The organism is Pseudomonas sp. ML96 (assembly GCF_000761545.1).
Lineage (GTDB): Bacteria > Pseudomonadota > Gammaproteobacteria > Pseudomonadales > Pseudomonadaceae > Aquipseudomonas.
In genome coordinates, this window is sequence record NZ_JPMY01000037.1 from 1 (window position 1) to 55,576 (window position 55,576).

Annotated in this window: 53 protein-coding genes and 1 other RNA gene (1 of these 54 cut by a window edge); 33 read left to right on the forward strand and 21 right to left on the reverse strand. The window is 66.0% G+C overall.

Annotated features, from left to right (window positions below; all coding sequences use genetic code 11):
- Positions 1–113: 113 nt before the first annotated feature.
- Positions 114–446 carry a YegP family protein gene (locus IP89_RS17280; RefSeq protein WP_043310872.1) on the forward strand — a complete coding sequence of 111 codons (333 nt, stop codon included), beginning with the start codon at positions 114–116 and terminating at the stop codon, positions 444–446.
- Between the two features lie 9 nt (positions 447–455).
- Here the strand turns inward: IP89_RS17280 and IP89_RS17285 are convergent, their stop codons facing one another.
- Entirely contained in the window at positions 456–1,379 is a 924-nt protein-coding gene (locus tag IP89_RS17285) for an SdiA-regulated domain-containing protein (protein ID WP_043310873.1), read from the reverse strand.
- 119 nt (positions 1,380–1,498) lie between these two features.
- Between IP89_RS17285 and IP89_RS17290 the strand changes: the two genes are divergently transcribed.
- The 8 genes from IP89_RS17290 (at position 1,499) to IP89_RS17320 (ending at position 9,665) form a co-directional block, all read left to right on the forward strand.
- Positions 1,499–2,509: an AraC family transcriptional regulator gene (locus IP89_RS17290; RefSeq protein ID WP_043310874.1), complete on the forward strand. Its 1,011-nt coding sequence runs from the start codon at positions 1,499–1,501 to the stop codon at positions 2,507–2,509.
- A gap of 77 nt (positions 2,510–2,586) precedes the next feature.
- The gene (ubiM, locus tag IP89_RS17295; protein ID WP_043310875.1) at positions 2,587–3,759 is read left to right on the forward strand and encodes a 5-demethoxyubiquinol-8 5-hydroxylase UbiM; all 1,173 of its coding nucleotides are present in this window, start codon (positions 2,587–2,589) and stop codon (positions 3,757–3,759) included.
- A 197-nt stretch (positions 3,760–3,956) separates the two neighbouring features.
- Entirely contained in the window at positions 3,957–4,559 is a 603-nt protein-coding gene (locus IP89_RS23410; protein WP_156115078.1) for a hypothetical protein, read from the forward strand.
- A gap of 196 nt (positions 4,560–4,755) precedes the next feature.
- Complete coding sequence (locus tag IP89_RS17300) at positions 4,756–5,808, forward strand: ABC transporter ATP-binding protein (protein WP_043310876.1); 1,053 nt, start codon at positions 4,756–4,758, stop codon at positions 5,806–5,808.
- Complete coding sequence (locus tag IP89_RS17305) at positions 5,805–6,713, forward strand: ABC transporter permease (protein ID WP_043310877.1); 909 nt, start codon at positions 5,805–5,807, stop codon at positions 6,711–6,713. Before IP89_RS17300 ends, IP89_RS17305 begins: the two co-directional genes overlap by 4 nt.
- The gene (locus IP89_RS17310; RefSeq protein ID WP_043310879.1) at positions 6,710–7,498 is read left to right on the forward strand and encodes an ABC transporter permease; all 789 of its coding nucleotides are present in this window, start codon (positions 6,710–6,712) and stop codon (positions 7,496–7,498) included. Before IP89_RS17305 ends, IP89_RS17310 begins: the two co-directional genes overlap by 4 nt.
- A gap of 10 nt (positions 7,499–7,508) precedes the next feature.
- Positions 7,509–8,552, forward strand: coding sequence for an extracellular solute-binding protein (locus tag IP89_RS17315; protein WP_043310880.1), 1,044 nt, complete (start codon positions 7,509–7,511; stop codon positions 8,550–8,552).
- Positions 8,553–8,630: 78 nt separating this feature from the next.
- Positions 8,631–9,665 carry a histone deacetylase family protein gene (locus IP89_RS17320; protein WP_043310881.1) on the forward strand — a complete coding sequence of 345 codons (1,035 nt, stop codon included), beginning with the start codon at positions 8,631–8,633 and terminating at the stop codon, positions 9,663–9,665.
- 61 nt (positions 9,666–9,726) lie between these two features.
- On the opposite strand, the gene IP89_RS17325 is transcribed toward IP89_RS17320, so the two are convergent.
- The 3 genes from IP89_RS17325 to IP89_RS17335 all read right to left on the reverse strand — a co-directional run bounded on the left by IP89_RS17325 (position 9,727) and on the right by IP89_RS17335 (position 12,892).
- On the reverse strand, positions 9,727–10,653 hold the full coding sequence (locus tag IP89_RS17325; protein WP_043310882.1) for an SdiA-regulated domain-containing protein: 927 nt from the start codon (positions 10,651–10,653) through the stop codon (positions 9,727–9,729).
- 90 nt (positions 10,654–10,743) lie between these two features.
- Positions 10,744–11,409, reverse strand: coding sequence for a fumarylacetoacetate hydrolase family protein (locus IP89_RS17330; protein ID WP_043310883.1), 666 nt, complete (start codon positions 11,407–11,409; stop codon positions 10,744–10,746).
- 88 nt (positions 11,410–11,497) lie between these two features.
- On the reverse strand, positions 11,498–12,892 hold the full coding sequence (locus tag IP89_RS17335) for an FAD-binding oxidoreductase (RefSeq protein WP_043310884.1): 1,395 nt from the start codon (positions 12,890–12,892) through the stop codon (positions 11,498–11,500).
- A gap of 175 nt (positions 12,893–13,067) precedes the next feature.
- Here IP89_RS17335 and serA point away from each other — a divergent pair, with 175 nt between their 5' ends.
- The gene (gene serA / locus IP89_RS17340) at positions 13,068–14,297 is read left to right on the forward strand and encodes a phosphoglycerate dehydrogenase (protein ID WP_043310885.1); all 1,230 of its coding nucleotides are present in this window, start codon (positions 13,068–13,070) and stop codon (positions 14,295–14,297) included.
- Positions 14,298–14,359: 62 nt separating this feature from the next.
- On the opposite strand, the gene ppx is transcribed toward serA, so the two are convergent.
- Positions 14,360–15,859 carry an exopolyphosphatase gene (ppx, locus tag IP89_RS17345; protein ID WP_043310886.1) on the reverse strand — a complete coding sequence of 500 codons (1,500 nt, stop codon included), beginning with the start codon at positions 15,857–15,859 and terminating at the stop codon, positions 14,360–14,362.
- A 214-nt stretch (positions 15,860–16,073) separates the two neighbouring features.
- Between ppx and trxA the strand changes: the two genes are divergently transcribed.
- The 4 genes from trxA to IP89_RS17365 all read left to right on the forward strand — a co-directional run bounded on the left by trxA (position 16,074) and on the right by IP89_RS17365 (position 20,597).
- Entirely contained in the window at positions 16,074–16,400 is a 327-nt protein-coding gene (trxA, locus tag IP89_RS17350; RefSeq protein WP_043310887.1) for a thioredoxin TrxA, read from the forward strand.
- A gap of 245 nt (positions 16,401–16,645) precedes the next feature.
- The gene (gene rho / locus IP89_RS17355; protein ID WP_043310888.1) at positions 16,646–17,905 is read left to right on the forward strand and encodes a transcription termination factor Rho; all 1,260 of its coding nucleotides are present in this window, start codon (positions 16,646–16,648) and stop codon (positions 17,903–17,905) included.
- Between the two features lie 111 nt (positions 17,906–18,016).
- Complete coding sequence (ubiD, locus tag IP89_RS17360; protein WP_043310889.1) at positions 18,017–19,483, forward strand: 4-hydroxy-3-polyprenylbenzoate decarboxylase; 1,467 nt, start codon at positions 18,017–18,019, stop codon at positions 19,481–19,483.
- 145 nt (positions 19,484–19,628) lie between these two features.
- Complete coding sequence (locus IP89_RS17365; protein ID WP_043310890.1) at positions 19,629–20,597, forward strand: CDP-6-deoxy-delta-3,4-glucoseen reductase; 969 nt, start codon at positions 19,629–19,631, stop codon at positions 20,595–20,597.
- A 21-nt stretch (positions 20,598–20,618) separates the two neighbouring features.
- Here IP89_RS17365 and IP89_RS17370 read toward each other — a convergent pair whose 3' ends face one another.
- Together IP89_RS17370 and IP89_RS17375 are read right to left on the reverse strand one after the other, a co-directional pair.
- Positions 20,619–21,392, reverse strand: a complete 774-nt coding sequence (locus IP89_RS17370; protein WP_043310891.1) for a type IV pili methyl-accepting chemotaxis transducer N-terminal domain-containing protein — start codon at positions 21,390–21,392, stop codon at positions 20,619–20,621.
- 265 nt (positions 21,393–21,657) lie between these two features.
- A complete protein-coding gene (locus IP89_RS17375; protein ID WP_043310892.1) occupies positions 21,658–22,638 on the reverse strand; it encodes an NADPH:quinone oxidoreductase family protein in 981 nt (326 codons plus the stop codon).
- A 158-nt stretch (positions 22,639–22,796) separates the two neighbouring features.
- On the opposite strand from IP89_RS17375, the gene IP89_RS17380 reads away from it, so the two are divergent.
- Positions 22,797–23,213, forward strand: a complete 417-nt coding sequence (locus IP89_RS17380) for a flagellar basal body-associated protein FliL (RefSeq protein ID WP_043310893.1) — start codon at positions 22,797–22,799, stop codon at positions 23,211–23,213.
- A gap of 1 nt (position 23,214) precedes the next feature.
- Here IP89_RS17380 and IP89_RS17385 read toward each other — a convergent pair whose 3' ends face one another.
- A complete protein-coding gene (locus IP89_RS17385; RefSeq protein WP_052081123.1) occupies positions 23,215–25,089 on the reverse strand; it encodes a diguanylate cyclase in 1,875 nt (624 codons plus the stop codon).
- A gap of 51 nt (positions 25,090–25,140) precedes the next feature.
- Positions 25,141–25,590 (reverse strand): EVE domain-containing protein, encoded by a 450-nt coding sequence (locus IP89_RS17390; protein WP_043310895.1) that lies wholly within the window; start codon positions 25,588–25,590, stop codon positions 25,141–25,143.
- 198 nt (positions 25,591–25,788) lie between these two features.
- On the opposite strand from IP89_RS17390, the gene IP89_RS23760 reads away from it, so the two are divergent.
- Entirely contained in the window at positions 25,789–25,920 is a 132-nt protein-coding gene (locus tag IP89_RS23760) for a hypothetical protein (RefSeq protein WP_256203160.1), read from the forward strand.
- Positions 25,921–25,956: 36 nt separating this feature from the next.
- On the opposite strand, the gene IP89_RS17395 is transcribed toward IP89_RS23760, so the two are convergent.
- The 4 genes from IP89_RS17395 to IP89_RS17405 form a co-directional block, all read right to left on the reverse strand.
- Complete coding sequence (locus tag IP89_RS17395; RefSeq protein WP_043310896.1) at positions 25,957–26,556, reverse strand: 5-formyltetrahydrofolate cyclo-ligase; 600 nt, start codon at positions 26,554–26,556, stop codon at positions 25,957–25,959.
- 8 nt (positions 26,557–26,564) lie between these two features.
- Positions 26,565–26,743: non-coding RNA, 6S RNA (ssrS, locus tag IP89_RS23145), on the reverse strand.
- A 34-nt stretch (positions 26,744–26,777) separates the two neighbouring features.
- A complete protein-coding gene (locus IP89_RS17400; protein WP_043310897.1) occupies positions 26,778–27,092 on the reverse strand; it encodes a cell division protein ZapA in 315 nt (104 codons plus the stop codon).
- Positions 27,089–27,298 (reverse strand): TIGR02449 family protein, encoded by a 210-nt coding sequence (locus IP89_RS17405; RefSeq protein WP_043310898.1) that lies wholly within the window; start codon positions 27,296–27,298, stop codon positions 27,089–27,091. The genes IP89_RS17400 and IP89_RS17405 overlap by 4 nt, the downstream gene beginning before the upstream one ends.
- A 145-nt stretch (positions 27,299–27,443) precedes the next feature.
- Here IP89_RS17405 and IP89_RS17410 point away from each other — a divergent pair, with 145 nt between their 5' ends.
- From IP89_RS17410 to gcvP, 10 genes are all read left to right on the forward strand, one after another.
- Positions 27,444–28,004, forward strand: a complete 561-nt coding sequence (locus IP89_RS17410) for a YecA family protein (protein ID WP_043310899.1) — start codon at positions 27,444–27,446, stop codon at positions 28,002–28,004.
- 10 nt (positions 28,005–28,014) lie between these two features.
- A complete protein-coding gene (pepP, locus tag IP89_RS17415; protein WP_043310900.1) occupies positions 28,015–29,349 on the forward strand; it encodes a Xaa-Pro aminopeptidase in 1,335 nt (444 codons plus the stop codon).
- A gap of 1 nt (position 29,350) precedes the next feature.
- The gene (ubiH, locus tag IP89_RS17420; protein WP_043310901.1) at positions 29,351–30,535 is read left to right on the forward strand and encodes a 2-octaprenyl-6-methoxyphenyl hydroxylase; all 1,185 of its coding nucleotides are present in this window, start codon (positions 29,351–29,353) and stop codon (positions 30,533–30,535) included.
- Between the two features lie 9 nt (positions 30,536–30,544).
- A complete protein-coding gene (locus IP89_RS17425) occupies positions 30,545–31,030 on the forward strand; it encodes a DUF4442 domain-containing protein (protein ID WP_043310902.1) in 486 nt (161 codons plus the stop codon).
- A gap of 9 nt (positions 31,031–31,039) precedes the next feature.
- Positions 31,040–32,257 carry a 2-octaprenyl-3-methyl-6-methoxy-1,4-benzoquinol hydroxylase gene (locus tag IP89_RS17430; protein WP_043310903.1) on the forward strand — a complete coding sequence of 406 codons (1,218 nt, stop codon included), beginning with the start codon at positions 31,040–31,042 and terminating at the stop codon, positions 32,255–32,257.
- 238 nt (positions 32,258–32,495) lie between these two features.
- On the forward strand, positions 32,496–33,494 hold the full coding sequence (locus IP89_RS17435; protein ID WP_043310904.1) for an extracellular solute-binding protein: 999 nt from the start codon (positions 32,496–32,498) through the stop codon (positions 33,492–33,494).
- Positions 33,495–33,534: 40 nt separating this feature from the next.
- Entirely contained in the window at positions 33,535–35,154 is a 1,620-nt protein-coding gene (locus IP89_RS17440; protein WP_043310906.1) for an iron ABC transporter permease, read from the forward strand.
- Positions 35,155–35,319: 165 nt separating this feature from the next.
- A complete protein-coding gene (gene gcvT, locus IP89_RS17445; protein WP_043310907.1) occupies positions 35,320–36,402 on the forward strand; it encodes a glycine cleavage system aminomethyltransferase GcvT in 1,083 nt (360 codons plus the stop codon).
- A gap of 84 nt (positions 36,403–36,486) precedes the next feature.
- A complete protein-coding gene (gene gcvH, locus IP89_RS17450) occupies positions 36,487–36,876 on the forward strand; it encodes a glycine cleavage system protein GcvH (RefSeq protein ID WP_043310908.1) in 390 nt (129 codons plus the stop codon).
- A 102-nt stretch (positions 36,877–36,978) separates the two neighbouring features.
- A complete protein-coding gene (gcvP, locus tag IP89_RS17455) occupies positions 36,979–39,852 on the forward strand; it encodes an aminomethyl-transferring glycine dehydrogenase (RefSeq protein WP_043310909.1) in 2,874 nt (957 codons plus the stop codon).
- A gap of 65 nt (positions 39,853–39,917) precedes the next feature.
- Here the strand turns inward: gcvP and IP89_RS22825 are convergent, their stop codons facing one another.
- Together IP89_RS22825 and IP89_RS17465 are read right to left on the reverse strand one after the other, a co-directional pair.
- Positions 39,918–41,183 (reverse strand): triacylglycerol lipase, encoded by a 1,266-nt coding sequence (locus IP89_RS22825; protein WP_052081124.1) that lies wholly within the window; start codon positions 41,181–41,183, stop codon positions 39,918–39,920.
- Between the two features lie 45 nt (positions 41,184–41,228).
- On the reverse strand, positions 41,229–41,543 hold the full coding sequence (locus IP89_RS17465; RefSeq protein ID WP_043310910.1) for a DUF2388 domain-containing protein: 315 nt from the start codon (positions 41,541–41,543) through the stop codon (positions 41,229–41,231).
- A gap of 171 nt (positions 41,544–41,714) precedes the next feature.
- On the opposite strand from IP89_RS17465, the gene IP89_RS17470 reads away from it, so the two are divergent.
- From IP89_RS17470 to IP89_RS17500, 7 genes are all read left to right on the forward strand, one after another.
- Entirely contained in the window at positions 41,715–42,458 is a 744-nt protein-coding gene (locus IP89_RS17470) for a FadR/GntR family transcriptional regulator (RefSeq protein ID WP_043310912.1), read from the forward strand.
- Positions 42,459–42,850: 392 nt separating this feature from the next.
- Entirely contained in the window at positions 42,851–43,762 is a 912-nt protein-coding gene (gene kdgD, locus IP89_RS17475; protein ID WP_043310913.1) for a 5-dehydro-4-deoxyglucarate dehydratase, read from the forward strand.
- 19 nt (positions 43,763–43,781) lie between these two features.
- Entirely contained in the window at positions 43,782–45,218 is a 1,437-nt protein-coding gene (locus tag IP89_RS17480) for an aldehyde dehydrogenase family protein (RefSeq protein ID WP_043310914.1), read from the forward strand.
- A gap of 85 nt (positions 45,219–45,303) precedes the next feature.
- Positions 45,304–45,570 carry a hypothetical protein gene (locus IP89_RS17485; protein WP_043310917.1) on the forward strand — a complete coding sequence of 89 codons (267 nt, stop codon included), beginning with the start codon at positions 45,304–45,306 and terminating at the stop codon, positions 45,568–45,570.
- Between the two features lie 75 nt (positions 45,571–45,645).
- Positions 45,646–47,013 (forward strand): MFS transporter, encoded by a 1,368-nt coding sequence (locus IP89_RS17490; protein ID WP_043310918.1) that lies wholly within the window; start codon positions 45,646–45,648, stop codon positions 47,011–47,013.
- Positions 47,014–47,033: 20 nt separating this feature from the next.
- Positions 47,034–48,590 (forward strand): galactarate dehydratase, encoded by a 1,557-nt coding sequence (gene garD / locus IP89_RS17495; RefSeq protein WP_043310920.1) that lies wholly within the window; start codon positions 47,034–47,036, stop codon positions 48,588–48,590.
- An 18-nt stretch (positions 48,591–48,608) separates the two neighbouring features.
- On the forward strand, positions 48,609–49,547 hold the full coding sequence (locus IP89_RS17500) for a 2-hydroxyacid dehydrogenase (RefSeq protein WP_043310921.1): 939 nt from the start codon (positions 48,609–48,611) through the stop codon (positions 49,545–49,547).
- A 135-nt stretch (positions 49,548–49,682) separates the two neighbouring features.
- On the opposite strand, the gene IP89_RS17505 is transcribed toward IP89_RS17500, so the two are convergent.
- The 6 genes from IP89_RS17505 to IP89_RS17530 form a co-directional block, all read right to left on the reverse strand.
- Positions 49,683–50,750, reverse strand: coding sequence for a GGDEF domain-containing protein (locus IP89_RS17505; RefSeq protein WP_052081125.1), 1,068 nt, complete (start codon positions 50,748–50,750; stop codon positions 49,683–49,685).
- Positions 50,751–50,876: 126 nt separating this feature from the next.
- On the reverse strand, positions 50,877–51,323 hold the full coding sequence (locus IP89_RS17510; protein ID WP_043310922.1) for an NfeD family protein: 447 nt from the start codon (positions 51,321–51,323) through the stop codon (positions 50,877–50,879).
- Positions 51,320–52,243, reverse strand: coding sequence for an SPFH domain-containing protein (locus tag IP89_RS17515; protein ID WP_043310924.1), 924 nt, complete (start codon positions 52,241–52,243; stop codon positions 51,320–51,322). Before IP89_RS17515 ends, IP89_RS17510 begins: the two co-directional genes overlap by 4 nt.
- A 51-nt stretch (positions 52,244–52,294) precedes the next feature.
- Positions 52,295–54,079 (reverse strand): GspE/PulE family protein, encoded by a 1,785-nt coding sequence (locus tag IP89_RS17520; RefSeq protein ID WP_043310925.1) that lies wholly within the window; start codon positions 54,077–54,079, stop codon positions 52,295–52,297.
- A gap of 35 nt (positions 54,080–54,114) precedes the next feature.
- On the reverse strand, positions 54,115–55,479 hold the full coding sequence (locus IP89_RS17525; protein ID WP_043310927.1) for an inorganic triphosphatase: 1,365 nt from the start codon (positions 55,477–55,479) through the stop codon (positions 54,115–54,117).
- Positions 55,480–55,552: 73 nt separating this feature from the next.
- A protein-coding gene (locus IP89_RS17530) for an inorganic phosphate transporter (protein ID WP_043310928.1) crosses the window boundary here: on the reverse strand, positions 55,553–55,576 show its 3' portion. 1,449 nt of this gene lie beyond the right edge of the window; the window shows 24 of its 1,473 coding nt (coding positions 1,450–1,473); its start codon lies off the right edge, out of view; it ends in the stop codon at positions 55,553–55,555.

The window sequence follows — 55,576 nt, forward strand, 5'->3', positions numbered from 1 at the left end:
CTGCGTCCCACGCCTAGCCTGGCGAGATTTTTCGCGGCAACGCGGCTTGCGCCGAAACGCCAACAGACCCTACCGGCTACGCTTAGCTGACCCTGCACAACGGAGGTTCAGCCATGGCCAGCAAATTTCACCTGAAGAAAGCCGCGAACGAGCAGTTCCACTTCAACCTGCACGCCGGCAACGGCGAGATCATCCTCAGCAGCGAGCAGTACAAGGCCAAGCAGTCGGCCCTGGATGGCATCGAGTCGGTGCGCAAGAACTCCCAGCGCGACGGCGCCTTCGAGGTCAAGGCGGCCGCCGGCGGCAAGTATCACTTCGTGCTCAAGGCCACCAATGGCCAGGTGGTCGGGCAGAGCCAGCTGTACGCCAGCGAGGCCGGCGCCAAGGCCGGCACCGAGTCGGTGAAGAGCAACGCGCCGGGCGCGAGCCTGCAGGACGACAGCTGAGGCGCCGCCTCACTCGGCGGCTTGTTTCTCGAACACGTAGAACAGGTTCGGCTCGCTGACCAGGTACAGCCGGCCGCTGTCGTCGGTGGCCACGCCCTCGGCCTGCGGCACTCCGCGCTCCAGGCCGTGCTGGCCACCGAGCAGTGACAGCGAGCTGATCGGGCGTCCATCCGAGTTGATTTCCAGCACCAGGCGCGACTCGTCGGAGAGCGCCAGCAGGTGCCCGGTGTGGGCGTCGTAGTCGAGGCTGGAGAGATCGCGCACGAACAGCCGCGCATCGCGCTTGGGATCGTCCACCACGTGCACGGCGAAGGGCTTGTCCGGGTTGTTGTGGGGGAAGCCGTGGATCTCGTAGATGCGCACCGGGTCGCGCTCCTTGGCGGCGAACAGGCGGTGCTGGGTGGCGTCGTAGGCCAGCCCCTCAAAACCCTTGTTGCCGTTCAGGCCGATGCCCAGCGACAGCTGCTCGGACTCGGCGGCGTCGACGAACTCGGTATCGGCGTTGAGGTTGACCCGGTACAGGCGCTGTTGGCGCTCGTCGGTGACCACGTAGACGTCGCGGCTGATGTACTCGATGGCCTCCGGGTCGCCGAAGCCGACCAGCGCCACGCGGCGCAGCACCTTGCCGTCCAGTGACAGCTCGACGATCTCGGGATTCTTGTTGGTCACGGTGAAGAGCGTGTGGCGATCCGGGTCGAAGGTCAGCGCCGAAACGTCGGCATCCAGGCCCTCGATCGGCTGGGCCTGGATCACTGCGCGGTAGTCCGGTAGCCAGATCGATTTGTCACGCCATTCGGCGGCATGGCGCCATTCTTGCACCACGAACCAGCCACGTTCGAGCAGGCGCCATTGGTGGGCAACTACCAGCAGCGCCACGAGGGCGAGCAATGCCAGGGTGGGCAGCAGGACACGAGCTTGAGTCAGGCGGCGCATGGATGAGGTTCCGAATCAGGGTGGCAGCATCAAAACAGCTGCAGCTGAATTCAAGCTTAAGAAAGCTGAACCGGGCCGCGGGCCGAGTTACCGAATACCACCGCAGCGGAAACGGCTTCATGTCAGTGTTACCGGAAGAGCGAGTATTGACCACCCTGCACACGGTCGCCTTGGCCGTGCAGAGCGTGCAGCGTATGGGCGTACCGGCCGAGCAGTTGCTGGATGGCAGCGGCATTTGCCAGCAGGAATTGCAGAGCCCCGCCCGGCTGGTCAGCCATGCCCAGGAACTGCGGGTACTGAGCAATGCCCTGGCGGCCAGTGCCGACCCGGCCCTCGGCCTGCTGCTGGGCAAGCGCATGCATGTGTCCGCCTACGGCATGCTCGGCTACACCCTGCTGGCCAGTCGCGACCTGGCTGAAGCGCTGCGCCTGGCGATCTCTCATCCGACGCTGCTTGGTACCTACTTCCAGCTGGACCTGCAGCCGGTCGGCGACGAGGTCCGCCTGAGCGCCAGCGGCTATCGCTACGCGCCGGCGCTGCGCCAGTTCAACATCGAGCTGTGCCTGGCCTCGCTGCTCACCGTGGTGCAGGACCTGCTCGGCGAGTCGGTGCGCCCACGCCGCCTGCTGCTGGACTACCCGGCGCCGGCACATGCCGCCAGCTACAGCGAGCGGCTCGGCTGCCCGGTGGAGTTCGACGCCGGCTGCAACGCGCTGTGCTTCAACCCCAAGCTGCTCGAACGGACCCTGCCGCTGGCCGACCCGGTCAGCCACCAGCACGGCCTGCAGCAATGCATGCAGCTGGAGGCGCAGCTGCACAGCCGCCACGACCTGCGCGACCTGATCCGCCAGCAGTTGGCCGGCGACCTGACCGAATGCTCCACTTTGGAGCGCGTCGCCACCCGTCTGCACCGTTCCGAGCGAACCCTGCGCCGCCACCTGCAGCAGCTCAACACCAGCTTCCAGCACTTGCTCGACGAGGTGCGCTACGACAAGGCGCGCCAGCTGCTGCTCAACACCGACAAGCCGATCTACCTGATCGCCGAAGAGCTCGGCTACAGCGAGACCGCCAGCTTCCGCCACGCCTTCCAGCGCTGGAGCGGCCTGGCGCCGAGCGAATTGCGCCGCTGATTGACCGGGGACAAGGGCTGGTCTCGGCGCCAGCCCTAGACTCGCGCAACCTCAGTGTCGCGCGGAGCGCCCACCTCATGATCCATGATGTCGCCATCATCGGCGCCGGCCCGGCCGGCCTGTGCCTGGCTCGCGCCCTGTCCGGGCATGGCCTGTCCATCGTCTTGCTGGAGCGCCAGGCCGAATCCGAGCTGGCCGAGCCAGCCTTCGACGGCCGCGAGATCGCCCTGACCCATGCCTCCCAGGCGCTGCTGGAGAAACTCGGCCTGTGGCAGCGCCTGCCGACCGAGGAGGTCGCCGTGCTGCGCGACGCCCAGGTGCTCAACGGCCCGTCGCTGTTCGCCCTGCAGATTCGCGCCGAGCAGGCTGGCGCCGAGCGCCTCGGCCACCTGGTGGCCAACCGGGCGATTCGCCGCGCCGCCTTCGATACGGTCGCTGAATGCGCCGATGTGCAGCTGCGCTGCGCGGCGTCGGTACGCGCCATTCGCCACGCCGAGCGTGAGGTGCAGCTGGAGCTGGCCGACGGCGAGGTGCTGCACACGCGGCTGCTGGTCGCCGCCGACAGCCGCTTCTCCGAGACCCGCCGCCAACTGGGCATCGGTGCGCGGCTCAAGGACTTCGGCAAGACCATGCTGGTGTGCCGCATGGAGCACGAGAAGCCGCATCGGCAGACCGCCTGGGAGTGGTTCGGTTATGGCCAGACCCTGGCCCTGCTGCCGCTCAACGGCAACCAGTCCTCGGTGGTGCTGACCCTGCCGCCGCGCGAGATCGAGCGCCTGCGCACTCTGGATGAGGAAGCCTTCGCCCGCGAGATGGAGCAGCGCTTCGAGCGCCGTCTGGGCGCCATGCGCCTGGTCAGCGCGCGGCACGCCTACCCGCTGGTCGGCGCCTACGCCGAGCGCCTGGTTGGCCCGCGTTGCGCACTACTCGGCGATGCCGCCGTCGGCATGCATCCGGTCACCGCCCACGGCTTCAACTTCGGCCTGGGTAGCGTGCAGCGGCTCAGCGCGGCGGTGCTGGCCGCCCATGCTCGTCGCGAAGATATTGCCGCCCCAGCGGTGCTGGCCCGCTACGAGCGCCAGCACCGCCTGGCGACCTGGCCGCTGTACCAGGCCACCAACCTGCTGGTGGATGTCTACACCAACGACCGCCTGCCAGCGAAGCTGCTGCGCGGGGTGGGGTTGCGGGTGGCACAGGGGTTGTTGCCGTTGAAGAAGGGGATTGCTCGGCATCTTTCTTCGAGCACCTAGGAATCAACCGGGATAATGAGTGTGGTTACCCGGAGTCGTCATTTACTAGATTGCGTGCTTTAGATAAATTCAGAATCTAGAGGTTTATGTGCTCTCTTGGTTGTGTCGATCTTTGATTGCACTTTCCTCTGTATAGGGTTGCTCCTTGGTTGTCGATAGTGAGATGGATAAAAGTAATACGGTTAGGGTTATGAATTATGTTTGATTTTCATGGATGGCGTGGTGTTAAAGTTTTTGTGATAGTTGTGATCTCAGTATTTTTATCCTCGTGCGAGCGGATGATGTGGGTAGGAGGAAATTATTGGGATTTATACATAAATGACTTCAATTTGGCTGGCGGGCAGGTTGAGATTTTGATGTCCCGTGATTATGTATATTACGAAGGTTCAATCATGGGGCATCAAGGTAGAAGCGAGGTTGTGAGAGGGGAGTTGTATAGTACGGGGCGACTGAGCTTTAGCTCTTTGTTTACAGATAATAAGGCGAAAATTGCTTTTTATAAGGTCGGCGAAAAGAGTGGTGAGCTTCCGGGCTTATATTTGTCGGAGAAGTATCCTCGATCCATAATGGTAAGAGACTGGCCGAGGATTTGTGAAAAATATAAAGGAAAGTGTGGTGCGGTTGTTCTGAAAGAGAAGAAGGCTGATGAGTATCCAGTGTTGAGAATGCGTTTGCAGGAGTCGGAGGGGCTTGTTCATATTGAATATCAGTCTAGCTCGGGCGTTGATCTAGTTAAAATTTCTAGATCATATGTGCTCAAAGATAGCGATAAGCAGTATGAGTTACGTATTGTTAAGTAAGCCGAACTCGCAGACTGTCGTCTCACTAGGGCTCGAGTGAGCCTGAGGTGTGCAACTTGGCCACATCTATCCCCTTTTGTCCGCATCTATCGTTCTGCCGCAAGCGCGGCGTTGCCTAGAATCGATTGCAAGGCCACTTGGCCCCTTCCTGCCTCTTAATCACCAATAAAAACAATTGGTTAGGAGCTATTCGCGGATGAGCAGTGCGATCTCGATCGAAACCCTGAGTATGGAGTACGGCGCTGTCGGCAGTGGCCACAAGGCCTTGGACGGTGTCTCGCTGGAAATCCGCGACAACGAATTCTTCACCCTGCTGGGGCCGTCCGGCTGCGGCAAGACCACGCTACTGCGGCTGATCGCCGGCTTCGAGCAGCCCACCGCCGGGGTGATCCGCCTGTACGGCGAGCCGATGCAGGACCTCCCGCCCTTCCGCCGCCCGGTCAACACCGTATTCCAGAGCTATGCGCTGTTCCCGCACATGACGGTGGCGCAGAACATCGGCTTCGGCCTGGAGATGCAGGGCAAGCCCAAGGCCGAGATCACCGCCACGGTCGAGCGCATGCTGGCGCTGGTCAAGCTGCCGGATGTCGGTGGGCGTCGCGCCGACCAGCTCTCCGGTGGTCAGCAGCAGCGCATCGCCCTGGCTCGTGCGTTGGCCAGCCGGCCCAAGGTGCTGCTGCTCGACGAGTCGCTCTCGGCGCTGGACATGAAGCTGCGCAAGGAGATGCAGATCGAGCTCAAGCGCCTGCAGGCCGAGACCGGCATCACTTTCATCTTCGTCACCCACGACCAGGAAGAAGCGCTGACCATGTCCGACCGCATCGCGGTGATGAGCAAGGGGCGCATCCTTCAGGTCGGCACGCCGGGCGAGATCTACGAGAGCCCGGTGAATCGCACCGTGGCCGACTTTATCGGCGAGACCAACTTCCTCGACGCTGACCCCTTCGCCGGCGGCGCGCGCCTCGGCGATGGCCAGGTGCTGAACCTGGCCGGTGTGCCGCAAGGTGGGCGGGTGACCCTGGCGATCCGCCCGGAGCGCATCAGCCTGAGCGAGTCCGGCAACCTGGCCGGTGAGGTGGAGGAAGTGGTGTACATCGGCACCGACACACTCTACCTGCTCAAGGTCGCCGGGCAGTCCGGCTTCCGCGTGCGCCAGCAGAATCGCGGCGGCATCAGCCAGCCGCTGCCGCGTGGCGCCCAGGTGCGTCTGGACGTGCCGGCCGCCGCCATCCGGGTGCTGAGCGAATGAGTACGCCGCGGCAACTGGCCGAGCGCCGTCAGCTGTTCCGTCGCCTCGGCCTGGTCGCGCCGAGCATGGCGGTGCTGCTGGTGTTCATGCTCGCGCCGCTGGCGATCATGCTGCTGGTGTCCTTCCTGCAGCCCGGCGACTACGGCGGGGTGAAGTGGGGCGAGTATTCGCTGGATGCCTACGTCAGCTTCCTCTACGAGCGCGACTTCGACGACAGCCTGGTGTTCAACACCGACTACCTGGGCATCTTCCAGCGCTCCTTCGGCCTGGCGGTGGCGACCACCGTCGGCTGCCTGCTGATCGGTTTTCCCACTGCGTTGTACCTGGCGCTGCAGAGCGAGAAGAAGCGCAACCTGCTGCTGTTCCTGGTCACCGTGCCGTTCTGGACCAACCTGCTGGTGCGGGTCTACGCCTGGATGCTGCTGCTGCGCAACGGCGGCCTGGTCGACAGCGGCCTGGGCCTGTTCGGCGTGCCGGAGGGCACGCTGGGCCTACTGTACAGCAACACGGCGGTGATGATCGGCCTGCTCTACAGCTTCCTGCCGTTCATGGTGCTGCCGATCTACACCAGCCTGGAGAAGCTCGACTGGCGCCTGGTGGAGGCGGCCTTCGATCTGGGCGCCAACCGCTGGCAGGCGCTGAAGCGGGTGATCCTGCCGCTGGCGCTGCCGGGCATGCTGGCCGGCGCGACCCTGGTGTTCATCCCGGCGCTGGGTAACTACATCATTCCTGAGCTGCTCGGCGGCGGTAAGTCGCTGATGATCGGCAACCTGGTGCAGCTGCAGTTCGGCTCGGCGCACAACTGGCCGCTGGGTTCGGCGCTGGCCTTCGCCCTGTTCAGCCTGGTGCTGCTGGCCCTGCTGTTCAATGGCCTGCGCCAGCGTGGCCAGGAGGTGCGCGCATGAACTTGCAGGGCCCGCTGTGGCGTTTCACCGGCGTGCGGCCGGTGGCCTGGGCGTTCTTCGCCTTCCTCTATATCCCGATCATCGTGCTGGTGGCGCTGAGCTTCAACGCCGGGCAGTCGGCCACCCTGTGGCAGGGCTTCAGCTTCAAGTGGTACTCGGTGGTGGCCAACGACCCGGAGATCCTGCGGGCGGCGAAGAACTCGCTGATCGTCGCGGTCTGCGCCACCTTGATCTCCACCTGCCTGGCGACCCTGGCGGCGCTGGGCATGCACGGCCGCCGCTTCCGTGGCCAGGGCGCGCTGCAGGGCGTGCTCGGCCTGCCGCTGCTGGTGCCGGACATCGTCTGCGCGGTGGCGATCCTGATGTTCTTCGCCTTTATCGGCCTGAAGCTGTCGCTTCTGACCATCCTTATCGCCCACGTGGTGTTCTGTACGCCGTTCGCCTACCTGCCGATCCGCGCCCGCCTGCAGGGCATGGACCCGCGCCTGCTGGAGGCTGCCGCCGACCTGTATGCCTCTCCCTGGCGCGCCTTCTGGCGAGTCAGCTTCCCGTTGCTGCTGCCCGGCATCCTCTCCGGGGCGATGCTGGCCTTCATCATCTCGATGGACGACTTCGTCATCACCTACTTCGTCGCCGGCGCCGGCTCGACCACCCTGCCGGTGTACATCTTCAGTTCGATCCGCATGGGTATATCGCCGAAGATCAACGCGATTTCCTCGATCATGCTCGTGCTTTCCATTCTTTTTGTAACCCTGTCGTACTACTTAGGCCAACGCAAACGCTAGGAGCCAGACCATGATCCGTCGTACCCCGCTCGCGCTATCCGTAGTATTCGCCCTCGGCCTGTCCGGCGCCGCCCAGGCCGCCGGCACGCTGAACTTCGCCAACTGGTCGGACTACTACCCGCCGGAGCTGCTGAAGAAATTCGAGGCCGACACCGGCATCAAGGCCACCCTGGACGCCTACGACTCCAACGAGACCCTGCTGGCCAAGCTCAAGGCCGGTGGCGGCAACTACGACGTGGTGGTGCCGTCGGACAGCTTCATCCAGATCATGGTCAAGGAAGGGCTGCTGCAGAAGTTCGACAAGAGCAAGCTGCCGAACCTGGCCAATCTGGCGCCGACTTTCCAGAAGCTGGACTACGACCCGGGCCACGACTACAGCGTGCCCTACCTGTGGGGTTCGACCGGCTACAGCTACGACAGCGCCCAGGTGCCGGGTGGCAAGCTCGACGAGAGCTGGGGCCCCTTCTTCGAGCCGCCGGCCGAGCTGAAGGGCAAGGTGGTGGCGCTCAACTCGATGGATGACCTGTTCCCGCCGGCGGCCTTCTACCTGGGCATCGACCGCTGCACGGAAGACCCGCAGGACATGAAGAAGGTGATGGAGCTGCTGCTCAAGCAGAAGCCGATGCTGGCGATGTACAACAGTGACGGCACCATCGAGCGCATGGCCGCCGGCGAAGTGGCCATGCACCAGCAGTGGAACGGCGCCTTCCACCGCGCCAAGGAACAGCGCGCGTCGCTGACCTACGTCTATCCGAAGGAAGGTATCGCCACCTTCATCGACAACTTCGTGATTCCCGCCGGCGCCACCAACGTCGCCGAGGCCCACGTGTTCATCAACTGGATGATGCAGCCGGAGAACATCGCCGCCGCCTCCAACTTCGCCAAGTACCACAACGCCATCGCCGGCTCGGAGAAGTTCATGGAGAAGGCGCTGTTCGACGATCCGGCGATCAACACCCCGGCCGACAAGCTCGAGCGCCTGCGTCCGTTCAAGCTCTGCTCGCCCAAGTCCCTGGCCCTGCGCAGCAAGGTCTGGACCAAGCTGAAGAAATAATCCGCCTCACCCGGAGGCCTGCGGGCCTCCGCATTTACCTGCCTAGAACGGACTTTGCCTGAGTCCGGGGAGCTTCTTATGCTGACGATTTATAGCGACGACCATCACCTGCACCACGGCAAATACGAGCTGATCGACGGCCAGCTCACGCCCTGCTTCGAGAAGCCCAGCCGTGCCGACATGGTGCTGGCGCGCGCGCAGAAGGTGAAGCTGGGCGAGGTGGCGGCGCCGCGCGATTTCGGTATGGCGCCGATCCTGCGGGTGCATGACGAGGGCTTCGTGCATTTCCTCAAGGACGCCTGGGCCGAATGGCAGGCCATGGGTCGCGACTACGACATGCTGCCGTTCACCTGGCCCAACCGCCGCCTGCGCCAGACCATTCCGGACTGCATCGACGGCAAGTTCGGCTACTACAGCTTCGACGCCGGTGTACCGATCACCGCCGGCACCTGGCAGGCGGTGAGCAGCTCGGTGAACGTCGCGCTGACCGGCCAGGCCGAGCTGGCCAAGGGTGCGCGCGGGGTGTTCTCGCTGTGCCGTCCGCCAGGCCACCACGCCGCTGCCGACTACATGGGCGGCTACTGCTACTTCAACAACGCCGCCATCGCCGCCCAGGCCATGCTCGACCAGGGCGCCAGTCGCGTGGCTATCCTCGATGTCGACTACCACCACGGCAACGGCACCCAGGACATCTTCTACGACCGCGCCGACGTGCTGTTCACCTCGATCCACGGCGACCCGCGTTTCGAATACCCGTTCTTCCTCGGCTATGCCGACGAGAAGGGCGAGGGCGTCGGCCGCGGCTTCAACTTCAACTACCCATTGGCCGCCGGTAGCGACTGGTCGGCCTGGAGCCTGGCGCTGGCCGCCGCCTGCCGGCAGATCGCCGCCTATGCACCGGACGCGCTGATCGTCTCGCTGGGCGTGGACACCTTCAAGGAAGACCCGATCTCGCAGTTCAAGCTGGATAGCCCGGACTACCTGCGCATGGGTGAAGTCATCGGCGCGCTGGGCCTGCAGACCCTGTTCGTCATGGAAGGCGGCTACGCGGTGGAGGAGATCGGCATCAACGCCATCAACGTGCTGCAGGGCTTCGACAGCGTCGTGCGCTAGGTTCTACCTGGCAACAAAAAGCCCGCGAGATGCATTTCGCGGGCTTTTTTGTTTGTGCGGATTAACCCTGTGGCGCGGTGAAGGGCTCATCCTTGCGGAACACATAGAACAGGTTCGGCTCGCTGACCATGTAGATGGTGCCTTCCTCGTCCATGGCCACGCCCTCGGCGCGTGGGATGCGCTGATCGAGACCGCTCTGGCCGCCCATCAGGCTGATGAAGCTGACCGGGTCGCCTTTCTCGTTCAGCTCCAGCAGCAGCCGCGACTGGGCGGAGAGGGCAAGTATGTGCCCGGTGCGCGGGTCGACGCTCAGCGCCGACAGGTTGCGCATGCCCAGGCCGTAGCTGGGTAGCGGCTGCAGCTCCTGGTCGAGCAGGTGCTGGCCGTCGCTGCCGAGGCTGAACATGCGCGGCGTGCGCTCCTTGCCGAGCAGCAGGCGTTGCTGCGCCGGGTCCCAGGCCACGCCCTCGAAGCCCTTGTTGCCGGCATCGGGGAAGCCCAGGTCGAAGGGCTCTGCGTCGGCCAGATCGAGTTCGTGGGTCTGCGGTGTCAGTTCGAAGATCGACAGCTGGCGCTGACGCTCGTCAGCCACGGCGATCTTGCCGTCCTCCAGAACCGCCACGCCTTCCGGATTGCTGAAGCCCTTGAGCACGATGCGCCGCAGCACCTCGCCGGTACGGCTCAGCTCGACCAGCATCGGCAGCTTGCCGGTGACGGTGAACAGGGTGCCGGTCAGCGGGCTGTAGGCCAGGTCGGAGGTCTCGCCTTCTTCCAGTCCGGGCAACGGTAGGCTCTGGATGCTGGCCTTGTAGCCCGGCAGCCAGATGCTGGCGGCGCGCTCGGCGCTGGGCAGGTTGTGTTCCTTGAACCAGTAGAGGGCGCGGTCGTCCCAGTGCATGTAGCGGACGATGGCGATCAGGCAGGCCAGCGTGACGACCAGCGCCAGGCTCTGGCGGCGGCCTCGGGAGAGGGAAAAAGCGGAAGACATCGATGACTGCTCGGACAAATCGAGTTCGTCAGAGTACTCAGCGGGGGTGAAAGTTCTGTGAAGAGCGGCGGGAGGCCCGCCGCATCTTGCTTAGAGTACGCGGGTGGAGAAGCTCGACAGACCGACCAGCTCGATCTGCAGGCTCTCGCCGCTGGCCAGCGGGCCGACGCCGGCCGGGGTGCCGGTGGAGATCACGTCGCCCGGTTGCAGGCTGAAGTGGGCGGCGATGTGCTGGATCAGCGGGATGATCGGGTTGAGCATGGAGCTGGCGTTGCCGTCCTGGCGCACCTGGCCGTCGATGCTCAGGCGGATGCCGATATCGCGCACATCCTCGACCGCGTCGGCGGCGACGAAAGGTGCCAGCACGAAGGCGCCGTCGAAGCTCTTCGACAGTTCCCAGGGCAGACCCTTCTCCTTGAGCTTGGCCTGCACGTCGCGCAGGGTCAGGTCCAGGGCCGGGGCGAAGCCGGAGATGGCGTCGCGCACTTCCTCTTCACTGGGCTTCTTCGACAGCGGCTTGCCGATCAGCACGGCGATCTCCGCCTCGAAATGCACGCCACCGCGGTCCTGCGGAATGGCGAAGCCGTCATCCATTGGCACGGTGCAGCTGCCCGGTTTGATGAACAGCAGCGGCTCGGTGGGGATCGGATTGTTCAGCTCGGCGGCGTGCTCGGCGTAGTTGCGGCCGACGCAGACCACCTTGCCCAGCGGGAAGTGGATCGGGGTGCCGTCGACGTACTGGTGCTGGTAGCTCATGCGGGCTCCTGTGATCGGGGAGACGGTGGACAGCCACCGCGGAGCAGCAGGATGGCAGGTGCGCGCGGCACCGGCCATCCGACGGAAGTCAAAGCGGGAAGATCTTGCCGGGGTTCATGATGCCGTTTGGATCGAATACCGCCTTGATCGCCTTCATGTAGCCAATCTCGGCCTCGGAGCGGCTGTAGTGCAGGTAGTCGCGCTTGGTCATGCCCACGCCGTGCTCGGCGCTGATCGAGCCGTTGTACTTCTGCACGGTCTCGAACACCCACTTGTTGACGATGGCGCACTTGGCGAAGAAGTCGTCCTTGGACAGGTTCTCCGGCTTGAGGATGTTCAGGTGCAGGTTGCCGTCGCCGATATGGCCGAACCACACCACTTCGAAGTCCGGGTAGTTGGCTTCGACGATGCGGTCGATGTCGTGCAGGAAGGCGGGCACCTGGCCGACGGTGACCGAGATGTCGTTCTTGTACGGAGTCCAGTGGCTGATGGTCTCGGAGATGTACTCGCGCAGCTTCCACAGGTTCTCCAGCTGCTGCTGGCTCTGGCTCATCACGCCGTCGACCACCCAGCCCTGCTCGACGCAGTGCTCGAAGGTCTCCAGTGCCTGGTTGGCGACTTCCTCGGTGGTGGCCTCGAATTCCAGCAGGGCGTAGAACGGGCAGTCGGTCTCGAAGGCCGGCGGCACGTCGCCACGGGCCATGATCTTGGCCAGGGCCTTGTCCGAGAAGAACTCGAAAGCGGTCAGGTCCAGCTTGTTCTGGAAGGCGTGCAGCACCGGCATGATCGAGTCGAAGTCCGGGGTGCCGAGAACCATCGCGGTGAGGTTCTTCGGCGCGCGCTCCAGGCGCATGGTGGCTTCGACGACGAAGCCCAGGGTGCCTTCGGCGCCGATGAACAGCTGGCGCATGTCGTAGCCGGTGGCGTTCTTGATCAGGTCGCGGTTCAGCTCCAGCACGTCGCCGGCGCCGGTGACCACTTTCATGCCGGCTACCCAGTTGCGGGTCATGCCGTAGCGGATCACCTTGATGCCACCGGCGTTGGTGCCGATGTTGCCGCCCAGCTGGCTGGAGCCGCTGGAGGCGAAGTCCACCGGGTAGTACAGGCCCTTGTCCTCGGCGTACTGCTGCAGCTGCTTGGTCACCACGCCCGGCTGGCACACCACGGTGCGGTCGAATTCGTTGAATTCGACGATCTGGTTCATGTAGTCGAAGGCCACGACCACTTCGCCGTTGGCCGCCACAGCCGCGGCAGACAGGCCGGTACGGCCGCCGGAGGGCACTAGGGCGACCTTGTGCTGGTTGGCCCAGCGCACGATGGCCTGTACCTGCTCGATGGTCTTGGGGAAGACGATGGCGGACGGGGCGGGCGCGAAGTGCTTGGTCCAATCCTTGCCGTAGGCATTGAGGGAATCGGCGTCGGTCAGCACCTTGCCGGCATCCACCAGGGTCTTCAGCTCTTCGATCAGGGCAGGATTGGTCATCTGGGAACTCTCGAACTATTCATGGTCACCCTGAGAACGCTTCATCGCCCAGGGGTGGCAGTTTCGCGGGGCGCGTATGTTAGCATACGCACCCCGCCAATCGTGCCTCCCCGCCGATCTGCGGGCCGGCCAAGGCCGCTTTCCTGACACTTTTTGTGGGACCACAGGTACTCCGATGAGCAAGACCTCTCTCGACAAGAGCAAGATCAAGTTCCTTCTGCTGGAAGGCGTGCACCAGAACGCCGTCGATACGCTGAAGGCCGCTGGCTACACCAACATCGAGTACCTCAAGGGCGCGCTGTCCGACGAGGAGCTGAAGATCAAGATCGCCGATGCGCACTTCATCGGCATCCGCTCGCGCACCCAGCTGACCGAGGAAGTCTTTGATTGCGCCAAGAAGCTGGTTGCCGTCGGCTGCTTCTGCATCGGCACCAACCAGGTCGACCTGGACGCCGCCCGTGAGCGTGGCATCGCCGTGTTCAACGCCCCCTATTCCAACACCCGTTCGGTCGCCGAGCTGGTTCTGGCCCAGGCCATCCTGCTGCTGCGCGGCATTCCGGAGAAGAACGCCTCCTGCCACCGTGGTGGCTGGATCAAGTCGGCGGCCAACTCCTTCGAGATCCGCGGCAAGAAGCTCGGCATCGTCGGTTACGGCTCCATCGGCACCCAGCTCTCGGTACTGGCCGAAGCCCTGGGCATGCAGGTGTTCTTCTACGACACCGTGACCAAGCTGCCGCTGGGCAACGCCACCCAGGTGGCCAAGCTGCACGACCTGCTGGGCATGGCCGACATCGTCTCCCTGCACGTGCCTGAGCTGCCGTCCACCCAGTGGATGATCGGCGAGAAGGAAATCCGCGCCATGAAGAAGGGCGGCATCCTGATCAACGCCGCCCGTGGCACCGTGGTCGAGCTGGAGCACCTGGCTGCCGCGATCAAGGACGAGCACCTGATCGGCGCCGCCATCGACGTGTTCCCGGTCGAGCCGAAGTCCAACGACGAAGAGTTCGAGAGCCCGCTGCGTGGCCTGGATCGCGTGATCCTGACCCCGCACATCGGTGGTTCCACTGCCGAAGCTCAGGCCAACATCGGTCTGGAAGTGGCCGAGAAACTGGTCAAGTACAGCGACAACGGTACTTCGGTGTCCTCCGTGAACTTCCCGGAAGTCGCCCTGCCGGCCCACCCGGGCAAGCACCGTCTGCTGCACATCCACGAGAACGTGCCGGGCGTGATGAGCGAGATCAACAAGGTGTTCGCCGACAACGGCATCAACATCTCCGGTCAGTTCCTGCAGACCAACGACAAGGTCGGCTACGTGGTGATCGACGTCGACGCCGAGTACTCCGACCTGGCGCTGGAAAAGCTGCAGCACGTTACCGGTACCATCCGCAGCCGCGTCCTGTTCTAAGAACGCCGCGCTGCAACGAAAAAGGGAGGCCTAGGCCTCCCTTTTTCATGCCCGCCGTTTGCTTAGTGCACGGTCAGCATGAAGTTGATGCGGGTCAGCCACTCGGCTTCCTGCTCGAAGTCGGCCTGGGTCAGCGGGTTGGCCTCCAGCCAGCCTTCGGGGAAGGTCAGGTCCAGGCGCTGCGGGCCGGCCTGCAGCTGCACCTTGGGCATTTCCTGGGTGCCACGGATGTGGTGGAAGAGGATGGCGAAGCGCAGCAGCACGCACAGGCGCAGCAGCTGCACGCCGTCCTCGCCGAATTCGGCGAAGCGTTCCTTGGGGATGTTGCGGCGGTGGCCGCGTACCAGCAGGGCCAGCATCAGCTGGTCGCGACGGGAGAAACCGGCCAGGTCGGAGTGCTCGATCAGGTAGGAGCCGTGCTTGTGGTACTGGTAGTGGGCGATGTCCAGGCCGATCTCGTGGACGCGCGAGCCCCACTGCAGCAGGTCGCGGTGCCAGTCCTCGTCCAGTTGCCAGGCGCTGGCGACCTTCTCCAGCGCGGCCAGGGCCTTGGCCTCGACGCGCGCGGCCTGCTGCAGGTCGACGTGGTAGCGCTCCATCAGCGAGCTCAGGGTGCGCTCGCGCACGTCCTCGTGGTGGTGGCGGCCGAGCAGGTCATACAGCACGCCTTCACGCAGGGCGCCTTCGGAGTGGTCCATGCGCTGCAGGTCGAGGGCGTCGAAGATGGCCTCGGCGATGGCCAGGCCGGCCGGGAAGATCTGTCGGCGGTCGGGCTTGATGCCCTCGATGTCCAGCTTGTCCACTTCGCCCAGCTTGAACACCTTGCGCTTGAGCCAGGCCAGGCCCTCGGGGTTGATCTCGCCATTGCCCAGGCCGCCGGCCTTGATCGACAGGCCCACGGCGCGGATGGTGCCGGAGGCGCCCACCGATTCCTGCCAGCCCAGGCGCTGCAGGCCCTGCTCGATGCTCATCAGTTCCAGGCGCGCGGCGGTGTAGGCCTGGGCGTAGCGCGCCGGGGTGATCTTGCCGTCCTTGAAGTAGCGCTGGGTGTAGCTGACGCAGCCCATCTGCAGGCTTTCGCGCAGCAGCGGCTCGAAGCGCTGGCCGACGATGAATTCGGTACTGCCGCCGCCGATGTCCACCACCAGGCGCTTGCCGGGGTTGTCGGCGATGGTGTGGGAGACGCCGAGGTAGATCAGGCGGGCCTCTTCGCGGCCGGAGATGACTTCTACCTGATGGCCGAGCATTTCGTCGGCGCGGCGGATGAACTCGGCGCGGTTGCGTGCCTCGCGCAGGGCGTTGGTGCCGACGATACGCACGGCGCCGTGGGGCAGGCCCTGGATCAGTTGGCCGAAGCGGCGCAGGCAATCCAGGCCGCGCTGCATGGCTTCCTCGCTGAGCTGGCGCTCGTCATCCAGGCCGGCGGCCAGCTGTACCTTCTCGCCGAGCCGCTCAAGGATGCGGATCTCGCCGTGGTCGGCCTTGGCCAGCACCATGTGGAAGCTGTTGGAGCCCAGGTCGATGGCGGCGATCAGAGGAAACTGTTTGGCGGTGTTGGGCATGTAGGATTGTCCCTTGGCAAAACGTTGGCACCCCATCCTGGTCGAGCGGGCGCCGCAATGACTGCATGTTAACCGCCCGTGGGCGGGTTGCCGTAGTCTTTCATCAGCTGTATGAAATCCATTGATAGTCAAGCTCAATGGACAGCAGCTTTCGGCATGGAAGGATGCGGGCTATCATGGCGCCACTTTTTGCTTCCGATCACGGAGACTGTACATGAGCGAATTCATCACCAACGTCAGCGACACCAGCTTCGAAGACGACGTGATCAAGGCCGAAGGTCCGGTCCTGGTCGACTACTGGGCCGAGTGGTGCGGCCCGTGCAAAATGATCGCCCCGGTCCTGGACGAGATCGCCCAGACCTACGCCGGCAAGCTGAAAGTCTGCAAGCTGAACATCGACGAGAACCAGGAAACCCCGCCGAAGTACGGCGTGCGCGGCATCCCGACTCTGATGCTGTTCAAGAACGGCAACGTCGAGGCCACCAAGGTTGGTGCCCTGTCCAAGTCGCAACTGGCTGCCTTCCTCGACGCCAATATCTGAGGCCCCGGCCCCGGATAGCGCAAAAGCCCCGCACCTCGCGGGGCTTTTTCTTTGGGCGCAGGCTGGACGCAGCGCCAAACCCGGTGTTAAATTCGGGCCTGCAGCGGGTTCTTCGCTGCCCTCCAAGCCGTCGCCGACGCGCTCCTCCCGATAATATCGAGCGATCCAGTCGCCTTCTCCGCGGCGCGGCCAGCAAAGCCCCCAGGGCTTTCCTTCCCTCTCTCTATATACCTACGTTCATTCCTATGAATCTGACCGAACTCAAGCAAAAGCCGATTGCCGAACTGCTGGACATGGCCGACCAGGCTGGTCTGGAAAACATGGCCCGTTCGCGCAAGCAGGACATCATCTTCGCCCTGCTGAAGAAGCACGCGAAAAGCGGCGAAGAGATCTCCGGCGACGGCGTGCTGGAGATCCTCCAGGACGGCTTCGGCTTCCTGCGTAGCGCGGACTCCTCCTACCTGGCCGGCCCGGACGACATCTACGTCTCGCCCAGCCAGATCCGTCGCTTCAACCTGCGTACCGGTGACACCATCATCGGCAAGATCCGCCCGCCGAAAGAAGGCGAGCGCTACTTTGCCCTGCTCAAGGTCGACACCATCAACTTCGACCGTCCGGAAAACGCCAAGAACAAGATCCTGTTCGAGAACCTGACGCCGCTGTTCCCCAACGAGCGCCTGACCATGGAAGCCGGTAACGGCTCCAAGGAAGACCTCACCGGCCGCGTGATCGACCTCTGCGCGCCGATCGGCAAGGGCCAGCGTGGCCTGATCGTCGCCCCGCCGAAAGCGGGCAAGACCATCATGCTGCAGAACATCGCGGCCAACATCACCCGCAACAACCCCGAGTGCTACCTGATCGTCCTGCTGATCGACGAGCGCCCGGAAGAAGTGACCGAGATGCAGCGCACCGTGCGCGGCGAAGTGGTTGCCTCGACCTTCGACGAGCCGCCGACCCGCCACGTGCAGGTCGCCGAGATGGTGATCGAGAAGGCCAAGCGCCTGGTCGAGCACAAGAAGGACGTGGTCATCCTGCTGGACTCCATCACCCGCCTGGCACGTGCCTACAACACCGTGATCCCGAGCTCCGGCAAGGTGCTGACCGGTGGTGTCGACGCCCATGCCCTGGAGAAGCCCAAGCGCTTCTTCGGTGCCGCCCGTAACATCGAGGAAGGCGGTTCGCTGACCATCATCGCCACCGCGCTGGTTGAAACCGGCTCGAAGATGGACGAGGTGATCTACGAGGAATTCAAAGGTACCGGCAACATGGAGCTGCCGCTGGATCGCCGCATCGCCGAGAAGCGTGTGTTCCCGGCCATCAACATCAACAAGTCCGGCACCCGCCGCGAGGAGTTGCTGACCGGCGAGGAAGAGCTGGCACGCATGTGGATTCTGCGCAAGCTGCTGCACCCGATGGACGAGATCGCTGCCATCGAGTTCCTCACCGACAAGCTGAAGGACACCAAGACCAACGACGAATTCTTCTTGTCGATGAAGCGCAAGTAAGCATCAGTCGTTGCACGCGAGGCCGGGGAAACCCGGCCTCTGCATTTCTGCAGCCTTCTGAATAACCCAGTTCGGCGCTAAACTTTGCGCCCCGACCTGTGAGGCCCAAGCATGCAGTACCGCGACCTGCGCGACTTCATCCGCGAGCTGGAAAGCCGTGGCGAGCTCAAGCGCATCCAGACCCCGGTCTCTCCCGTGCTGGAAATGACCGAAATCTGCGACCGTACCCTGCGTCGTGGCGGCCCGGCGCTGTTGTTCGAGAAGCCCACCGGCTTCGACGTACCGGTGCTCGGCAACCTGTTCGGCACGCCCAAGCGCGTGGCGCTGGGCATGGGCGCCGAGGATGTCGGCGAGCTGCGCGAGATTGGCAAGCTGCTGGCCTTCCTCAAGGAGCCCGAGCCGCCCAAGGGCCTGAAGGACGCCTGGAGCAAGCTGCCGATCTACAAGAAGGTCATCAGCATGGCGCCCAAGGTGCTCAAGGATGCGCCTTGCCACGAGGTGATCGAGGAGGGCGACGCCGTCGACCTCGGCAAACTGCCAATCCAGCACTGCTGGCCGGGCGACGTGGCGCCGCTGATCACCTGGGGTTTGACCATCACCAAGGGGCCGAACAAGGAACGGCAGAACCTCGGCATCTACCGCCAGCAGGTGATCGGTCGCAACAAGGTGATCATGCGCTGGCTCAGCCACCGTGGCGGCGCGCTGGATTACCGCGAGTGGTGCCAGAAGTACCCGGACCGCCCCTACCCGGTGGCCGTGGCTCTCGGCGCGGACCCGGCGACCATTCTCGGCGCCGTGACCCCGGTGCCGGACACCCTCTCCGAATATGCCTTCGCAGGGCTCTTGCGCGGCCATCGTACCGAGCTGGTCAAGGCCATCGGTTCCGACCTGCAGGTGCCAGCCAGTGCCGAGATCGTCCTGGAAGGCCATATCTATCCGGGCGAGACTGCGCCGGAAGGCCCGTACGGCGACCACACCGGCTACTACAACGAGGTCGATACCTTCCCGGTGTTTACCGTCGAGCGCATTACTCGCAGAAAGCAGCCGATCTACCACAGCACCTACACCGGCCGCCCGCCAGATGAGCCGGCGATCCTCGGCGTGGCGCTGAACGAAGTGTTCGTGCCGATCCTGCAGAAGCAGTTCCCGGAGATCACCGACTTCTACCTGCCGCCGGAAGGCTGCTCCTACCGCATGGCGGTGGTGACCATGAAGAAGCAGTACCCGGGCCACGCCAAGCGCGTGATGCTCGGCGTGTGGAGCTTCCTGCGCCAGTTCATGTACACCAAGTTCGTCATCGTCACCGACGACGACGTCAACGCCCGCGACTGGAACGACGTGATCTGGGCCATCACCACGCGCATGGACCCCAAGCGCGACACGGTGATGATCGACAACACGCCGATCGACTACCTCGACTTCGCCTCGCCGATCTCCGGCCTGGGCTCGAAGATGGGCCTCGACGCCACGCACAAGTGGCCGGGCGAGACCACGCGCGAGTGGGGCCGGGTGATCGAGAAGGACCCGGCCGTGGTGGCGCGGATCGACGACATGTGGAAAGAGCTGGGCATCGACTGATGAATGCATCATCTGCTGCTGCGCTCGATTGGGCTGTGTTGAAAGGCCGCTCGGGCTGCTCATTTACTCGATGTAAACTCCGCGCCCTCGCGCCCTTTCGCCTTGCCCACCCTTCGCTTGCGACGCAGCTGAAGGCATTCATGTCATGAAGGTCACCCTGCAACCTTCGGGCGCGGTGCTCGAGATCCAGCCCGGCGAACGCATCCTCGATGGCGCGCGGCGCCTGGGCTACGAGTGCCCGCAGAGCTGCCGCAACGGCAACTGCCATATCTGCGCGGCGCTGCTGGTGGAGGGCCGGGTGCAACAGGCCGGCGCCGAGCTGGACCACGGTGAGCTGTTCACCTGCCTGGCCGAACCGCTGGAAGACTGCGTGCTGCACTGGGATGGCGTACTCGCTCCCTGCGAACTGCCGGTGCGTACTTTCGGCTGCCAGGTAATCGATCTCACCGACCTGGGCGGCGATGTCTGCCGCGTGCGCCTGCGCGCGCCGGCCGGCAAGGCGCCGCGCTACCACGCTGGGCAGTACCTGCTGCTGCAGCGTGACGACGGCGAGTGGTCGGCCTTCTCCCTGGCCTCGGCGCCGCATCAGGGGCGCGATCTGGAATTGCACATCCTCACTCGCGAGGACAGCAGCCGGCAGATCGTCGCGCAGTTGCAGCGCACGCGCCTGGCGCGGGTGCAGATGCCGTTCGGCGACACCCACCTGGCCGAGCTGCCGGCCGGGCCGCTGGTGCTGCTCGCCGCCGGTACCGGCATGGCGCAGATGCACAGCCTGATCGAGCACTGCCGCGGCAGCGGCTTCGCGCAGCCGATCCACCTGTACTGGGGCGTGCGCCACCCGGACGATTTCTACCAGCTGGAGCACTGGGCGGACTGGCAGAACCAGCCCGGCCTGCAGTTGCACCAGGTGGTCAGCGACGCCTGTGGCTGGAGCGGGCGCTGCGGCATGCTGCACGAGGCGGTGTGCCAGGACTTCAGTGACCTCAAGGCCCTGCACGTCTATGCCAGCGGCTCGCCGGGCATGGTCTACGGCACGCTGGACGCGCTGGTGGCGGCCGGCATGGACCCGCACCAGATGCGCGCCGACGTGTTCGCCTACGCACCGCGCGACTGAGGCGCGGCGCGTAGCGGTGCATCAGCCCTGCAGGCCGGCGTAGAGGCGGGTCAGCTCGTTCATGTGGCGGAACAGCGAGTCGGTGCTGACGGTGATCGAGGTCGGCACGAACGAGCTGTTGGCATGCAGGTCGATGCCCTTGAGGGTGAACGCCCAGTTGGCCCGCACGCGGCGCAGCGAGGTGGCGATCTGCTCGTTCTCGGCGGGCTTGGCCTCGAACTCCTTGAGGATGCCGTCGAAGTCGGCCACCGCTTTGTCCAGCTTGGCGTCCAGGTCAGGCGCCTGCACCTGCCAGGCCTTGGCCATGTAGAGCATGGCGATGCGCTGGCTCTGCACGCGCGCCCAGCCACTGCGATTGACCACTTTGCCCATGGCGCCGATGTGCGCGGCGGTCAGGTCGGTCAGTTCCTGCGACTGCTTCAGCAGCTGCTCGCTGTTGGCCAGCATGGCGGCGGCCTGAGCCTGGTCCGGCTTGGCGGTGACCTGCGGGCGGAAGGTCGCCCAGGTCTGCCCGACTTCGGCCAGCTTGCTCTTGATCTCCGGCGTCGGTGCGTAGGCGCTGAGGGCTTGGTAGGCGGTGTCGAACTGGGTCACCGACTCCTGTAGCTGGCGGCTGGCGCTATCGACGCGCACATCGGCGCCGATCATCAGGTAATTCTTGGCCATGCGCTGCACCATCGAGCGCTGCAGGCCGGTCATGTTCATCGCTTCGCCGGCAGACAGCTGCGCCGCGGCGGGACCGCTGAGGGCCAGGACAGTCATCATCAGCAAGGCGGACAGGCAATTCTTGAGCACTTAAAACCTCCATATTTTTCGGACAAATAGACGATCGCGCCGGCGCCAGAATTGGCGCAGCGTGCCCCGGAGTGCATGAATTGTTGTTGGATGAGCGGCGGGGTTGCAGTGCTGCCGGGCGGAGCCGGACTAGTGGGTCACTGCGAGGGGCGCGATCTTAACGGCTAAATGCGCGCGGCGGTGAAGGCTTTTTGCTATTGCGCCGGATTTGCGAGGCGGGTCACGCGAGCAGCGCAGGGGCGCGGACGCCCCTGCGCGGGTGTCGTCAGCGAACGGTCACCACCACCTTGCCCACGGCCTTGCGCTGGCCGAGGGCGTCGATGGCCTCGCCGCCGCGGGCCAGCGGGAAGGTCTGCGAGACCAGCGGCTTGAGCTTGCCCTCGGCGTGCCAGGCGAACAGCTGCTGGAAGTTGGCGGCGTTGTCCTGCGGCTGGCGCTGGGCGAACGAGCCCCAGAATACGCCGACCAGGGCGGCGCCCTTGAGCAGCGGCAGGTTGGCCGGCAGGGCAGGGATGCCGCCGCCAGCGGCGAAGCCGACCACCAGGAAGCGGCCATTCCAGGCGATGGAGCGGAAGGCTTCCTCGAACAGCTCGCCGCCCACCGGGTCGTAGATCACGTCCACTCCCTGGCCGCCGGTGAGCTTCTTCACCTCTTCCTTCAGGCTCTGCTCGCTGTAATTGATCAGGTGATCGGCGCCAGCATTGCGCGCCACTTCCAGCTTCTCGGCGGTGCTCGCCGCGGCGATCACCTTGGCGCCCATGGCCTTGCCGATCTCCACCGCCGCCAGGCCAACGCCACCGGAGGCACCGAGCACCAGCAGGGTCTCGCCCGGCTGCAGGTTGGCGCGCTGCTTCAGTGCGTGCATCGAGGTGCCGTAGGTCATGCCGAAGGCGGCAGCGGTGGTCAGCTCCATGCTCTTCGGCACCGGCAGTACGTTGTAGCCTGGTACCGCCACTTCTTCGGCGAAGCCACCCCAGCCGGTCAGCGCCATGACCCGGTCACCGGCGCGCAGGTGGCTGATCTTCTCGCCGACTGCCTTGACCACGCCAGCCGCCTCGCCACCCGGAGCGAACGGGAACGGCGGCTTGAACTGGTACTTGCCCTCGATGATCAGGGTGTCGGGGAAGTTGACCCCGGCAGCATGCACCTCGATCAGCACCTCGTTCTTCTTCGGCTCGGGGCTGGGCAGGTCTTCCAGGACCAGGCTGGACGCCTGGCCGAAGGCTTTGCAGAGCAGGGCTTTCATCGCACATTCCTCGGGTTCGTGACTGTCCGGCAGTGTAGGAGGCACACCCGCAGGGTCAACGAGCATGGCCGCATCTGATGGCGCACCATAAGCGCCGGGCTTGGGCGCGCGGGCCGCTATGGCTATGCTAGGCGGCATACGTCGCCGAGGAATTGCCCGTGAAGAACCGCATTGCACTGTTGCTGACCCTGATCCTGCCGCTCACCGCCCTGGCCAATAGCAGCGAGGGCGAAGGCGAGGGCGAAAACGCCGCGCCCAAGGTCGCCTACTACAGCCTGGTGCCGGCGCTGGTGGGCAACTTCGGCGCCGGGCCCAAGCTGAAGTTCTACAAGGCCGACATCGCCCTGCGCGTGACCGGCAGCGAAGCGGAAGAGAAGGTCGAGCACCACGAGCCGCTGATCCGCAACCAACTGGTGATGCTGTTCTCCCAGCAGACCGACGCCGGAATGGCCGACGAGGCCGCCAAGGAGGCGCTGCGCCAGGAGGCGCTCAAGCAGGTGCAGGAAGTGCTGAATCAGGAAGAGGGCAAGCCGATCGTCGAGGATCTGCTGTTCAACAACCTGATCGTGCAGTAACTCAGGCCGGCGGCAGCGGGCGGTCAGGCTCCTCGCCGGCCAGCGCTTCGCTCCACACGCAGGTGCGCGCGCGGCCCTCGTGCTTGGCTCGGTACAGTGCGCGGTCACTGCGCGCCACCAAGCCTCCCGGGCTTTCCTCGCTGACCGGCTCGGCCACTGCCAGACCGATGCTCAGGGTCAGGCGCCCATAGGGGCTGCCAGGGTGGGCGATGGCCAGCTCGGCGATCAGGTCGTGGACCCGCGCGGCCACATGCTCGCCGCCGTCGAGACCGGTGTTGGCCAGGATGATGGCGAACTCCTCGCCGCCGTAGCGGCACGCCACATCTCCCTCGCGTTGCAGGCTGTCCTGCAGCACCTTGCCGACCTGGCGCAGGACGTCGTCGCCGGCTAGGTGGCCGAGGCCGTCGTTGAACGCCTTGAAGTGGTCGATATCCAGCATCAGCAGGGCCAGCGGTGCCCCGATGCGGCGCAGGCGGCGCCATTCGCTGTGCAGTTGCTGGTCGAAGAAGCGCCGGTTGTACAGGCCGGTCAGGCCGTCCTGCTGCGATAGGCGCTGCAGGCGCGCCTCCAGCTGCAGGCGTTCGCTGTTGTCGCGCGATACGGCGATCAGGTATTCGCGCTCGCCCTGCTGCACCAGCTGGGTGTTGATCTCCGCCGGCTGGCGGCTGCCATCGCGGCGGCACATCTCGCGCTGGAAGATGCGCGACTGGTTGTCGCGCTGGGCCTCGCGGGCCTGTTCCAGCCAGTTGTGGAAGCCCGGCAGCAGCTGCTCGGGGGCGTCGCGCAGAAGCTGGGCGAACTGCTCGGGCCGATAGCCCAGGCCGGCGTAGGTGGCCTGATTCATGTGCAGCAGCTCGCGGCTGCGTGTATCGAAGATGAACAGGCCATCGTGACTGGAGTCGGTCAGGTCGAGCACCAGTTGCAGACGCTCGCGGCTGTCACGCAGGTGCTGTTCGGTCTCCTCGCGGCGGGTCGCCTCCACCTGCAGGCGCCGATTGGTGCGCTGCATGCTGCCGGCGCGGCGGGCGTTCTCCAGGGCCAGGGCCAGGGCCGCTACCAGCAGCAGGCTGATGGCCAGGCCGGCACCCAGTACCACCTGTGGCAAGGGCGTGCTGAGGCTTTGCAGCAGGCTGGCGGTGGGGCTCAGCTGTAGACTGAAGGCCTGGTTGTTGAGCAGGCGCAGCGGCACCTCGATGGAGGTGTCCGCCAGGGTGCCGGGGCGCTCGCGACTGTACAGGCTCTGGCCGTTCTCCAGCAGGCGCACGCTGAAGCTGTCGCTGTCGAGCTGGGCGAGCAGCTCGTCCATCAAGGGCTGCACGCGAAACACGCCCTGCAGGAAGCCGTCGAACTGGCGCTGGCCCTTGGCATCCTCTAGGTACAGCGGTGTGTAGAGCACGAAGCCGCGACCACCCTGGACCAGCTGGAAGCTGTTGGAGAAGCGCTGCTGGCCAGTGTCCTTGGCCTGCATGGCCAGTGGGTAGTTGGGGTGATCGGGCGTCAGGCGGAAGTTGGCGGCGGCCTCGTTGCCGCGCAGGGGCAGCAGCCAGTGCATCTGCAGGTCGGCGCCGACCCACTGCACGGACTGGTAGGCAGGGAAGTCGGCCAGGGCCAGCTCGGCCTCCTGTTCCCAGTCGTCACGGGATAGGCGGCCGAGGTTGTTCCACAGGCGGGCGATGCGGTCGAGGCTTTCGACCTCGGTGTGCAGGGTGTTTTCCAACTGGCGCGCGAGGCTGCGGGCCTGGTAGCCGATGCGTTCCTCAAGGCGCTGCTGCTGGTCGAGTTCCAGCTGGCGCCACAGCGCCACGCTGGCCAGGCACAGCATGAGGAAGAGGAACGCCAGCGCCAGACGCGCCGGCCAGACGGATCGTGCGCGCATCTATGGGCTCCGCAGGCTATGCGCTGGTGATAGCACAGTGCCGCCGGCGACTCAACGCAGGGCGAGGATGGCTTCCCATTCGGCGTCGCTGACCGGCATCACCGACAGGCGGCTGCCCTTCTGCACCAGGGCCAGGTCGGCCAGCTCCGGTGCGCTGCGCAGGCGTGCCAGCGGTAGCACCTTGGGGAAGGCTTCGACGAACTCGACGTCCAGGGCACTCCAGGGATTCTTCTCGTGGCTGGCCTTGGCGTCGAAGTAGTGGCTGTTCGGGTCCAGGGCAGTGGGGTCGGGGTAGGTCGGCCCGGCGATCCGCGCGATGCCGGCGATGCCCGGCTCCGGGCAGCTGGAGTGATAGAAGAAGAACAGTTCGCCGACCTGCATGCTGCGCATGAAGTTGCGCGCCTGGTAATTGCGTACGCCGTCCCAGCGCGCCTGGCCGAGTTTTTTCAGGTGGGTGATGGAGAGTTCGTCGGGTTCCGATTTCATCAGCCAATGAGGCATGAACTTTGCTCCTTTTTGCCGGTCTTTGCGCGGGACTGAAAATCGTTCTGCTGCTGACTGCCGGATGGCGTCAAAAAATGTGTGGGTCTTCACCGCTTCATGGCGGCCGATGGCCCAGGCTAGGCGCCGCCGTAACGGCCAATAAGAAAACCGCCACCGGTAACGAAGAGCAGTATGCCGAAAGGGGGAGGCAACTCGATGAAACGCAAGCCCGATTTATTGTGGGTTCTGGTCATTCTGTTCAGCCTGGGGATGGTTACCACAGGTTACACCCAGGGTCTCTGGGATCGTCAGGGCAATCCGCCTGCGGTAACTCAGAGCCAGCAATGACCCGCCGTTGATGTCGTCGCAGGGAGCGCGACGGCCTCAGCCATACCAGCGCCGGTCGGTCACCACCGCACCGAGCCGCACATCCCAGCTGGCCAGGTCCAGTCGATCCACCTGCTGACACTCGTGAGCGACGCCGAGAAGCGTCGGCTTGTGCCATTTTTTGCGCAATTGCCGGTAGGCCAGGCTGCGGTCATAGAAACCGCCGCCCATGCCCAGGCGCCCGCCATACAAATCGAAACCCACCAGCGGCAGCAGCACCAGATCCAGTGCCCAGGCCTTGCGCTGGCGTGCCGGGTTGGCCTTCGGTTCGTCGATGCGGAAGCGGTTGCGCGCCATCTCTTCGTGCATGTGCACGCGCTGGAATCTCATTCTGGTGCGGGGCCAGGCGCTGAGTACCGGCAGGTAGGTGGCCTTGCCGCGGCGCTGGGCCTCGCGCAGCAGTGGGCGCGGGTCGATCTCGCCGTCGTTGGGCAGGTACAGGGCGATGTGGCGGGCGCGGCGGAACAGCGGATGCTGCGCCAGCTGCCGGTAGAGGCTGCGGGCGGCGCGCTGCTGTTGCAGGGGGGAGAGGTTGCGACGAGCCTGGCGCAATTGGCGGCGGAGCGCCGCGCGGGATAGATCACCGGCCAGGATCATGGAATTCGAGACTCCCCGGGCGTGCCGCTGTCGGGTTAGCCCTTGAACCCGAAAGTTCAAGGTGGAGATTGCAGGAGGCGTTAAGGCTTTCCGTCAGGCGGACATGCACACCGGCCCCACTGGCAACCCCCGAGGTTGTGCGTATCGGCTCAGGGACATCACCGACTGGCCAACACTCCAGGGAGCTGGCGGGCAGTATACCCCATCGAACCGCTCTGCAATCAGATCAATTGGCCATCCGGATCGGCGGCCAGGGCGTTGTCGACCCGATCCAGCAGGTCGCGCACCTTGTCGCGGGTGGCGTTGGCTTCCTGGTCCAGACGCTGCTGCTTGTGCAGCAGGTCGTGGGTGATGTTCAGTGCGGCCATCACCGCGATGCGGTCGGCGCCGATGACTTTGCCGCCCGAGCGGATCTCGCGCATCTTGCCGTCCAGGTAGCGCGCGGCGCTCTCTAGGTTGGCGCGTTCGTCCGCCGGACAGGCGATGCAGTATTCCTTGTCGAGGATATGTACGGTGACGGTGTTCGACTGGGTCATGAGTCCTGCTCCAGGGCTTTCAGGCGCGAAATCATCGCTTCGACCTTCTGCCGGGCCATTTCGTTCTTCTCGATCAGATGGGCGCGTTCCTCGCGCCAGGCCTTCTCACTGGCCAGCAGGGCACGGTTCTGCGACTTGAGCTGCTCGACACGCTGAATCAATTGTTCAAGCTTGCGTGAGAGGGCTTGCAGTTCGGCGTCTTCCATTGGCTCCACCAAGGCTGTGAGTGGCTGCACTATAAAGGATGCGGGGCGCGGCGGCGACGGCAGCTTCGATGGCTTGGCCGCGCCTGCCGGTGCTAGGATACGGGGCTTCCATTCTAGAGATTGCGCGGTTCAGCGCCTAGTTGCCATGTCCACTTCGAATTCTCCCTACACCGCCTTCGCCGCCCTCCTGGCGAGCACCGGCAAACCCGTTTCCCCCGCCGAGCTGCACGGTCTGCTGCTCGGTCGCAGCTGCGCCGGCGCCGGTTTCGATGCCGAGCCGTGGATCGCCGACGCCGTCGAGCTGCTCGGTAGCGAGCCGGCCGACAACGTGCGTCAGGCCCTGATCGGCCTGCAGGAGATGGTCAAGGGCGAGCTGTCCGGCAGCGACGTCACCGTGGTCCTGCTGCTGCCCGGCGACGACGCGCCGCTGGCCGAGCGCGCTACCGCTCTGGGCCAGTGGTGCCAGGGCTTCCTCGACGGTTTCGGCATGGTGGTCGGCAATGCCGCCCTGAGCGCGGAGGCCATGGAAGTGCTGCAGGACCTCTCGGCGATTTCCCAGGTGCAGAGCGCCCTGGACGAGTCCGAGGACGGCGAGAGCGACTATATGGAAGTGATGGAATACCTGCGCGTGGCGCCCCTGCTGCTGTTCGCCGAGTGCGGCAAAGCCGCTGCGGCACCCGCCACCCCGAAACCTTCCCTGCACTGAGGTCGAGCCCATGGCCAGCATTCCCCGCGCAGAGTACGCCCGCCGGCGCAAGTTGCTGATGGAGCAGATGGAGCCCAACAGCATCGCCATTCTGCCGGCGGCGCCGGTGTATATCCGCAACCGCGACGTCGAGCACGTCTACCGACAGGACAGCGACTTCCAGTACCTCACCGGCTTCCCCGAGCCGGAAGCGGTGCTGGCGCTGATCCCCGGTCGCGAGCACGGCGAGTACGTGCTGTTCTGTCGCGAGCGTGATCCGGAGCGCGAGCTGTGGGACGGCCTGCGTGCTGGCCAGGATGGCGCGGTGGACCAATATGGCGCCGACGATGCCTTCCCCATCGGCGATATCGACGACATCCTGCCGGGTCTGATCGAGGGTCGCGAGCGCGTCTACTACGCGATCGGCACCAATCAGGAGTTCGATCACCGGCTGATGGACTGGATCAATGTGATCCGCTCCAAGGCGCGCCAGGGTGCTACGCCGCCCAACGAATTCGTCGCCCTCGACCACCTGCTGCACGACATGCGCCTGTACAAGAGCGCGGCCGAGGCCAAGGTGATGAAGGCGGCCGCCGAGATCAGCTCGCGTGCGCATATCCGCGCCATGCAGGCCAGCCGTGCCGGGCTCTACGAATACCACCTGGAAGCCGAGCTGGACTACGAGTTCCGCAAGGGCGGGGCGAAGATGCCGGCCTACGGCTCGATCGTCGCTGCCGGCAAGAACGCCTGCATCCTGCACTACCGCGAGAACGACGCGGCGCTGCGCGACGGCGACCTGGTGCTGATCGACGCCGGCTGCGAGATCGACTGCTACGCCAGCGACATCACCCGCACCTTCCCGGTCAACGGCAAGTTCTCGCCCGAGCAGAAGGCCATCTACGAGCTGGTGCTCAAGGCCAACGAAGAGGCGTTCAAGCACATCGCGCCGGGCAAGCACTGGAACGAGGCGCATGAGGCCACCGTACAGGTGATCACCGCCGGCTTGGTGGAGCTGGGCCTGCTTGAGGGCGATGTCGAGGAGCTGATCGCCGCCGAGGCCTACAAACCCTTCTATATGCACCGCGCCGGCCACTGGCTGGGCATGGACGTGCACGACGTCGGCGACTACAAGGTTGGCGGCGAGTGGCGTGTGCTGGAGCCGGGTATGAGCATGACCGTCGAGCCGGGCATCTACATCGCCACCGACAACGACAAGGTGGCGAAGAAGTGGCGCGGCATCGGCGTGCGCATCGAGGATGACGTGCTGGTGACCAAGACCGGCTGCGAAGTCATCACCACCGGTGTGCCCAAGTCCGTGGCCGAGATCGAGGCGCTGATGGCCGCCGCTCGCGAGCAGGCTGCCTGAGTTGAGCCGCGTGCAACTGGCCATCGTCGGTGGTGGTCTTGTCGGTGCGAGCCTGGCCCTGGCCCTGCAGGCCGGGGCGCGGGCCCGTGGCTGGCGCATCGTGCTGGTCGAGCCTTTCGCCCCCGGCAATGCTTGGCAGCCGAGTTACGACGCGCGCTCCAGCGCCATTTCCTACGGCAGTCGGCAGATCTTCGAACGCCTCGGCCTATGGCCGGCGTTGGCCGAGCGCGCCGAGGCCATCAGCCAGATCCAGGTCTCCGACAAGGGCCGCTTCGGCGCCACCCGCCTGAGCGCGGAAGATGAGGGCGTGCCGGCCCTCGGCTATGTGCTGGAGAACGCCTGGATGGGCCACTGCCTGTGGAAGGCCCTGGACCCCGAAGTGGTCGAGTGGCGCTGCCCGGCGGAAGTGGCGCGTCTAGAGACCCTGGACGACGGCTATCGCCTGCATCTGAATGATGACTCCAGCCTCGACTGCGACCTGGCCGTGCTGGCCGACGGTGGCCGTTCTGGACTGCGCGAGCAGCTCGGTATCGCCGTGCGTCATACGCCCTACGAGCAGTGCGCGCTGATCGCCAATATCAGCCCGGCCGAGCCGCATGGCGGCCAGGCCTTCGAGCGTTTCACCGAGCAGGGCCCGCTGGCTCTGCTGCCGTTGCCGGACGAGCGCTGCGCGCTGGTCTGGACCCGCCCGCCGGTGGATGCCGAGCGCCTGCAGGCACTGCCCGACCGCGCCTTTCTCGGCGAGCTGCAGCAGGCCTTCGGCTATCGCCTCGGCGCCCTGCGCCAGGTCGGCGCGCGGCATGTCTACCCGCTGGCGCTGGTCGAGGCCACCGAGCAGGTGCGCCCGCACCTGGTGATCCTCGGCAATGCCGCGCACAGCCTGCACCCGGTGGCGGGGCAGGGCTTCAACCTGTCGCTGCGCGATGCTCTGGCCCTCGCCGAGAGCCTGCTGGAGAGCACTACCAGCCCCGGCGACTTCGCCGTGCTGCAGCGTTATCTGCAGCGCCAGCGCCAGGACCAGGCGCTGACCGTCGGCTTCTCCGACGGCGTTACCCGTCTGTTCGGCCGTGGCGAATCGCTGCTGGTGGCCGGGCGCACCCTCGGCCTGCTCGGCCTCGACCTCTTGCCACCGGCCAAGCGCTGGTTTGCCCGCCAGGCCATGGGCCTGGGAACTCGTAGTCTGTGAGTCTGTTTGATGAGTGATCCAAAACTGGCGCGCCGCGCCCGCCTGCTGCGTATCGGCCTGAATTTCTACCCGCCCTATATCGGCGCCGGCATCCGCGTGCAGCAGATCAGCCCGGACTGCCGCCATGCGCGGGTGAAGATGGCCCTGCGCTGGTACAACCGCAACTTCGTCGGCACCCAGTTCGGCGGTTCGCTGTACAGCATGGTCGACCCCTTCTACATGCTGCTGCTGATGCCGCTGCTGGGTGACGACTACATCGTCTGGGACAAGGCCGCCAGCATCGACTTCGTCAGCCCCGGCAAGGGCCCGGTGTATGCCGATTTCCGTATCGACGACGCCCTGCTGACAGAGATTCGCGACAAGACCGCCGGCGGCGACAAGTACCTGCCGCAGCTGCACGTGGAAATCCGCGACGGCGATGGCACCCTGGTCGCCACCGCACACAAGACCCTGTATATCCGTCTCAAGCCGCGCGCGCGGCCGGCCGTGGCCTAAGGAAGCGAGATGCAAGCGGACCTGATCATCGTTGGTGCCGGCATGGTCGGCAGCGCACTGGCTCTGGCCCTGGAACACAGCGGCCTGGATATCCTGGTGGTCGATGGCAGCCCGCTCAGCGTCAAACCGTTCGACGCGCAGGGCGCCTTCGAACCGCGGGTCAGCGCCCTGTCCGCTGCCAGCCAGCGCATCCTCGAGCGTCTCGGTGTGTGGGATGGCATCGCTGCCCGCCGTGCCTCGGCCTATCGCGACATGCAGGTGTGGGACGGCTCGGGCACCGGCAGCGTGCACTTCGCTGCCGCCAGCGTGCATGCCGAGACCCTCGGCCACATCGTCGAGAACCGCGTGGTGCAGGACGCCCTGCTCGAGCACCTGCACGACAGCCAGACCGGCCTGCTCGGCAATGCTCGTCTGGAACAGCTGCGCCGCTCCGGCGACGGCTGGCTGCTGACCCTGGCCGACGGCCGCGAGCTGCGCGCGCCGCTGCTGGTGGCCGCCGACGGCGCCAACTCGGCGGTGCGCCGCCTGGCCGGCTGCGCCACCCGCGAGTGGGATTACCTGCACCACGCCATCGTCACCAGCGTGCGCTGCGAGCGCTCGCACCAGGCCACCGCCTGGCAGCGCTTCACCGACGACGGCCCGCTGGCCTTCCTGCCGCTCAATCGCCAGGGCGACGATCACTGGTGCTCGATCGTCTGGTCCACCGTGCCGGCCGAGGCCGATCGCCTGATGGCGCTGGACGACGAAGCGTTCCGCCACGCCCTGGGCAAGGCCTTCGAGTGGCGCCTGGGGGCGGTCAGCGCGGTAGACCCACGAGTGTGCATCCCGCTGCGCCAGCGTCACGCCAAGCGCTACGTGGAGAGCGGCCTGGCGCTGATCGGCGACGCCGCCCACAGCATTCACCCGCTGGCCGGGCAGGGCGTCAACCTCGGCTTCCTCGACGCCGCGGTGCTGGCCGAGGTGTTGCTGCACGCGCTTGAGCGTGGCGAGCAGCCCAACGATGTGCGCGTGCTCAGTCGCTACGAGCGGCGGCGCATGCCGCACAACCTGGCGATGATGGCGGCGATGGAGGGCTTCGAACGTCTGTTCCAGGCCGACCCGCTGCCGATCCGCCTGCTGCGCAACAGCGGCCTCAACTGGGTCGACGAGCTGCCGGATGCCAAGGCCCTGTTCGTCCGCCGCGCCCTCGGCCTGGTGGGTGATCTGCCTCCATTGGCGCAGCCCTGAACCCGCTCGAAGTCTGCTGCGCGTCGGCCAAGCGGCGTTGAAAGCAGTCTCGGACTGCTCATTTACGCTCTGTAAACTCCGCGTCCTCGACCGCTTTCGCCACCACCTTGCTCTAGCTCGCAAGACTTCGAACGGGTTCTGAGGGGGCGCGGAAACACCACGACATAAAGATCGGCAGAGCTCTCGGTTGCGAGTCACTATCATTTGTGGCCCTTCCGTAGTCACGAGAGCATTCGTCATGTCCCTATCCCGTAGCCTGCTCGCCGTCCTCGCGCTGGGCGCCGCCGGCTCCGCCTCGGCCGCCGAGGAAGTGGTGGTGTACTCCTCGCGTATCGACGAGCTGATCAAGCCGGTGTTCGATGCCTACACCGCCAAGACCGGAGTGAACATCAAGTTCATCACCGACAAGGAGGCCCCGCTGATGCAGCGGATCAAGGCCGAGGGCGACAACGGCGTGGCCGACCTGCTGATCACCGTGGACGCCGGCAACCTCTGGCAAGCTGAGCAGATGGGCATCCTGCAGCCCTTCACCTCGCCGGTGATCGACGCCAACATCCCGTCCCAGTATCGCGCCAGCAGTCATGCCTGGACCGGCCTGTCGCTGCGTGCGCGGACCATCGTCTACTCCACCGAGCGCGTGCAGCCCAGCGAGCTGTCCACCTACGAGGCGCTGGCCGGTCCGGAGTGGGAAGGTCGTCTGTGCCTGCGCACCAGCAAGAAGGTCTACAACCAGTCGCTGACCGCCACCCTGATCGAGGCTCATGGCGAGCAGAAGGCCGGCGAGATCCTCCAGGGCTGGGTCAACAACCTGGCCACCGACGTGTTCGCCGACGACAACTCGGTGGTGCAGGCGGTGGATGCCGGGCAGTGCGACGTCGGCATCGTCAACACCTACTACTACGGGCGCCTGCACAAGGCTAACCCACAGCTGCGCGCCAAGCTGTTCTGGCCTAACCAGAATGACCGCGGCGTGCACGTCAACCTCTCCGGCGTCGGTCTGACCAAGCACGCGCCGAACCCGGAAGCGGCGAAGAAGTTGGTGGAGTGGATGACCACGCCCGAGGCCCAGGGCCTGTTCGCCGAGATCAACCAGGAATTCCCGGCCAACCCGGCAGTGCCGCCGTCCGCCGAGGTCGCGGCCTGGGGTTCGTTCAAGGTCGACAGCATCCCGGTGGAGATCGCCGGCAAGCGCCAGGCCGAGGCTATTCGCCTGATGGACCGCGCCGGCTGGCATTGATCCGCCATCGCGTTGCCTTTTCCGCCCGCCAGGAGTTCGCGTGGCTCATCCCGTTCAGCGCCGCTGGTATCCCATCGCTTTCGCCATCGCCGCCCTGGTGCTGCTGCCGCTGTCGGTGCTGGCGCTGTCCTGGCAGGAAGTCGACGGGCAGATTTGGACGCACCTGTGGGACACGCAGATGCCGCGCCTGCTCGGCAACACCCTGGTGCTGGTGCTTGGCGTTGGCATCGGCGTGACCCTGCTCGGGGTCAGTCTGGCCTGGCTCACCAGCCTCTGCGAATTCCCCGGCCGGCGCTGGTTGGACTGGGCGCTGATGCTGCCCTTTGCCATCCCGGCCTATGTGCTGGCCTTCGTTTTCATTGGCCTGTTCGACTTCTCGGGGCCGGTGCAGAGCCTGCTGCGCGAGTGGTTTGGCACGGGCATCCGTTTTCCTCGGGTGCGCTCCACCGGCGGGGTGATCGCCGTGCTGGTGCTGGTGTTCTATCCCTATGTCTACCTGCTCGCGCGCGGCGCCTTCCTGGCCCAGGGGCGTGGCCTGATGGAAGCGGCGCGGGTGCTCGGCCAGTCGCCCTGGCAGGCGTTCTGGCGCGTGGCCCTGCCGATGGCCTGGCCGGCCATTGGCGCCGGGCTGGCCCTGGCGATCATGGAGACCCTGGCCGATTTCGGAGCGGTGGCGGTGTTCAACTTCGACACCTTCACCACCGCCATCTACAAGACCTGGTACGGCTTCTACAGCCTGTCCGGCGCAACCCAGCTGGCCAGCCTGCTGCTGCTCGCCGTGCTGCTGGTGCTCTACGGCGAGCGCCGCGCCCGTGGCGCCAGCCGCCCGGCCAGCGAGCGTCCGCGCGGCCAGGCGCTGTACCGTCTGCGTGGCTGGAAGGCCGCCGCTGCCAGCGCCTGGTGCGGCCTGGTGTTCGTCTGCGCCTTCGTGGTGCCGCTGCTGCAGCTACTGGCCTGGTTCTGGCAGCGCGGCCGCTTCGATCTCGACGAGCGCTACACCGCTCTGATCCTGCATACCCTGAGCCTCGGCGCCCTGGCCGCGCTGATCACCGTAGCGGTGGCATTGCTGCTGGCTTTCGCTCGTCGCCAGGCGCCGACCCGGTCGATCCGCAGCGCGGTGAGCCTGGCCAACCTCGGCTATGCGCTGCCCGGCTCGGTGCTGGCGGTGTCGATCATGCTGGCCTTCAGCTTCCTCGATCGCGAGCTGGTGATCCCGCTGTCCACCTGGCTCGGCGGCGCCGGCAAACCGCTGCTGCTGGGCAGCCTGGCGGCGCTGCTGCTGGCCTATCTGGTGCGTTTCATGGCGGTGGCCTACGGCCCGCTGGAAGGCAGCCTGGCGCGTATCCGCCCGTCGCTGCCGCAGGCCGCGCGCAGCCTTGGCGTCGGCGGGCCGGCGCTGTTCCTGCGCGTCTATTTGCCGCTGCTGGTGCCGGGCTCGCTGTCCGCCGCGCTGCTGGTGTTCGTCGATGTGCTCAAGGAAATGCCGGCCACGCTGCTGATGCGCCCCTTCGGCTGGGACACCCTGGCGGTACGCATTTTCGAGATGACCAGCGAGGGCGAATGGGCCCGCGCCGCGCTGCCCGCGCTGACCCTGGTGCTGGTCGGCCTGCTGCCGGTGATCGTGCTGATTCGCCGCTCCGCCAGGCTGCCCGGGCACTGATCTGACCTGTCCTGGGAGTCAGGAAATTCGCGGGCTGCGCACGATGACCGGTTGGTCGGAGTGCGAGGTGACCAGTCGCATTAGCGGGGCTACAATGCGCGCCTGCTGACGCAGCCGTCCATGTGCTCGTGCCCACCAGGGCAGAGCCAAATCAAGGAGTTATCCATGGGACAGCGTACACCCCTGTATGAACAGCATCTGGCGCTGGGCGCCAAGATGGTCGATTTCGGCGGCTGGGATATGCCGCTGCACTACGGTTCCCAGGTCGAGGAGCACCATCAGGTGCGCCGCGACTGCGGCGTGTTCGATGTTTCCCACATGACCGTGGTCGACATCACCGGTGCCCAGGCCAAGGCCTGGCTGCAGCACCTGCTGGCCAACGACGTCGAACGTCTGAAGACGCCGGGCAAAGCGCTGTACAGCGGCATGCTCAACGAGCGTGGCGGCGTGGTCGACGACCTCATCGTGTATGTCACCGACTACGGCTATCGCATGGTGGTCAACGCCGCCACCCGCGACAAGGACCTGGCCTGGATGCAGGCGCAGACCGCCGGCTTCGACGTCACCCTGAGCGAGCGCGCCGAGCTGGCCATGCTCGCCATCCAGGGCCCCAATGCCCGTGCCAAGGTCGCCGACCTGCTCAGCCAGGCGCGCGCCGCGCTGATCCACGAACTCAAGGTGTTCCAGGGCCTGCCGGAAGGCGACTGGTTCATCGCCCGCACCGGCTACACCGGTGAAGACGGCCTGGAAATCATGCTGCCGGCCTCGGAAGCCCCGGGCTTCCTCAGCGACCTGGTCGGCGCCGGCATCGCCCCGATCGGCCTGGGCGCGCGTGACACCCTGCGTCTGGAGGCCGGCATGAACCTGTACGGCCAGGACATGGACGAAGACACCTCGCCGCTGGCCGCCAACATGGCCTGGACCATCGCCTGGGAGCCGAGCGAGCGCCAGTTCGTCGGCCGCAGCGCCCTGGAAACCCAGCGCGCCGCCGGCAACCAGCCCAAGCTGGTCGGCCTGGTGTTGGAGGAGCGCGGCGTGCTGCGCGCCCACCAGGTGGTGCGCGTCGAGGGCGTGGGTGAGGGTGAGATCACCAGCGGCAGCTTCTCGCCGACCCTGAACAAGTCGATCGCCCTGGCCCGCGTGCCGGCCGCCACCGGCGACCGCGCCGAGGTGGAAATCCGCGGCAAGTGGTATCCGGTACGGGTCGTGCAAGCGAACTTCGTCCGCAACGGCAAGGCCGTCATCTGATTCGAACGGCGCGGGGCAGAGCCCGCGCCACCTGCTAAATTTTCCGGGCGGACGTTCCGCCCACCGATTCCGAGGATTACAACAATGAGCAATATCCCCGCCGATCTGCGTTACGTCGCCAGCCACGAGTGGATCCGCCTGGAGGCCGACGGTTCGGTCACCATCGGCATCACCGATCACGCTCAGGAAGCCCTGGGTGACGTGGTCTACGTCGAGCTGCCGGAAGTCGGCAAGCAACTGGCCACCGGCCAGGAAGCCGGCGTGGTGGAATCGGTGAAGGCCGCTTCCGACATCTACGCGCCGATCGCCGGTGAAGTCCTCGCCGTCAACGAAGCCCTGGCCGACGCTCCCGAGCAGGTCAACGGCGAGCCCTACAGCGCCTGGTTCTTCAAGCTGCAGCCGAGCAACCCGGCCGAGCTGGAATCCCTGCTCGACGCCGCCGGCTACCAGGCCGTCTGCTCCGCCGATGCCTGAGGCTGACGGCCGCGCCTAGCGCGCGGCCTGCCGCCGAGTCTCACGAATTCCGCTGTCGAGCCTCGATCCGTCGAGGCTCTGTCATTTTCCGAGAGCCCCGCTATGTCCACGCCCCGTCTCGATCAACTGCAACAGCCCGATGCCTTCCTCCGCCGCCACCTCGGCCCCGATGCCCGCGAGGAGCAGGCCATGCTCGACGCGCTCGGCCTGGCCAGCCGCGAAGAGCTGATCGTGCAGACCGTGCCGCCGGCCATCCGCCTCAATCGTGAGCTGGATCTGCCGGCCGCGCTGGACGAGCAGGGCGCCCTGGCCAAGCTCAAGGGCTATGCCGAGCAGAACCAGCTGTGGACCAGCCTGATCGGCATGGGTTACCACGGCACCATCACCCCGACCGTGATCCTGCGTAACCTGCTGGAGAACCCGGGCTGGTACACCGCCTACACCCCCTACCAGCCGGAAATCGCCCAGGGTCGCCTGGAGTCGCTGCTGAACTTCCAACAGCTGACCATCGACCTGACCGGTCTCGACCTGGCCAGCGCCTCGCTGCTCGACGAAGCCACCGCCGCCGGCGAGGCCATGGCCCTGGCCAAGCGCGTGGCCAAGTCGAAGAGCAACCTGTTCTTCATCGACGAGAACAGCCACCCGCAGACCATCTCGGTGGTGCAGACCCGCGCCGAAGGCTTCGGCATCGAGGTCAAGGTCGGTGCGCTGGAAGAGCTGGCCGGCCTGGAAGTGTTCGGCGCCCTGCTGCAGTACCCGGACACCCACGGCGAAATTCGTGACATCAAGCCGCTGATCGAGCAGCTGCACGCGCAGAACGCCCTGGCCTGCGTGGCCACCGACCTGCTCAGCCTGCTGCTGCTGACCCCGCCGGGCGAACTGGGCGCCGACGTGGTGTTCGGCTCGGCCCAGCGCTTCGGCGTGCCGATGGGCTACGGTGGCCCGCACGCAGCGTTCTTCGCCACCCGTGACGCCTTCAAGCGCGCCATGCCCGGCCGCATCATCGGCGTGTCCAAGGACGCCCGTGGCAACACCGCGCTGCGCATGGCCCTGCAGACCCGCGAGCAGCACATCCGCCGCGAGAAGGCCAACTCCAACATCTGTACCTCGCAGGTGCTGCTGGCCAACATGGCCAGCTGCTACGCCGTGTACCACGGCCCACAGGGCCTCAAGCGCATAGCCCAGCGCGTACACCGCCTGACCGCCGTGCTGGCCGCCGGCCTGGAACAGAAGGGCGTCAAGCGCGACAACCAGCACTTCTTCGATACCCTGACCCTGGATGTCGGCGGCATGCAGACCGCCATCATCGAGTCGGCCAAGGCCGCGCGCATCAACCTGCGCATCCTCGGTCGCGGCAAGCTGGGCGTCAGCCTGGACGAGACCTGCTCGGCGCAGACCGTCGAGCAGCTGCTGAGCATCTTCCTCGGCGCCGACCACGGCCTGTCCATCGCCGAGCTGGATGCCGGCCTGGTCAATGACGGTATCCCGGCCGCGCTGCAGCGCACCTCCGGCTACCTGAACCACCCGGTGTTCAACAGCCACCACAGCGAAACCGACATGCTGCGCTACCTCAAGCGCCTGGAGAACAAGGACCTGGCGCTGAACCAGGCCATGATCCCGCTCGGTTCCTGCACCATGAAGCTCAACGCCACCAGCGAGATGATCCCGGTGACCTGGCCCGAGTTCGGCGCCCTGCACCCCTTCGTGCCGCGTGAGCAGGCCGTCGGCTACAAGCTGATGATCGACGAGCTGGAAGCCTGGCTGCGCGCCATCACCGGCTTCGACGCCATCTGCATGCAGCCCAACTCCGGTGCCCAGGGCGAATACGCCGGCCTGCTGGCGATCCGCAAGTACCACGAGAGCCGCAACGAAGCGCACCGCGACATCTGCCTGATCCCGGCCTCGGCCCACGGCACCAACCCGGCTACCGCGCAGATGCTGAGCATGCGTGTGGTGGTAGTGGAGTGCGACGCCGCCGGCAACGTCGACATGGACGACCTCAAGGCCAAGGCTGGCGAAGCCGGCGACAAGCTGGCCTGCCTGATGATCACCTACCCGTCGACCCACGGCGTGTACGAGGAAGGCATCCGCGAGATCTGCGAGGTCATCCACAGCTTCGGCGGCCAGGTCTACATGGACGGCGCCAACCTCAACGCCCAGGTCGGCCTGGCGCGTCCGGCCGACATCGGCGCCGACGTGTCGCACATGAACCTGCACAAGACCTTCTGCATCCCGCACGGCGGTGGCGGCCCGGGCATGGGGCCGATCGGTGTGCGCGCCCACCTGGCGCCGTTCGTGGCCAACCACCCGGTGGTCGAGCTGCAGGGCCCGCAGCCGGAGAACACCGCGGTCAGTGCCGCACCCTGGGGCAGCGCGAGCATCCTGCCGATCAGCTGGATGTACATCGCCATGATGGGCCCGCAGCTGGCCGACGCCACCGAGACCGCGATCCTCAACGCCAACTACCTGGCCAGCCAGCTCAAGGGCGCCTTCCCGGTGCTCTACAGCGGCCGTAACGACCGCGTCGCGCACGAGTGCATCCTCGACCTGCGTCCGCTCAAGGCCGAGACCGGTATCAGCGAGGAAGACGTGGCCAAGCGCCTGATGGACTATGGCTTCCACGCGCCGACCATGAGCTTCCCGGTACCGGGCACGCTGATGATCGAACCGACCGAGAGCGAGTCCAAGGAAGAGCTGGATCGCTTCATCGAGGCGATGCTGAGCATCCGCGCCGAGATCGCCAAGGTCGGCAACGGCGAGTGGCCGGCGGAGAACAACCCGCTGAAGAACGCGCCGCACACCCTGGCCGACGTCACTGGCGTATGGGAGCGTCCGTACAGCATCGCCGAGGCGGTGACTCCGTCTGCCCACACCCTGGCGCACAAGTACTGGCCGGCGGTGAACCGCGTGGACAACGTCTACGGCGACCGCAATCTGTTCTGTGCCTGCGTGCCGATGGACGACTACCGCGAGTAATTCGCGCGCTGACAAGGCCGCCCTCGGGCGGCCTTGTCGTTTCTGCTGCAAGCGTTGCGTGTGGCTCAGGGCCGACAGCCGTCCTCGGGCAGCGAGTCTAGCGCCCGCTGCAGCAGTAGCTGGCTGCGCGCGCTGGCGAGGATACTGGTGTGGTTCTCCTCCAGCAGGTACAGGCGCTCGGCCTCGTCCTGGGCGGCCGGCAGCAGCTCGCTGGCCAGCGGCACGGTGCCGTCGTTGGGTTCGGCGATCATCCGGCTGTTGCCGGCGTAGCTGACCAGTTGCCATTGGCGGATATGTGCCGGCAAGGGCTCGGCGAACAGCGTCTGCAGGTAGCTGCTGCCGGGCGACATGTCGCGCCACACCGGCACATCCACCGGCACCCGCGACACCCCGGTAGCGGCCGAGGGGTGGCCGCCCCAGGGCGTGGCCAGGGTCAGGAACAGGCACAGGCGCTCGTCACCACCACCCGGCGCCAATAACTGCACGGTGCGCCTGGCGACCAGGCCGCCCATGCTGTGGGCGAACAGATGCAGACGCTCGGGTTTGAGGCGCAGCTGCACATCGCGCAGCCCCTCGCTGAGCAGGTAGGCGCTGTTGTTCAGCGGCAGGCCGCTAGGGTAGTGGAACAGCAGCAGCTGGAAGCGCTCGCGGTCGATGCTGGCGGCCAGCTCGCGCCACACGGTCGGCGAGCTATTGATGCCGTGCACCAGCACGATTGGTTCCTTGTCGTCGTCCCAGGGCTCCAGCAGGTACAGGCCGTAACCGACCTCGCTGAGGAAATCCAGCGGCTGCCAGGCGCCCTGCTGGGTGCGCTGCGCGGAGAAGCGCGGGTCGTCGAAGTCCACCACCTGCAGATAGTTGTGCCGCGCGCGTGGCAGGTCGCGGTACAGGCGCTCTAGGCTCAGGTCCAGTTCGGGCAGGGGCGTATCGTCGGCCAGGCTCGGGCTGAGGTGATTGAGCTGGGCCAGCGCCGCGCGCTGCTCTGCGCTCGGCTGCACCTGGAAGGGCGCGCTGCGCGGCTGCGGCAGCCAGTGCCGAGGCTCATCGGGGTCCAGGCGCAGGTTGCCGTTGAGGTCTTCGAAGGCCAGCAGCTGGTAGTCGTCGGCCGCCACGCTGAAGTAAAACAGCCCGCCGGGCTGCACGCTGCGGTAGGCGCGCAGCTCATCCCCGGCGAACAGCGCGACCAGCGCCTGCTGCGGCGCCTGGGCGTCGAGCTGGCCGGGAATCAGGATCTGCGTGCGCTGCGCCGTCTTCATCTGCCGGTCCAGCGCGAGAAACTGACAACCGCCCAGCAGTCCGGCCAGCAGCGCTAGCCACAGCAACCTCATCATCCCTGTTCTCCAGCCGTGGTCGACGGCTGGAGTCTAGCCGCTGCGTTACTGCTGCGGGCTGACCTGCAGCAGCAGGGCTTCGGCCAGTGCCTGGTCGCTGGCCTGAAGCTGTGGATTGTCGCTGCGGATCTTCTGCAGCGCGGCCTCCAGGTGTGCGCCGCGGATCTGCCCGCCACTGGCGACGAAGGCGCTGGCGTCGTCGCGGGTCGCCACCAGCTGCTTGTTGTCCTTGAAGGTGACGTAGGTGGAGGCGGTGGTGGCGCCGGAGGACAGCACGTCACGCCAGAAGCCGGCATCGGCCATGGCGGCGGCGGGCAGGGCGGACACGGCGAGTGCACTCACGAGAATGAAGGGACGCATGGGCATGGCTCCTGTAGCGATGGCCTATGGATGTGGAAAGCCAAGCGCCGCGCCGAGTTCGATATTTTCCGCCTCGCCCCGTCGTCCGCTTCGGGGCGGATGGTGGAAAGTGTCATCGTACAACTGCCTGGGATATGATGGCGCGGTTGCCAGCAGAGACCGACTCGACCCATGGAACCGATCAATACCCCACCGCGCGCGCGCCGCAAGCAGCGCAGTCTGGCCCAGGAACTGGTCAGCGAGCTGTCGCAGCAGATCAGCGACGGGGTGTTCAAGCGTGGCGAGAAGCTGCCGACCGAGTCGGCGATCATGGAGGCCCAGGGCGTGAGCCGCACCGTGGTGCGCGAGGCCATCTCGCGGCTGCAGGCTGCCGGCCTGGTCGAGACCCGCCACGGCATCGGCACCTTCGTCCTGGATACACCGACGCCGGGCTTCCGCATCGATCCGGCCACCGTGGTCACCCTGCGCGAGGTGATCGCCCTGCTCGAGCTGCGCATCAGCCTCGAGGTGGAGTCCGCCGGCCTGGCTGCGGCACGTCGCACGCCGGAGCAGCTGGCGGCCATGCGTGCGGCGCTGGACAGCTTCCTGCGTGCGGCGCACCGCAGCGACGCGGTGTCGTCCGACTTCCAGTTCCACCTGCAGATCGCCATCGCCACCGGCAATCGCTACTTCACCGACATCATGACCCACCTGGGCACCAGCATCATTCCGCGCACGCGGCTGAACTCGGCGCGCCTGGCGCATGACGACGAGAAGCACTACCTGGCCCGCCTCAGTCGCGAGCACGAGGATATCTACGAGGCCATCGCCCGCCAGGATGCCGATGCCGCGCGCGCGGCCATGCGCCTGCACCTGACCAACAGCCGCGAGCGGCTGCGCCAGGCCCACGAGGAAGCGGAGCAGCAGCAAGCCTGAGGCTTGCCGGCCGGGCGTCGAGCCCGGTTGAGCGTGATCCTTCATACCTCTCGAGCATTACCCGCACCTGCCAAGACAGTGTGCGGGCGGCGAGCTTTTGTCATCGTACAACTTGTAGCGAATGGCGGGCTTGGCGCTGTAGCCCGTCAACCTGACTAAAGTCGTAGTCCGGTACCGTTCGGCGGCCGCTATCATCCGTGCAGGCCAATGAATACGTGCGTGCAAGCCCATTCTTGAGCGATTTTTTGCGATTGCAAAGGCCAGGCGAGCGCACCGTTCGGCGGTCGAAGGCGGGGAGGGTGGTTGGCAATCTTGTAAGTTGTACGATAACGTATCTCTCAGATCGCCCCAGGCGACTTTCTCCCCAACGGTTTTATCAGGGTGTTCGAATAATGAATCCACAAGAACTCAAGTCCATCCTCTCGTCCGGCCTGCTGTCCTTCCCGGTCACTGACTTCGATGCTGCCGGCAATTTCCATCAGGCGGGCTACGTGCGTCGCCTGGAGTGGCTGGCGCCCTACGGCGCTTCCGCCCTGTTCGCCGCCGGTGGTACCGGCGAATTCTTCTCGCTGGATAACCGCGAGTACAGCCAGATCATCAAGACTGCCGTGGACACCTGCGAGAAGTCGGTGCCGATCCTCGCCGGCGTCGGCGGTCCGACCCGCGTCGCCATCCAGATGGCGCAAGAGGCCGAGCGCCTGGGTGCCAAGGGCCTGCTGCTGCTGCCGCACTATCTGACCGAAGCCAGCCAGGACGGCGTTGCCGCCCACGTCGAGCAGGTGTGCAAGGCGGTCAACATCGGTGTGGTGGTATACAACCGCAACGTCTGCCGCCTGACCCCGGCGCTGCTGGAGCAACTGGCCGAGCGCTGCCCGAACCTGATCGGCTACAAGGACGGTCTGGGCGACATCGAACTGATGGTTTCCATCCGTCGTCGCCTCGGCGACCGCTTCAGCTACCTCGGCGGTCTGCCGACCGCGGAAGTCTACGCCGCTGCCTACAAGGCCCTGGGCGTACCGGTGTACTCCTCGGCGGTATTCAACTTCGTGCCGAAGACCGCCATGGATTTCTACCGCGCCATCGCCGCCGACGACCACGCCACCGTGGGCAAGCTGATCGACGACTTCTTCCTGCCCTACCTGGACATCCGCAACCGCAAGGCCGGCTACGCCGTGAGCATCGTCAAGGCCGGCGCCAAGATCGCCGGTTATGACGCCGGCCCGGTACGTGCGCCGCTGACCGACCTGCAGCCGGAAGAGTTCGAGAAACTCGCCGCGCTGATGGACAAACTCGGCCCGCAGTAAGGCTGCGGCCGACAGGAGAATTCCCGTGCGTTACGACAACTACATAGGCGGCGAATGGGTCGCCGGTGCCGGCTACTCGGCCAACATCAACCCGTCCGACCTCAAGGATGCCATCGGCGAATACGCCCAGGCCGACGCCGCCCAGGTGGCCCAGGCCATCGCCGCGGCTCGCGCCGCGTTCCCGGCCTGGTCGACCTCCGGCATCCAGGCGCGCAGCGATGCGCTGGACAAGGTCGGCAGCGAAATCCTCGCCCGCCGCGAGGAGCTCGGCACCCTGCTGGCGCGCGAGGAGGGCAAGACCCTGCCCGAGGCCATCGGCGAGGTGAGCCGCGCCGGCAACATCTTCAAGTTCTTCGCCGGCGAATGCCTGCGCCTGGCCGGTGAAGTGCTGCCGTCGGTGCGCCCCGGCGTGTCGGTGGAAGTCACCCGCGAGCCGCTGGGCGTGATCGGCCTGATCACTCCGTGGAACTTCCCCATTGCCATTCCGGCGTGGAAGATCGCCCCGGCCCTGGCCTACGGCAACTGCGTGGTGTTCAAGCCGGCCGACCTGGTACCGGGTTGCGCCTGGGCCCTGGCCGAGATCATCTCCCGCGCCGGCTTCCCGGCCGGGGTGTTCAACCTGGTGATGGGCGCCGGCCGCGTGGTCGGCGAGGCCATGGTGGAGAACGCCGCGGTCGACGGCATCAGCTTCACCGGCTCGGTCGGTGTCGGCCGCGCCATCGCCGCCAAGTGCGTGGCCCGTGGCGCCAAGGTGCAGCTGGAAATGGGTGGCAAGAACCCGCAGATCATCCTCGATGACGCCGACCTCAAGACCGCCGTCGAACTGGCCGTGCAGAGCGCCTTCTACTCCACCGGCCAGCGCTGCACCGCCTCCAGCCGCCTGATCGTCACCGCCGGCATCCACGACCGCTTCGTCGAGGCCATGGCCGAGCGCATGAAGTCGATCAAGGTCGGCCACGCGCTCAAGGCTGGCATCGACATCGGTCCGGTGGTGTCCCAGGCCCAGCTCGAGCAGGACCTGCGCTACATCGACATCGGTCAGGGCGAGGGCGCGCGTCTGGTCAGCGGTGGCGGTCTGGTGACCTGCGACACCGAGGGCTACTTCCTGGCGCCGACCCTGTTCGCCGACAGCTCGGCGGACATGCGCATCAGCCGCGAGGAGATCTTCGGCCCGGTGGCCAACGTGGTGCGCGTGGCCGACTACGAGGCGGCGCTGGCCATGGCCAACGACACCGAGTTCGGTCTGTCCGCGGGCATCGCCACCACCTCGCTGAAGTACGCCAACCACTTCAAGCGTCACGCCCAGGCCGGCATGGTCATGGTCAACCTGCCCACTGCCGGGGTCGATTACCACGTGCCGTTCGGTGGTCGCAAAGGCTCGTCCTATGGCCCGCGCGAGCAGGGTCGCTACGCCGCCGAGTTCTACACCACGGTGAAAACCACCTACATCGGCTGATCCACCCCGGCTGGCCATGCCTGTGGCCAGCCGGGTTTTACCCAAGCATTGATCCACTCCCGCACAACAATAAAAGGGAACGGCAATGAACATAGAATCGCGCGCGGTCACGCCGCGCATCGTCGCGGCGCAGGGGCTCCCGTTCAGCGGGCAGCCAGCCCTGCGCGTCAGCTCGCGTGGCGCCCCTGCCGCGCGGCGCATTTCCTTGCGCACGAGCGCCACTCCTGGCGTCGTGCACCTGTCCCCGTCATCCCTATGGATTGGGCTGCCCCTGAACAACGGTCCGGGCGGCAGCGGCATGCCCCTGGCCAACGATTGGAGCTTCAACGAGCGCCCCTGCCTGGTGCGCTGATCGGTCTGGCGCGCGGCCCAGGCCGCAAGCCGGTAGCCTGTATTAACCCCGACAAGAACAAATGGGGAATCAACCATGCAAGATCTCAAGCAGACCCGTGTGCGTTACCTGATCCTGCTCATGCTGTTCCTGGTGACCACGATCAACTATGCCGACCGCGCGACCATCTCCATCGCCGGCTCGAGCATGCAGAAGGACCTCGGCTTCGACGCCGTGACCCTCGGCTACATCTTCTCCGCCTTCGGCTGGGCCTACGTGATCGGGCAGATCCCGGGCGGCTGGCTGCTCGACCGTTTCGGCTCCAAGCGCGTCTATGCTGCGGGCATCTTCATCTGGTCGCTGTTCACCATGCTGCAGGGCTTCGTCGGCGTGATGCCGCTGGCCTGGGCCGTGGTCACCCTGTTCGTCATGCGCTTCCTGGTCGGCTTCGCCGAGGCGCCGTCGTTCCCCGGTAACGCGCGCATCGTCGCGGCCTGGTTCCCCACCGCCGAACGCGGCACCGCCTCGGCCATCTTCAACTCCGCGCAGTACTTCGCCACCGCGCTGTTCGCCCCGCTGATGGGCTGGATCGTCCATGCCTTCGGCTGGGAGCACGTGTTCGTGGTGATGGGCGCGCTGGGCATCGTCTTCTCCGGCATCTGGATGAAGACCATCTACAACCCCAAAGACCATCCACGGATCAATGCCGCCGAACTGGCGCACATCGAGAGCAACGGTGGCCTGGTCGACATGGACCAGAAGAAGGCCGGCGGCGGGCCCAAGTGGAGCTACGTGAAGCAGCTGCTGACCAACCGCATGCTGCTCGGCGTGTACCTGGGCCAGTACTGCATCAACGGCATCACCTACTTCTTCCTCACCTGGTTCCCGGTGTACCTGGTGCAGGAGCGCGGCATGACCATCCTCAAGGCCGGCTTCGTCGCCTCCCTGCCGGCCATCTGCGGCTTCATCGGTGGCGTGCTCGGCGGCCTGATCTCCGACTGGCTGCTGCGCCGTGGCCACTCGCTGACCTTCGCCCGCAAGCTGCCGATCGTGGTCGGCCTGCTGATGTCGACCAGCATGGTGTTCTGCAACTATGTGTCGGCCGAGTGGATGGTCGTCGGCTTCATGAGCCTGGCGTTCTTCGGCAAGGGCATCGGTGCGCTGGGTTGGGCGGTGGTGGCGGACACTTCGCCGAAGCAGATCGCCGGCCTGTCCGGTGGCCTGTTCAACACCTTCGGCAACATCGCCTCGATCACCACGCCGATCGTCATCGGCTACATCATCGCCGCCACTGGCTCGTTCAAGTGGGCCCTGGTGTATGTCGGCGCCAACGCCCTGGTCGCGGTGTTCAGCTACCTGGTGATCGTCGGCAAGATCCAGCGCGTGGAGCTGGACGATGGCCCGAGCCCGCAAGGCACGCCTGAGCCGGCGCCTGGACAGCCGCAGAAGTTGGCCTCGGCCTGAGTTCCTGAGGAGTACGTAACATGCAGTTGATTGCCCATCAGGATTCGCCGCGCTACATCCGCCTGCACCCCGCCGACAACGTCGGTGTGGTGGTCAACGAACAGGGGGTGGCCGCCGGTGGTCGTTTCGCCGATGGCCTGGAAGCCGTCGAGGGGATTCCGCAGAGCCATAAAGTGGCGCTGCTCGACCTCGCCGAGGGTGCCGAGGTGGTGCGCTACGGCGAGGTGATCGGCTATGCCCTGCGATCCATCGCCGCCGGTACCTGGGTCACCGAGGCGCACCTGCGCATGCCCGAGCCGCCGGCGCTGGACAACCTGCCCAAGGCGACCCTGCCGGCGCCCGTGGCCGAGCCCCTCGAAGGCTACAGCTTCGAGGGCTTCCGCAATCCGGACGGCACAGTGGGCACGCGCAACATCCTCGGCGTAACCACCACCGTGCAGTGCGTGGTCGGCGTGCTCGACCACTGCGTGGATCGCGTGCGCAAGGAGATCCTGCCGCGCTACCCGCACGTCGACGACGTGGTCGCCCTGTCGCACAGCTATGGCTGCGGCGTGGCGATCAACGCGCCGGACGCGGTGGTGCCGATCCGCACCCTGTACAACATCAGCCGCAACCCCAACCTGGGTGGCCAGGCGCTGGTGATCGGCCTCGGCTGCGAGAAGCTGCAGGCCAACCAGCTGATGGATGGCGACGCGCTGACCAATGGCATGGACGAGGAGGAGTGGCTGTTCCGCCTGCAGGATTCCGGCAGCGGCTTCAGCGGCATGGTCGAGCAGATCCTGGCGATGATTGAGGAGCGCCTGAAGGTGCTCAACGAGCGCCGCCGCGAGACGGTGCCGGCCAGCGAACTGGTAGTCGGCATGCAGTGCGGCGGCAGCGACGCCTTCTCCGGCATCACCGCCAACCCGGCCCTCGGCGTGGCCGCCGACCTGCTGGTGCGCGCCGGCGCCACCGTGATGTTCTCGGAGAACACCGAGGTGCGCGACGGCATCCACCTGCTCACTCCACGTGCGGCCTCGGTGGAAGTCGCCGACGCGCTGATCCGCGAGATGGACTGGTACGACGCCTACCTGGCACGGGGTATGGCCGACCGCAGCGCCAACACCACGCCAGGCAACAAGAAGGGCGGGCTGAACAACATCGTCGAGAAGGCCATGGGCTCGATCGCCAAGTCCGGCTCCAGCGCCATCGCCGGGGTGGCCTCACCGGGCGAGCGAATTCGCGGCAAGGGCCTGTGGTTCTGCGCCACGCCGGCCAGCGACTTCATCTGCGGCACCCTGCAGATCGCCGCCGGGATGAACCTGCACATCTTCACCACCGGCCGCGGCACGCCCTACGGCCTGTCCATGGTGCCGGTGATCAAGGTCTCGACCCGTACCCAGCTGGCCGAGCGCTGGCCGGACCTGATCGACGTCGACGCCGGGCAGATCACCTCCGGGCGCATGAGCCTGGAGGAGATGGGCTGGCACATCTTCCAGCTCTATCTCGATGTCGCCAGCGGCCGGCAGCAGACCTGGGCCGAACGGCATAAGCTGCACAACGACCTGACCCTGTTCAATCCGGCACCGGTGACCTGAGTCGATCTGGAGACTGCGATGAGTACACCCCGCATCCTGCACCTGGGCCCGCTGAGCGAGCGCTTCAACCGCACTCTGGCCGAGCGCCATGGCGCCGTCGCGCTGTGGCAGCAGGCCGATCCGCAGGCGTTCCTGCGTGAGCATGGCGGCGAGTTCGAGCTGCTGGTGTCGTCGGCGCGCTTCGGCTGCAGCGCCGAGCAGCTGGCCTGCCTGCCGAACCTGAAGGCGATCTGCAGTTTCGGCGTGGGTTATGACCCCTATCCACTGGACCTGCTGCGTGATCGCGGCATTGCCCTCAGCACCACGCCGGACGTGCTCAACGACTGCGTGGCCGACCTGGCTCTGGGGCTGATGATCGATACGGCGCGCCAGCTGGCGGCGGCCGACCGCTTCGTGCGCGGCGGCAGCTGGCTCACCGCTAGTTTCCCGCTGACGCGCAAGGTTAGCGGCAAGAAGCTCGGCATCGTCGGCTACGGTCGCATCGGTCAGGCCATCGCCCGCCGTGCGGAAGGCTTCGATATGTCGGTGCGCTACCACCAGCGCCGCGAGAACCCCAGCAGTGCTCACGGCTACGAGGCGGATCTGCTGGCGCTGGCGCGCTGGGCGGACTTCCTGGTGCTGGCCTGCCCGGGCGGCGCGGCAACCCATCACCTGATCGGCGCCGAGGTGCTCGCTGCGCTGGGCCCGCAGGGCATCCTGGTCAATATCGCTCGCGGCAGCGTGGTCGACCAGGCGGCGCTGGTCGAGGCGCTGCTGGCCGGCACGCTCGGCGGCGCCGGGCTGGATGTGTTCGAGGCCGAGCCTGCGGTGCCCGAGGCGCTGTTCGCCCTGCCCAACGTGGTGCTGTTGCCGCATGTCGGCAGTGGCACCGAGGAGACCCGCCTGCAGATGGAGGAGCTGGTGCTCGCCAACCTGCAGGCCTTCATCGACAAGGGGGAGCTGCTGACGCCGCTCTGACCCGCCCGCATATGAGGGTTCGCCCACGGGCGCACCGCCATATCCGGATCGTCGCCACAAGCGCCGATCCGGCCTCCCACGAAGTTGTACTGAAACCTTGCAGTAGCGGCGCACCACGAGTGCGCCGTTTTTTTGCTAGGGCAGGGTGTCCGAGATGCGGATTTCCCGGCTGGCGCTGACCAGGCAGTTGCGCCCCTGCTGCTTGCCGACATACAGGCGCGCATCGGCGCAGCGATACAGCTCGTCGGTGGTGGTGCCGTCCTGCGGCCACTGGGCCAGGCCGAAGGTGGCCGAGAGGGCGATCGGCTGCTCGCCATAATGCAGCGGGTGGCTGCTGACCAGCTCGCGCAGCGACTCCACCAGCGGCTTGGCGCTGTCGAGGTCGGTGCTGCGCAGCAGTAGGCCGAACTCCTCGCCCCCCAGGCGGCCGAGGGTGTCGGTGACGCGCAGGCGCTCCAACAACAGGTCGCAGATATGCCGCAGGGCATGGTCGCCGGCCTCGTGGCCCCAGCGGTCGTTGACGCTCTTGAAGTGGTCGATATCCATCACCACCAGCACCAGCGGGCTGTCGCTGCGTTGCGCCTCCTGCAGGGCGCGCAGCAGTTCCTGCTTGAAGTGGCCGCGGCTGGCCACGCCGGTCAGCGGGTCGGTCTGCGCCTGGTGCTCGATCTGCGAGAAGGTCACCGCGCGGCGGGTCTCGTAGAGGTGGACGAAGACCAGGATCAGCGCGCCGCAGAGGATGGCGTTGCCCGCATCGATCATCTGGTGGGCGCTCTGCGGCAGCGGGTAGCGCCAGTAGTAGAGCAGCAGGGCGATGGCGAGATAGGGCACCGCCAGGCGCAGGCCATGCTGCTTGCCGAGCAGCAGGTAGGACAGCAGCGGAATCAGGTAGGTCCAGACGAAGGCGCTGGGCGAGGCCTCCGGCATCAGGGTGATGTAGACCAGGAAGGCGCACACCGGCACCAGGTACAGGTAGATCCACAGTTCCAGGCGATGGGTCTTGTAGATGCCGCGCGAGGCCCACAGCAGCACGGCGCAGACCAGCAGCTCGAGCGTGGCGAACAGGGCGTTGTCGGCGATGAACTGCAGGATCGAGAAGCCGCCGATGGTCAGCCCGGTAGCGGCGAAGATCAGGCTCATCAGCGAGCGCCGTGCGCTGTCTTCCAGACCTGTCTGGCGGGGGCCTCTTGAGGGCGGTGGCATGGCGTCTTCCGGCTGACGTCTTGGGCTTTGCCGTGCAGGGTAGCCGATTCGGCCCCGCTGGACAAAAAGTGATCGGTTGGTGGGAGGCGAGTGACCAGCGCGAAGTCGGCTGGTCACCCGGAACGGCTAGAGCGGCTGCACGATCAGCAGTACACCGTTCTGGCCGGTGACCTGCACTTCGCTGCCGACCGGCAGGTCGGGCCCGCTGACCAGCCACAGGGTGTCGCCGGCCTTGATCTTGCCGCGCCCACCGACGATGGCCTCGTGCAGGACGAAGTTGCGGCCGATGAACTCACTGCCGCGACGGTTCAGCCCTGGCACGTCGGAGGGCTTGGCCGCACTGCGCTGGCGCTGCCACCAGAACACGGCGGTGAGCACCGAGAGCAGGGCGAAGACGATGAACTGCCAGGCCCAGGGCAGCTCCGGGAACAGGTAGGTGAGCACGCCGACCGTGGCGGCGGCCACGCCGATCCACAGCAGGTAGCCACCGGCACCGAACACCTCGAGGATCAGCAGCACGGTGCCGAAGGCCAGCCAGTCCCAGAACGACAGGTGCTGCAGGTACTCGATCACTTCTTGCCGTCCTTGTCGAAGGTGGCGCGCACGATCTCGCCGATACCGCCGACCGCGCCGATCACCTGGCTGGCCTCCAGCGGCATCAGTACCACTTTGCTGTTGTTGGCCGAGGCCAGCTTGCCCAGGGCCTCGACGTATTTCTGCGCGACGAAGTAGTTGACCGCCTGCACGTTACCGCCGGCGATCGCCTCGGACACCACGCGGGTCGCCTCGGCTTCGGCCTGGGCGGCACGTTCGCGGGCCTCGGCCTCGAGGAAGGCGGCCTGACGTTCACCCTCGGCCTCGAGGATCTGCGCCTGCTTCTTGCCCTCGGCGGTGAGAATCTCGGCCTGGCGCTTGCCTTCGGCTTCGAGGATCTGCGCGCGCTTGAGGCGCTCGGCCTTCATCTGGCTGGCCATGGCCTCGACCAGGTCGGCGGGCGGGCTGATGTCCTTGATCTCGATCCGGGTGACCTTGATGCCCCAAGGTGCGGTCGCCTCGTCCACGGTGCGCAGCAGGCGCTCGTTGATCGCGTCGCGCTGGCTGAGCATCTGGTCCAGCTCCATGGAGCCGAGCACGGTGCGGATATTGGTCATCACCAGATTGCGGATGGCGTGCTCCAGGTTGTTGACCTCGTAGGCCGCCTGGGCCGAGTTGATCACCTGGAAGAAGCACACGGCGTCGATGGTGACGATGGCGTTGTCGGCGCTGATCGCCTCCTGCGGCGGGATGTCCAGCACGCTCTCCATGACGTTGAGCTTGCGGCCGATGCGGTCCATCACCGGGACGATGATGTTGAGGCCCGGGGTGAGCGTGTTGGTGTAGCGGCCGAAGCGCTCCACCGTCCACTCGTAGCCCTGTGGCACCACCTTGAAGCCCATGAACACCACGGCCACGGCCAGGCCGACGAAGAGAAAGATCACACCACCGACTTCCATAAAAACTCCTTTTTCGCGGTTGGGTTGGGCGGGCACGTGGCCCGCTTTGGCTCACTTCTGTTCGCTCTGCGGGGTGACCCGCAGCACTTCCTCGATGGTGGTCTGGCCGGCGGCGACCTTCTGCGCACCAGACAGGCGCAGGCTGCGCATACCGTCTTTGAAGGCGGCGCGGCGCAGGGCGATGAGGTCGGTGTCGGCGCTGATCAGCGGCTTGATGCCGTCGTTGAGCAGCATGATCTCGTAGACCCCGGCGCGGCCGCGGTAGCCGGTCTCGCGGCATTCCAGGCAGCCGACGGCGCGGTGGGCGCCGGTCGGCAGCGGGGCGCTCCAGGGCCGGGTCAGCTCCTGCCAGCTCTCCTCACTCAACTCCACCGGAGCCTTGCAGTGCGGGCATAGGGTCCGCACCAGGCGCTGGGCCATGACGCCAAGAATGGTGGCCTTGAGCAGATAGTGCGGCACGCCCAGTTCGAGCAGGCGGCTGATCGCGCTGGGTGCGTCGTTGGTGTGCAGGGTGGAGAGCACCAGGTGGCCGGTGAGCGCCGCCTGGATCGCCATCTCGGCGGTCTCCAGGTCGCGGATCTCGCCGACCATGATGATGTCCGGGTCTTGGCGCATCAGCGCGCGCACGCCGGCGGCGAAGTTCAGGTCGATATTGTGCTGCACCTGCATCTGGTTGAAGGCACCCTCGATCATCTCGATCGGGTCCTCGATGGTGCAGACGTTCACTTCCTCGGTCGCCAGCTGCTTGAGCGTGGTGTACAGGGTGGTGGTCTTGCCCGAACCGGTCGGGCCGGTGACCAGGATGATGCCGTTGGGCTGGCTGGTCATGCTCTCCCAGCGGCGCAGGTCGTCCGGCGAGAAGCCGAGCTGGTCCGGGCTTTTCAGCAGCACTTCCGGGTCGAAGATCCGCATCACCATCTTCTCGCCGAAGGCGGTGGGCAGGGTCGACAGGCGCAGCTCCACCTCCCCGCCGTCCGGGGTCTTGGTCTTGATCCGGCCGTCTTGTGGTTTGCGTTTCTCGGCGATGTTCATCCGCCCGAGGTTCTTCAGGCGGCTGACCACCGCCATGGTCACCTGGATGGGGAATTGATAGACGTTGTGCAGCACGCCGTCGATGCGAAAGCGCACGGTGCCGGTCTCGCGGCGTGGCTCGATGTGGATATCACTGGCGCGCTGCTGGTAGGCGTACTGGAACAGCCAGTCGACGATATTGACGATGTGCGCGTCGTTGGCGTCCGGCTCCTGGTCCTGGGCACCGAGGTTGAGCAACTGCTCGAAGTTGCCGGCACTGCTGACCTTGATGTCCTGGGCATTGGCGCTGCTGACCGAGCGTGCCAGGCGGTAGAACTCGGTGGTGAAGCGCTGCAGGTCGGCCGGATTGACCACCACTCGCTTGATCGGGCGCTTGAGTACATGGGTCAGGTTGCTTTCCCAGCCATGCACGAAGGGTTGGGCGCTGGCGATGGTCACCGCCTCGCTATCCACCGCCACGGCGAGGATCTTGTGACGTTGGGCGAAGGCGAAGGACATCAACGGGGTCACCGCCGCCACGTCGATCTTCAGCGGATCGATGCGCAGGTACGGCTGACCGGCTAGGTTGGCCAGCCATACGGTGAGGCCCTCCAGGTCATGTTTCCTGCCAGGCCGCTGCAGGTCGTCGACCTGCTGGGCGGCGAGGAACTCCAGGGGGTGCAGCTGGGCGTTTCCCGAGGAGCGGCGCAGCATCATGCACTGCTCGGCCTGCTCCTGGGCCACACGCCCCTGGGCCACCAGTTCGCGGAGGATATCGTTGAGGTCGAGCCAGCGATCCTGGGCGGGTGAGGCGAGGGTGGACATGGAGCTCCCTTTTTTATGGCGACGGGGCGAGCAGCTTATTTCAGCAGCAGCTTCCAGGGTTTGAGCGTCGCCACAGTATGGGCCTGTGCCTGGCGAGCGGCCAGCACTTCGGCGTCGTTGCCACGACTGGCCAAGGCCTCCAGTTTGCTCAGCTCGCCGTACAGGCGGTCCAGCTCCGGCAGTTCCAGGATTTGACGCGCCAGGCGCAGCCAGGCTTGCAGGCGCTCGATGCGCGGCAGCTGTTCGGCCAGCGCCTCGGGGAACTGCTGGTAGTGCTTCAGGCGCAGGCCTTCGGCTTCTTCCGCCAGCAGGGTCGGCAGCCAGTTGCCCAGCGGTGCGCCGCCCTGGCGCTGGCCGCGGTTGTTGCGTTCGACGGTCCAGGCGCGGCCGAGCAGCCAGCGCGACAGTTGCAGCGATAGCAGGCCCCAGCGGTTGCCCAGCAGCTCGCCGGCGAACATGGCCGGGGCACTGCTGCGCAGCGCCTCGTCATCACGGCCAGCGGCCAGGCGTGGGCGCCAGTCGGCCAGCAGCGCGTCGAGACCTTCGCGCAGCTCGCGGCTGCAGGAGCGCGGTGCGGCCTGGCCGAGGCTGCTGAGCAGGGCGCGCAGGTCTATCAGCTGTTGCAGCCATTGCTCCAGCAGCTTCCAGTGGCCGTTCCAGCGGTATTGCTCGGCCAGGCGCTGGCTGCTGCCGAGCAGGTGCCAGGCGAGTGCGGCGAAGGCGTCGTCCAGCGCCATCTCGGCATTCAGCTCCGGCAGCGGCAGGCTCAGGCTGTAGCTGCCGGCGTCGAACAGGCGATAGCCGCGCTCGGCTTTGCTGATATCGCAGGGCATCAGCGGCAGGTCGGCGGCCAGTTCGCAGGCCAGTTCCAGCAGGGCGGCCGGTTCGCCTTCGCGTAGCTCCAGCTCCAGCTCGCAGATTTCCTCCTCACCTTCGCCGGCGACTACCTTGCCCAGGTCCAGGGCCGCCTCGATCACCGTCTTGGCCTTGCCGCGACCCCAGGCAATCTCGGCCTTCTGGCGGACGAAGTCGGTGGTGAAGATCGGCTGCAGGCTCTTCTTGTCCAGCTCGGCCAGGCTGGCCGGCCAGCAGTCGTCATTGAGCAGCTTGAGATCGAGCTTGGCCTTCTTCAGGTGCCAGTCCCACTCATTGCGCTCGGACAGCCCGGCCACGCTCTGGCCGCGGCTCTTCAGGGTCTGGATGAACTGTTCGCCGTCGCGGCGCAGGCGCAGGGCGACCTTGGCACCGGCCAGGTCGCGCTCGGCGGTGTCGTAGTACTGGTTGAACAGCTCGTGGGTCTGCCAGCCGGACTTGTTGCGCTTTTTCAGCAGCGGGTGGTCGCGCAGGGCGGCGAGGGTTTCGCGGCTGGCGCGCAGCTTGATCTCGGTTTCTTTGGCCATCTCGGGACTCTCTGAGCGATTCGGAAAACAACAAGGCCGCCCATGGGCGGCCTTGTCATGCGGCGGGCGGTGTTCAGACGAACAGCTTCACGCCCAG

Excerpts from the sequence above, each read along its gene's own strand:
- IP89_RS17280 (WP_043310872.1), top strand. The coding sequence starts at position 114 with ATGGCCAGCAAATTTCACCTGAAGAAAGCCGCGAACGAGCAGTTCCAC.
- IP89_RS17285 (WP_043310873.1), bottom strand. The coding sequence starts at position 1,379 with ATGCGCCGCCTGACTCAAGCTCGTGTCCTGCTGCCCACCCTGGCATTG.
- IP89_RS17290 (WP_043310874.1), top strand. The coding sequence starts at position 1,499 with ATGTCAGTGTTACCGGAAGAGCGAGTATTGACCACCCTGCACACGGTC.
- ubiM (WP_043310875.1), top strand. The coding sequence starts at position 2,587 with ATGATCCATGATGTCGCCATCATCGGCGCCGGCCCGGCCGGCCTGTGC.
- IP89_RS23410 (WP_156115078.1), top strand. The coding sequence starts at position 3,957 with ATGTTTGATTTTCATGGATGGCGTGGTGTTAAAGTTTTTGTGATAGTT.
- IP89_RS17300 (WP_043310876.1), top strand. The coding sequence starts at position 4,756 with ATGAGCAGTGCGATCTCGATCGAAACCCTGAGTATGGAGTACGGCGCT.
- IP89_RS17305 (WP_043310877.1), top strand. The coding sequence starts at position 5,805 with ATGAGTACGCCGCGGCAACTGGCCGAGCGCCGTCAGCTGTTCCGTCGC.
- IP89_RS17310 (WP_043310879.1), top strand. The coding sequence starts at position 6,710 with ATGAACTTGCAGGGCCCGCTGTGGCGTTTCACCGGCGTGCGGCCGGTG.
- IP89_RS17315 (WP_043310880.1), top strand. The coding sequence starts at position 7,509 with ATGATCCGTCGTACCCCGCTCGCGCTATCCGTAGTATTCGCCCTCGGC.
- IP89_RS17320 (WP_043310881.1), top strand. The coding sequence starts at position 8,631 with ATGCTGACGATTTATAGCGACGACCATCACCTGCACCACGGCAAATAC.
- IP89_RS17325 (WP_043310882.1), bottom strand. The coding sequence starts at position 10,653 with ATGTCTTCCGCTTTTTCCCTCTCCCGAGGCCGCCGCCAGAGCCTGGCG.
- IP89_RS17330 (WP_043310883.1), bottom strand. The coding sequence starts at position 11,409 with ATGAGCTACCAGCACCAGTACGTCGACGGCACCCCGATCCACTTCCCG.
- IP89_RS17335 (WP_043310884.1), bottom strand. The coding sequence starts at position 12,892 with ATGACCAATCCTGCCCTGATCGAAGAGCTGAAGACCCTGGTGGATGCC.
- serA (WP_043310885.1), top strand. The coding sequence starts at position 13,068 with ATGAGCAAGACCTCTCTCGACAAGAGCAAGATCAAGTTCCTTCTGCTG.
- ppx (WP_043310886.1), bottom strand. The coding sequence starts at position 15,859 with ATGCCCAACACCGCCAAACAGTTTCCTCTGATCGCCGCCATCGACCTG.
- trxA (WP_043310887.1), top strand. The coding sequence starts at position 16,074 with ATGAGCGAATTCATCACCAACGTCAGCGACACCAGCTTCGAAGACGAC.
- rho (WP_043310888.1), top strand. The coding sequence starts at position 16,646 with ATGAATCTGACCGAACTCAAGCAAAAGCCGATTGCCGAACTGCTGGAC.
- ubiD (WP_043310889.1), top strand. The coding sequence starts at position 18,017 with ATGCAGTACCGCGACCTGCGCGACTTCATCCGCGAGCTGGAAAGCCGT.
- IP89_RS17365 (WP_043310890.1), top strand. The coding sequence starts at position 19,629 with ATGAAGGTCACCCTGCAACCTTCGGGCGCGGTGCTCGAGATCCAGCCC.
- IP89_RS17375 (WP_043310892.1), bottom strand. The coding sequence starts at position 22,638 with ATGAAAGCCCTGCTCTGCAAAGCCTTCGGCCAGGCGTCCAGCCTGGTC.
- IP89_RS17385 (WP_052081123.1), bottom strand. The coding sequence starts at position 25,089 with ATGCGCGCACGATCCGTCTGGCCGGCGCGTCTGGCGCTGGCGTTCCTC.
- IP89_RS17390 (WP_043310895.1), bottom strand. The coding sequence starts at position 25,590 with ATGCCTCATTGGCTGATGAAATCGGAACCCGACGAACTCTCCATCACC.
- IP89_RS23760 (WP_256203160.1), top strand. The coding sequence starts at position 25,789 with ATGAAACGCAAGCCCGATTTATTGTGGGTTCTGGTCATTCTGTTCAGC.
- IP89_RS17395 (WP_043310896.1), bottom strand. The coding sequence starts at position 26,556 with ATGATCCTGGCCGGTGATCTATCCCGCGCGGCGCTCCGCCGCCAATTG.
- IP89_RS17400 (WP_043310897.1), bottom strand. The coding sequence starts at position 27,092 with ATGACCCAGTCGAACACCGTCACCGTACATATCCTCGACAAGGAATAC.
- IP89_RS17405 (WP_043310898.1), bottom strand. The coding sequence starts at position 27,298 with ATGGAAGACGCCGAACTGCAAGCCCTCTCACGCAAGCTTGAACAATTG.
- IP89_RS17410 (WP_043310899.1), top strand. The coding sequence starts at position 27,444 with ATGTCCACTTCGAATTCTCCCTACACCGCCTTCGCCGCCCTCCTGGCG.
- pepP (WP_043310900.1), top strand. The coding sequence starts at position 28,015 with ATGGCCAGCATTCCCCGCGCAGAGTACGCCCGCCGGCGCAAGTTGCTG.
- IP89_RS17425 (WP_043310902.1), top strand. The coding sequence starts at position 30,545 with ATGAGTGATCCAAAACTGGCGCGCCGCGCCCGCCTGCTGCGTATCGGC.
- IP89_RS17430 (WP_043310903.1), top strand. The coding sequence starts at position 31,040 with ATGCAAGCGGACCTGATCATCGTTGGTGCCGGCATGGTCGGCAGCGCA.
- IP89_RS17435 (WP_043310904.1), top strand. The coding sequence starts at position 32,496 with ATGTCCCTATCCCGTAGCCTGCTCGCCGTCCTCGCGCTGGGCGCCGCC.
- gcvT (WP_043310907.1), top strand. The coding sequence starts at position 35,320 with ATGGGACAGCGTACACCCCTGTATGAACAGCATCTGGCGCTGGGCGCC.
- gcvH (WP_043310908.1), top strand. The coding sequence starts at position 36,487 with ATGAGCAATATCCCCGCCGATCTGCGTTACGTCGCCAGCCACGAGTGG.
- gcvP (WP_043310909.1), top strand. The coding sequence starts at position 36,979 with ATGTCCACGCCCCGTCTCGATCAACTGCAACAGCCCGATGCCTTCCTC.
- IP89_RS22825 (WP_052081124.1), bottom strand. The coding sequence starts at position 41,183 with ATGATGAGGTTGCTGTGGCTAGCGCTGCTGGCCGGACTGCTGGGCGGT.
- IP89_RS17465 (WP_043310910.1), bottom strand. The coding sequence starts at position 41,543 with ATGCGTCCCTTCATTCTCGTGAGTGCACTCGCCGTGTCCGCCCTGCCC.
- IP89_RS17470 (WP_043310912.1), top strand. The coding sequence starts at position 41,715 with ATGGAACCGATCAATACCCCACCGCGCGCGCGCCGCAAGCAGCGCAGT.
- kdgD (WP_043310913.1), top strand. The coding sequence starts at position 42,851 with ATGAATCCACAAGAACTCAAGTCCATCCTCTCGTCCGGCCTGCTGTCC.
- IP89_RS17485 (WP_043310917.1), top strand. The coding sequence starts at position 45,304 with ATGAACATAGAATCGCGCGCGGTCACGCCGCGCATCGTCGCGGCGCAG.
- IP89_RS17490 (WP_043310918.1), top strand. The coding sequence starts at position 45,646 with ATGCAAGATCTCAAGCAGACCCGTGTGCGTTACCTGATCCTGCTCATG.
- garD (WP_043310920.1), top strand. The coding sequence starts at position 47,034 with ATGCAGTTGATTGCCCATCAGGATTCGCCGCGCTACATCCGCCTGCAC.
- IP89_RS17500 (WP_043310921.1), top strand. The coding sequence starts at position 48,609 with ATGAGTACACCCCGCATCCTGCACCTGGGCCCGCTGAGCGAGCGCTTC.
- IP89_RS17505 (WP_052081125.1), bottom strand. The coding sequence starts at position 50,750 with ATGCCACCGCCCTCAAGAGGCCCCCGCCAGACAGGTCTGGAAGACAGC.
- IP89_RS17515 (WP_043310924.1), bottom strand. The coding sequence starts at position 52,243 with ATGGAAGTCGGTGGTGTGATCTTTCTCTTCGTCGGCCTGGCCGTGGCC.
- IP89_RS17520 (WP_043310925.1), bottom strand. The coding sequence starts at position 54,079 with ATGTCCACCCTCGCCTCACCCGCCCAGGATCGCTGGCTCGACCTCAAC.
- IP89_RS17525 (WP_043310927.1), bottom strand. The coding sequence starts at position 55,479 with ATGGCCAAAGAAACCGAGATCAAGCTGCGCGCCAGCCGCGAAACCCTC.